The sequence below is a fragment of the Variovorax sp. LG9.2 genome (assembly GCF_035018885.1).
Classification (GTDB): Bacteria; Pseudomonadota; Gammaproteobacteria; order Burkholderiales; family Burkholderiaceae_C; genus Variovorax.
Window position 1 is genome coordinate 1 of sequence record NZ_JASJXB010000025.1, and the last position, 57537, is coordinate 57537.

Annotated in this window: 52 protein-coding genes and 1 tRNA gene (1 of these 53 only partly in view); 24 read left to right on the forward strand and 29 right to left on the reverse strand. The window is 62.0% G+C overall.

The window, feature by feature from the left end; all coding sequences use genetic code 11:
• Positions 1–203 precede the first annotated feature (203 nt).
• A complete protein-coding gene (locus QN413_RS20455; RefSeq protein WP_323498415.1) occupies positions 204–458 on the reverse strand; it encodes a helix-turn-helix transcriptional regulator in 255 nt (84 codons plus the stop codon).
• Between the two features lie 192 nt (positions 459–650).
• Between QN413_RS20455 and QN413_RS20460 the strand changes: the two genes are divergently transcribed.
• A tRNA-Arg gene (locus QN413_RS20460) sits at positions 651–727 on the forward strand.
• Positions 728–1242: 515 nt separating this feature from the next.
• On the opposite strand, the gene QN413_RS20465 is transcribed toward QN413_RS20460, so the two are convergent.
• Positions 1243–1638 carry an FHA domain-containing protein gene (locus tag QN413_RS20465; protein WP_323498416.1) on the reverse strand — a complete coding sequence of 132 codons (396 nt, stop codon included), beginning with the start codon at positions 1636–1638 and terminating at the stop codon, positions 1243–1245.
• A gap of 121 nt (positions 1639–1759) precedes the next feature.
• On the opposite strand from QN413_RS20465, the gene QN413_RS20470 reads away from it, so the two are divergent.
• Positions 1760–1987, forward strand: a complete 228-nt coding sequence (locus QN413_RS20470; RefSeq protein ID WP_323498417.1) for a hypothetical protein — start codon at positions 1760–1762, stop codon at positions 1985–1987.
• A gap of 319 nt (positions 1988–2306) precedes the next feature.
• Positions 2307–2999, forward strand: a complete 693-nt coding sequence (locus QN413_RS20475) for a nitroreductase (protein ID WP_323498475.1) — start codon at positions 2307–2309, stop codon at positions 2997–2999.
• A 33-nt stretch (positions 3000–3032) separates the two neighbouring features.
• Here QN413_RS20475 and QN413_RS20480 read toward each other — a convergent pair whose 3' ends face one another.
• On the reverse strand, positions 3033–3854 hold the full coding sequence (locus QN413_RS20480; protein WP_323498418.1) for a crotonase/enoyl-CoA hydratase family protein: 822 nt from the start codon (positions 3852–3854) through the stop codon (positions 3033–3035).
• Between the two features lie 97 nt (positions 3855–3951).
• On the opposite strand from QN413_RS20480, the gene QN413_RS20485 reads away from it, so the two are divergent.
• On the forward strand, positions 3952–5808 hold the full coding sequence (locus QN413_RS20485; protein WP_323498419.1) for a PhoX family phosphatase: 1857 nt from the start codon (positions 3952–3954) through the stop codon (positions 5806–5808).
• Positions 5809–5891: 83 nt separating this feature from the next.
• Here the strand turns inward: QN413_RS20485 and QN413_RS20490 are convergent, their stop codons facing one another.
• Positions 5892–6059 carry a hypothetical protein gene (locus QN413_RS20490; protein ID WP_323498420.1) on the reverse strand — a complete coding sequence of 56 codons (168 nt, stop codon included), beginning with the start codon at positions 6057–6059 and terminating at the stop codon, positions 5892–5894.
• A 255-nt stretch (positions 6060–6314) separates the two neighbouring features.
• Positions 6315–7010 carry a Bax inhibitor-1/YccA family protein gene (locus QN413_RS20495; protein ID WP_323498421.1) on the reverse strand — a complete coding sequence of 232 codons (696 nt, stop codon included), beginning with the start codon at positions 7008–7010 and terminating at the stop codon, positions 6315–6317.
• Positions 7011–7173: 163 nt separating this feature from the next.
• Between QN413_RS20495 and nhaR the strand changes: the two genes are divergently transcribed.
• The 3 genes from nhaR (at position 7174) to QN413_RS20510 (ending at position 10656) form a co-directional block, all read left to right on the forward strand.
• The gene (nhaR, locus tag QN413_RS20500) at positions 7174–8070 is read left to right on the forward strand and encodes a transcriptional activator NhaR (RefSeq protein WP_187051662.1); all 897 of its coding nucleotides are present in this window, start codon (positions 7174–7176) and stop codon (positions 8068–8070) included.
• Between the two features lie 57 nt (positions 8071–8127).
• Positions 8128–9549 carry a dihydropyrimidinase gene (hydA, locus tag QN413_RS20505; RefSeq protein ID WP_323498422.1) on the forward strand — a complete coding sequence of 474 codons (1422 nt, stop codon included), beginning with the start codon at positions 8128–8130 and terminating at the stop codon, positions 9547–9549.
• 114 nt (positions 9550–9663) lie between these two features.
• Positions 9664–10656, forward strand: a complete 993-nt coding sequence (locus QN413_RS20510; protein ID WP_323498423.1) for a LysR family transcriptional regulator — start codon at positions 9664–9666, stop codon at positions 10654–10656.
• A gap of 34 nt (positions 10657–10690) precedes the next feature.
• On the opposite strand, the gene QN413_RS20515 is transcribed toward QN413_RS20510, so the two are convergent.
• Entirely contained in the window at positions 10691–11662 is a 972-nt protein-coding gene (locus QN413_RS20515; RefSeq protein WP_323498424.1) for a hypothetical protein, read from the reverse strand.
• A 97-nt stretch (positions 11663–11759) separates the two neighbouring features.
• Between QN413_RS20515 and QN413_RS20520 the strand changes: the two genes are divergently transcribed.
• The gene (locus tag QN413_RS20520; RefSeq protein WP_323498425.1) at positions 11760–12476 is read left to right on the forward strand and encodes a cold shock and DUF1294 domain-containing protein; all 717 of its coding nucleotides are present in this window, start codon (positions 11760–11762) and stop codon (positions 12474–12476) included.
• A gap of 35 nt (positions 12477–12511) precedes the next feature.
• On the opposite strand, the gene QN413_RS20525 is transcribed toward QN413_RS20520, so the two are convergent.
• The gene (locus QN413_RS20525) at positions 12512–14884 is read right to left on the reverse strand and encodes a YgiQ family radical SAM protein (protein ID WP_323498426.1); all 2373 of its coding nucleotides are present in this window, start codon (positions 14882–14884) and stop codon (positions 12512–12514) included.
• Positions 14885–15108: 224 nt separating this feature from the next.
• Between QN413_RS20525 and QN413_RS20530 the strand changes: the two genes are divergently transcribed.
• Positions 15109–16062: a bifunctional helix-turn-helix transcriptional regulator/GNAT family N-acetyltransferase gene (locus QN413_RS20530; RefSeq protein ID WP_323498427.1), complete on the forward strand. Its 954-nt coding sequence runs from the start codon at positions 15109–15111 to the stop codon at positions 16060–16062.
• A gap of 16 nt (positions 16063–16078) precedes the next feature.
• Here QN413_RS20530 and QN413_RS20535 read toward each other — a convergent pair whose 3' ends face one another.
• From QN413_RS20535 to QN413_RS20550, 4 genes are all read right to left on the reverse strand, one after another.
• The gene (locus QN413_RS20535; RefSeq protein ID WP_323498428.1) at positions 16079–16861 is read right to left on the reverse strand and encodes a 3-hydroxybutyrate dehydrogenase; all 783 of its coding nucleotides are present in this window, start codon (positions 16859–16861) and stop codon (positions 16079–16081) included.
• A gap of 63 nt (positions 16862–16924) precedes the next feature.
• A complete protein-coding gene (locus QN413_RS20540) occupies positions 16925–18085 on the reverse strand; it encodes a patatin-like phospholipase family protein (protein WP_323498429.1) in 1161 nt (386 codons plus the stop codon).
• Between the two features lie 171 nt (positions 18086–18256).
• Positions 18257–18706: a CHRD domain-containing protein gene (locus QN413_RS20545; RefSeq protein WP_323498430.1), complete on the reverse strand. Its 450-nt coding sequence runs from the start codon at positions 18704–18706 to the stop codon at positions 18257–18259.
• A gap of 105 nt (positions 18707–18811) precedes the next feature.
• Complete coding sequence (locus QN413_RS20550; RefSeq protein ID WP_323498431.1) at positions 18812–19756, reverse strand: YihY/virulence factor BrkB family protein; 945 nt, start codon at positions 19754–19756, stop codon at positions 18812–18814.
• 89 nt (positions 19757–19845) lie between these two features.
• Here QN413_RS20550 and QN413_RS20555 point away from each other — a divergent pair, with 89 nt between their 5' ends.
• The 6 genes from QN413_RS20555 to QN413_RS20580 all read left to right on the forward strand — a co-directional run bounded on the left by QN413_RS20555 (position 19846) and on the right by QN413_RS20580 (position 23355).
• Positions 19846–20445, forward strand: coding sequence for a chromate transporter (locus QN413_RS20555; protein ID WP_323498432.1), 600 nt, complete (start codon positions 19846–19848; stop codon positions 20443–20445).
• Complete coding sequence (locus tag QN413_RS20560; RefSeq protein WP_323498433.1) at positions 20442–21059, forward strand: chromate transporter; 618 nt, start codon at positions 20442–20444, stop codon at positions 21057–21059. Before QN413_RS20555 ends, QN413_RS20560 begins: the two co-directional genes overlap by 4 nt.
• Positions 21060–21122: 63 nt before the next feature.
• Positions 21123–22100 (forward strand): aldo/keto reductase, encoded by a 978-nt coding sequence (locus QN413_RS20565; protein WP_323498434.1) that lies wholly within the window; start codon positions 21123–21125, stop codon positions 22098–22100.
• 119 nt (positions 22101–22219) lie between these two features.
• Positions 22220–22390 carry a hypothetical protein gene (locus tag QN413_RS20570; protein ID WP_187051650.1) on the forward strand — a complete coding sequence of 57 codons (171 nt, stop codon included), beginning with the start codon at positions 22220–22222 and terminating at the stop codon, positions 22388–22390.
• Positions 22391–22498: 108 nt separating this feature from the next.
• Complete coding sequence (locus QN413_RS20575; RefSeq protein WP_323498435.1) at positions 22499–23020, forward strand: DUF3237 domain-containing protein; 522 nt, start codon at positions 22499–22501, stop codon at positions 23018–23020.
• A gap of 113 nt (positions 23021–23133) precedes the next feature.
• Complete coding sequence (locus QN413_RS20580; RefSeq protein ID WP_323498436.1) at positions 23134–23355, forward strand: hypothetical protein; 222 nt, start codon at positions 23134–23136, stop codon at positions 23353–23355.
• A 21-nt stretch (positions 23356–23376) separates the two neighbouring features.
• Here QN413_RS20580 and rlmB read toward each other — a convergent pair whose 3' ends face one another.
• Both rlmB and QN413_RS20590 read right to left on the reverse strand, forming a co-directional pair.
• Positions 23377–24126 (reverse strand): 23S rRNA (guanosine(2251)-2'-O)-methyltransferase RlmB, encoded by a 750-nt coding sequence (rlmB, locus tag QN413_RS20585; RefSeq protein ID WP_323498437.1) that lies wholly within the window; start codon positions 24124–24126, stop codon positions 23377–23379.
• 52 nt (positions 24127–24178) lie between these two features.
• Entirely contained in the window at positions 24179–24892 is a 714-nt protein-coding gene (locus QN413_RS20590) for an ABC transporter ATP-binding protein (protein ID WP_323498438.1), read from the reverse strand.
• 154 nt (positions 24893–25046) lie between these two features.
• On the opposite strand from QN413_RS20590, the gene QN413_RS20595 reads away from it, so the two are divergent.
• Positions 25047–25586, forward strand: a complete 540-nt coding sequence (locus QN413_RS20595; RefSeq protein ID WP_323498477.1) for an arylesterase — start codon at positions 25047–25049, stop codon at positions 25584–25586.
• A 108-nt stretch (positions 25587–25694) separates the two neighbouring features.
• On the opposite strand, the gene QN413_RS20600 is transcribed toward QN413_RS20595, so the two are convergent.
• Positions 25695–25898, reverse strand: a complete 204-nt coding sequence (locus QN413_RS20600; protein ID WP_187051646.1) for a hypothetical protein — start codon at positions 25896–25898, stop codon at positions 25695–25697.
• Positions 25899–25969: 71 nt separating this feature from the next.
• The gene (locus tag QN413_RS20605; RefSeq protein ID WP_323498439.1) at positions 25970–27169 is read right to left on the reverse strand and encodes a PLP-dependent transferase; all 1200 of its coding nucleotides are present in this window, start codon (positions 27167–27169) and stop codon (positions 25970–25972) included.
• 94 nt (positions 27170–27263) lie between these two features.
• On the opposite strand from QN413_RS20605, the gene QN413_RS20610 reads away from it, so the two are divergent.
• A complete protein-coding gene (locus tag QN413_RS20610) occupies positions 27264–27767 on the forward strand; it encodes a hypothetical protein (RefSeq protein WP_323498440.1) in 504 nt (167 codons plus the stop codon).
• A gap of 9 nt (positions 27768–27776) precedes the next feature.
• Here the strand turns inward: QN413_RS20610 and QN413_RS20615 are convergent, their stop codons facing one another.
• The gene (locus QN413_RS20615; protein ID WP_323498441.1) at positions 27777–29072 is read right to left on the reverse strand and encodes an acetyl-CoA hydrolase/transferase family protein; all 1296 of its coding nucleotides are present in this window, start codon (positions 29070–29072) and stop codon (positions 27777–27779) included.
• A gap of 77 nt (positions 29073–29149) precedes the next feature.
• Here QN413_RS20615 and QN413_RS20620 point away from each other — a divergent pair, with 77 nt between their 5' ends.
• Entirely contained in the window at positions 29150–29614 is a 465-nt protein-coding gene (locus QN413_RS20620) for an SET domain-containing protein (RefSeq protein WP_323498442.1), read from the forward strand.
• Here QN413_RS20620 and QN413_RS20625 read toward each other — a convergent pair.
• From QN413_RS20625 to QN413_RS20640, 4 genes are all read right to left on the reverse strand, one after another.
• Complete coding sequence (locus QN413_RS20625; protein ID WP_323498443.1) at positions 29601–30800, reverse strand: cation:proton antiporter; 1200 nt, start codon at positions 30798–30800, stop codon at positions 29601–29603. The genes QN413_RS20620 and QN413_RS20625 overlap by 14 nt on opposite strands.
• A gap of 97 nt (positions 30801–30897) precedes the next feature.
• Positions 30898–32799 (reverse strand): diguanylate cyclase, encoded by a 1902-nt coding sequence (locus QN413_RS20630; RefSeq protein ID WP_323498444.1) that lies wholly within the window; start codon positions 32797–32799, stop codon positions 30898–30900.
• Positions 32800–32850: 51 nt separating this feature from the next.
• Positions 32851–34287, reverse strand: a complete 1437-nt coding sequence (locus QN413_RS20635) for a M20 family metallopeptidase (protein ID WP_323498445.1) — start codon at positions 34285–34287, stop codon at positions 32851–32853.
• A gap of 63 nt (positions 34288–34350) precedes the next feature.
• Positions 34351–36516, reverse strand: a complete 2166-nt coding sequence (locus QN413_RS20640; protein WP_323498446.1) for a putative bifunctional diguanylate cyclase/phosphodiesterase — start codon at positions 36514–36516, stop codon at positions 34351–34353.
• Between the two features lie 169 nt (positions 36517–36685).
• Between QN413_RS20640 and QN413_RS20645 the strand changes: the two genes are divergently transcribed.
• From QN413_RS20645 to QN413_RS20660, 4 genes are all read left to right on the forward strand, one after another.
• Positions 36686–37705, forward strand: a complete 1020-nt coding sequence (locus tag QN413_RS20645) for a glycosyltransferase family 2 protein (protein ID WP_323498447.1) — start codon at positions 36686–36688, stop codon at positions 37703–37705.
• 459 nt (positions 37706–38164) lie between these two features.
• The gene (gene galE / locus QN413_RS20650) at positions 38165–39184 is read left to right on the forward strand and encodes a UDP-glucose 4-epimerase GalE (protein ID WP_323498448.1); all 1020 of its coding nucleotides are present in this window, start codon (positions 38165–38167) and stop codon (positions 39182–39184) included.
• A gap of 251 nt (positions 39185–39435) precedes the next feature.
• Positions 39436–41637, forward strand: a complete 2202-nt coding sequence (locus QN413_RS20655) for a polysaccharide biosynthesis tyrosine autokinase (protein ID WP_323498449.1) — start codon at positions 39436–39438, stop codon at positions 41635–41637.
• A gap of 38 nt (positions 41638–41675) precedes the next feature.
• Positions 41676–42743: an acyltransferase gene (locus QN413_RS20660; RefSeq protein WP_323498450.1), complete on the forward strand. Its 1068-nt coding sequence runs from the start codon at positions 41676–41678 to the stop codon at positions 42741–42743.
• A gap of 9 nt (positions 42744–42752) precedes the next feature.
• Here the strand turns inward: QN413_RS20660 and QN413_RS20665 are convergent, their stop codons facing one another.
• The 9 genes from QN413_RS20665 to QN413_RS20705 form a co-directional block, all read right to left on the reverse strand.
• Positions 42753–43994, reverse strand: coding sequence for an acyltransferase (locus QN413_RS20665; protein WP_323498451.1), 1242 nt, complete (start codon positions 43992–43994; stop codon positions 42753–42755).
• Positions 43991–45355, reverse strand: a complete 1365-nt coding sequence (locus tag QN413_RS20670; RefSeq protein ID WP_323498452.1) for a hypothetical protein — start codon at positions 45353–45355, stop codon at positions 43991–43993. The genes QN413_RS20665 and QN413_RS20670 overlap by 4 nt, the downstream gene beginning before the upstream one ends.
• Positions 45356–45434: 79 nt before the next feature.
• Positions 45435–46493, reverse strand: a complete 1059-nt coding sequence (locus QN413_RS20675; RefSeq protein WP_323498453.1) for a polysaccharide pyruvyl transferase family protein — start codon at positions 46491–46493, stop codon at positions 45435–45437.
• 49 nt (positions 46494–46542) lie between these two features.
• Positions 46543–47439 carry a glycosyltransferase family 2 protein gene (locus QN413_RS20680; RefSeq protein ID WP_323498454.1) on the reverse strand — a complete coding sequence of 299 codons (897 nt, stop codon included), beginning with the start codon at positions 47437–47439 and terminating at the stop codon, positions 46543–46545.
• Entirely contained in the window at positions 47436–48641 is a 1206-nt protein-coding gene (locus tag QN413_RS20685; RefSeq protein WP_323498455.1) for a glycosyltransferase family 1 protein, read from the reverse strand. Before QN413_RS20685 ends, QN413_RS20680 begins: the two co-directional genes overlap by 4 nt.
• Before the next feature lie 37 nt (positions 48642–48678).
• Entirely contained in the window at positions 48679–50193 is a 1515-nt protein-coding gene (locus tag QN413_RS20690; RefSeq protein ID WP_323498456.1) for an oligosaccharide flippase family protein, read from the reverse strand.
• On the reverse strand, positions 50183–51613 hold the full coding sequence (locus QN413_RS20695) for a hypothetical protein (protein WP_323498457.1): 1431 nt from the start codon (positions 51611–51613) through the stop codon (positions 50183–50185). The genes QN413_RS20690 and QN413_RS20695 overlap by 11 nt, the downstream gene beginning before the upstream one ends.
• 12 nt (positions 51614–51625) lie before the next feature.
• Entirely contained in the window at positions 51626–52735 is a 1110-nt protein-coding gene (locus QN413_RS20700; protein ID WP_323498458.1) for a glycosyltransferase, read from the reverse strand.
• Position 52736: 1 nt separating this feature from the next.
• Positions 52737–54158 carry an undecaprenyl-phosphate glucose phosphotransferase gene (locus QN413_RS20705; RefSeq protein WP_323498459.1) on the reverse strand — a complete coding sequence of 474 codons (1422 nt, stop codon included), beginning with the start codon at positions 54156–54158 and terminating at the stop codon, positions 52737–52739.
• A gap of 813 nt (positions 54159–54971) precedes the next feature.
• On the opposite strand from QN413_RS20705, the gene QN413_RS20710 reads away from it, so the two are divergent.
• Positions 54972–57254 (forward strand): polysaccharide biosynthesis tyrosine autokinase, encoded by a 2283-nt coding sequence (locus QN413_RS20710; protein ID WP_323498460.1) that lies wholly within the window; start codon positions 54972–54974, stop codon positions 57252–57254.
• Positions 57255–57266: 12 nt separating this feature from the next.
• Positions 57267–57537: the 5' end (the start) of a glycosyltransferase gene (locus QN413_RS20715; protein ID WP_323498461.1), read on the forward strand. 950 nt of this gene lie beyond the right edge of the window; 271 of the gene's 1221 nt are visible here — the first part of the coding sequence; the start codon lies at positions 57267–57269; the stop codon falls past the right edge of the window.

Consider the following 57537-nt stretch of genomic DNA (forward strand, 5'->3'; position numbering starts at 1 on the left):
TAAATTTTTAACGAACTGTTTACTCAACATCTTCTGCCGAGTAACTCGCTTCGCTGTGATCAGCGCAGCCTTAGATTATGCCATCGTTTTTTCATACTGGTCAACCATGGAGTGAAAAAAGATTTCGGTATCCATCGTTGCCCACCGTGCCCCCAGGTCAGTGCCCCTTACCTGTCGACCAAGCGACTGGTAGGGAGGGGTGATCAGGAGGCAGGCCGATTCACCTCTATCGACATACCGTACAACGCCAGCATGCCGAGCGCGTGCCCAATCGCGACGCCCGGCTGACCCGATTCAATCCGTGCGATGGTCTGCACATGCACACCCAAACGAGCCGCGGCCACTGCCTGCGCCTCGCCAGACCTGATGCGTCCCTCCTTCGCTGCAACCCCTATGTTCTTTATCGCCATGAGAGCGTCGTCGCTTATATCAACCGAGATTCGCTTGCCTTGAGCCATCGCCGCATTGTCCCAGCATGCCGCAACCGTGCACTGAGAGGCAGTCGACGCGAAGCTCGCGTTCGCAAACCATGCTTTCTCTCGCGATGAGCCCTCTGACAACTGTCCGCTGGCGCGCGCTCGTCGGATGGCTATGGCCACATCACTGACCGGCCGATTTGGTGGAAGCTGCGCGGCATAATCGCGTCGCAGCTGTCCGTAGCTCAGTTGGATAGAGCACCGACCTTCTAAGTCGGTTGTCGCAGGTTCGATCCCTGCCGGGCAGGCCATGCGGCACAGCGAGCAGCCGCTCCTGTTGTTGCCGTCACGGCTCACGACCAGAGAGCGACACCCTAGCGCGCTCACACTGCACGCACGCAACGTGGCAGTCCAACCGTCTCGCGGCCGCAAACGAATACCTTCGCTATATTTTTTGCAGAGCCGAGCGCTGCCTACCGTGTTCGAAGGCTCCTCTCAGAAATCTCATGAAACATGCGAATCATCGACAGCCGTTTGATCAAATCATGAATTTCCAGAACTACGTTTCGCCGATCGTTCGCGTCATACCCGGGCAGTACGCGGGCTTGCCGTCGCAGTTCGAAGGCCCGACCCGCGTCGCACAACCTGGCTCGCATCGAGCCGATCAAACGCACTGTGAGAGTCTTGCCCCGTTTGGCCTGCGGAGATCGATCTTCATAGGAACCCCCTCAAGTCTTTTTCGGCACAGCCGATATAGATAGTGGTTTCTCCATGGATCTCCTAACCAAAGATCTTTGAGCCCGCGATGAGCGGGCTCTTTTTTTGGTCAACGCCGAAGCGACTCGGTCCGGCCAGTCGGGTCATGGCGTCGCGACGCCAGCGCGCTGTGCATCGAGGCGAGGTCAAGCGTTACGGTGGCGGACTCGCGGGCCCCGACGGGCTCCAGGAAGCGCAACCTGTAGTCACCAATCACCACCGTGTCGCCATGCTCGAGTCGGTAGCAGACCACTCGCTCGTCATTGACGAAGGTGCCATTGCTGCTGCCCAAGTCGCGCACCCACACTGAACTCCCCTCTTTGATCAGCACTGCGTGACGACGGCTCACACGGTTCGAGTCGATGACAACGACGTTGTCGGCATCGCGGCCCAATGTTGTTTTACCGGCGCGCAGCGATACCTGCTTGATGAGGCCGCGGTCGGACATGACGATCATTCGGGGCATGAAGACTCCTCAGGTTTTAATGCTTTGAAATGTAGGCGGCGATTCATCGAGTCAAACGACGAATAAGGCCCGATATTCACACCCAATTGCAATGAACCCAACTCCTCTTCTTTTCCGAAGCATGCATACCCAGCCGCTGCTGAAGTCGTGCCTTCTGTTGACCGCGCTTATCGCAGGCTGCAGCGTGCCCGTCACAGGCGTCATCCGGCTCTACGACGGGTTGCTGAAGGCGCCAACTCAGCAAGAAGCCGAAGCCTTCTGCGCCAAAGACGGTGCGCCGTTTCGTTTGGTCAAGCCCGAAGACGCAGCGCTGGACGCGCATCAGGGCGCGCTGTTTCGCTGCGACTGAGCAGCCGATCTGTCGGCCACGCGTCAGTCGATACCGACCCGCAACAACGCATATTTCTACCCCCGCACCTTCACCAAACAGCAGCATGTAAATTCTCAAATCGGAAGGAGCAACCATGCCGAAGGGTGACAAGTCGTCGCATGCGAACAAGCAAAGGCGCCAAGCTGAACAGATCGAACAGGGCTAGGAAGATCGTAGTGAGCGAAACGCGCAGAAGCATCGATGGCAAAGATGGTCTGCAGTGAACGTCCGGCCGCCCGCTCTGGTTGAATGCACGAGCGCGGCAAAGGCCCGCTCCACGTTCGACCCCGGAACCCGTATGCAAGTACAAGAAGCAGTCACCAGCCGCCGATCCATTCGCGCTTTTCTTCCCACCCCGGTGGCAGGCGAAGTCATTCGACGCGTAATCGAAATGGCGGCACGATCGCCTTCCGGCGGAAATATCCAGCCGTGGCATATCGACATTCTGGCCGGCGAGCCGCTGGCCGAACTCAAAGCGACGATGCAGCGACGGCTGCTGGCGGAACATACGCAGACAGAACGGGTGTCCGACGCTGAAGCCCCGGCCTACGAGGTCTATCCGAAGTCGCTGCCTTCACCGTGGCGTGAAAGGCGCTTCGGCATAGGCGAAGCAATGTACGCCCGCCTGGGCATTCCGCGCGATGACAAGCCGGCGCGGCTGCGCTGGTTCGCCAACAACTTCGCTTTCTTTGGTGCGCCGATGGCGCTCTTTTGCTCGGTCGATCGTTTGATGGGACCACCGCAGTGGTCGGATCTGGGGATGTACCTGCAGACCGTGATGCTGCTTCTGCGAGAAGAAGGGCTCGATAGCTGCGCGCAGGAAGCCTGGTCGCTCTATCCGAAAACCGTGGGGCGCGCTTTGAACCTACCCGCTGAGCGCATGCTATTCGCCGGTATGGCGATCGGTTGGCGGGACTCGGCGCACCCTGTCAACGAGTTGGTAGCCGACCGCGCACCGCTGGACGAGTGGGCGCGATTCATCGGCGTGTGATGCTGGCAAGGTCCCACCTGAAGTCCTAGTAGCCTAGATGCGTATGAACGTCGGCGCCCGTCGCTCGATATTGGCCCGCACGGCTTCGCTCTGGTTCGCACTGCCGATCAGCGCCTTCTGCTCGACCGATTCGGCGAGCAGCATCTCGGCCGCGCTGTGGCTCAGTGACGCATTCAGCAGCCGCTTACCGGCGCGGATCGCATGCGGACTTTTGGCGGCGATGTCGTGGGCCATTTGCAGTGCATCGGCCAAAGGCTCCGCCGATAGACGCGTTGCAAAGCCGATTTTCAGCGCCTCTTCGCCGCTGAAAATACGGCCGGTGAACGTGAGCTCGCGCACCACGTCGGTCCGCGCCAGTTCGCGCATGAGCACCATGCCGGCCATGTCGGGCACCAGGCCCCATTTGATTTCCATGACCGACATCTTCGTGTCGGGTGCGACGATGCGGATGTCGGCGCCCAGTGCCACCTGCAGTCCACCGCCGAAAGCAACGCCGTGTACCGCAGCGATGACAGGTACCGGCACATCGCGCCAGGTCATCGCCACCTGCTGCGCCGCATTCGAGAGCCCATGCGTGCGCACCAGCAGATCGGCACCAGCGGCGCCCTCACCCAGCACGTTGACGCTGCCCTGGTCCATGCGCTCGAACGACTGCATGTCGAGCCCGGCACAAAAGGCCTTGCCGCGGCCGGAGATCACGACCGCGCGCGCCTCGGTGTCCTTGCGCAACCGTTCGCCAGCGTCGATGAGCGCGTCAAACATCGCGGAATCGAGCGCGTTCATCTTGTCGGCGCGGGCCAGTTGAAGTTCGACCACGCCATCTGGGTGGCGGGTCCATTCGATGCGTTCGCTCATCACTGTCTCCTTCTTTTGCGGTTGTGACTTTGCCTCAGAGTATCGCGCCGCAGCACTCGTCGACACGCTCGACCTTGCCCGGCGATGATGTCGGTCCATGACTTTCGACCGCCGCCAATTCCTCCAGTCCGGCGCTGCCGCCGTCGTCGCCCTTCTCGGGCAGGGCTGCGCCCTCTCCGGCTCGGCTTCTTCATCCGTGCTCGGCTTCACCTCCGTGCCCGCCACGTTGCGCGATGCCGTCACCGTCCCGCCCGGCTACGTCGCGCAGGTCCTCTACCCGTGGGGCTCGCCCACCGGCGTTGCCGGCGCCATGCCCGCCTTTGCAAGAGATGCATCGAACAGCGCCGCTGAACAGGCCGTGCAGGCTGGCATGCATCACGACGGCATGCACTTCTTTCCGCTGGGTTCCAGTGGCGACCGCGGCTTGCTGGTGATGAACCACGAGTACACCGACGAACAGTTGCTGCACACCAACGGCGTCACCCAGTGGACCGCGGAAAAAGTGCGCAAGTCGCTGCATGCGATGGGCGTGTCGGTGATCGAGATCGAGCGGCGCCCTGAAGGCTGGCGCCAAGTCCTTCCCTCGCCCTACGCCCGCCGTGTGCACGGCAATACTGCCATGCGCATTGCCGGCCCGGCAGCAGGTTCACCACGGTTGCGCACGGCCGCCAACCCGACCGGCGACCAGGTGTTCGGAACCTTCGCAAACTGCGCGATGGGCGTCACGCCATGGGGCACCTACCTCACCTGCGAGGAAAACTTCCACGGCTATTTCGGCGGCCCCAAGGAAGCAGCGGCACGCATCGACGCGGCACAGCAGCGTTACGGCATCGTCCCCGGATCGCAGTGGGCCGAGTACTGGCGCTTCGACGAGCGCTTCGACATCACGAAGCATCCAAACGAATCGAACCGCTTCGGGTGGGTCGTGGAGATCGATCCGTTCGACCCGACCGCGGCACCCGTCAAGCGCACTGCGCTCGGCCGCAAGCGGCAAGAGAGCGCGACCTGCACGACAACCAAAGACGGCCGCGTGGCCGTGTACATGGGCGACGACTCACGCTTCGAATACATCTACAAGTTCGTGAGCCGCGAGAAGATCCGGCAAGGCACCGACGCTGCATCGCGCGCAGCCAACCGCACGCTGCTGGACGACGGCACGCTGTACGTGGCGCGCTATGACGAAGGCGGTCGCGGCCGATGGCTGGAACTTGCGCACGGCAAGAACGGAATCGACGCCGCCGCAGGCTTCGCATCGCCTGCCGACGTGTTGGTGCATGCGCGGCTCGCCGGCGACGTGGTCGGAGGCACGAAGATGGACCGACCCGAATGGATCGCGGTGCATCCGCAATCCGGCGAGGTCTACGTCACCTTGACCAACAACAGCCAGCGCGGCACGCCGGGCCGTCCGCCGGTCGACGCTGCCAACCCGCGCGCAGTCAATATCTTTGGCGGCATCCTGCGCTGGCGCGAAGATGGCAATGACGCTGGCGCGACGTCGTTCGACTGGGACCACTTCGCACTGGCCGGCGACCCCGCCCTGCACGATGCCGAAACGCGGTACCCGAGCAAAGAAGCCGATGCCTTCGGCTCGCCCGACGGCCTGCACTTCGACAGTGGCGGCCTGCTGTGGATCCAGACCGACATCAGTGGGCAGGACATCGGCAAGGGCGCGATGACCGCGCTCGGAAACAACCAGATGCTGTGCGCTGACGTCGCGACCGGCCGCATCAAGCGATTTTTAGTCGGGCCAAACGGCTGCGAGATCACTGGCTGTACATCGACGCCCGACCGGCGCACGCTGTTCGTGAACATCCAGCATCCGGGCGAGCGGCGCGACGACGGCACGGGCGAACCCAGCAGCGCGTGGCCCGATGGCACGGTGCCGGGAACTGTTCGGCCGCGATCTGCAACCGTGGTGGTGCAGCGCGTCGACGGCGGCTTCGTGGGAACGTAGTCGGCGCAAAGCGCTGCTGCCTGCACCGGACGTGGCAGGTGTCAGGCCTTGCGAACCATGGACAGCACCGACCCGGCGTCGAGCTACCTGGCCTTGTCGCGCATCTCCGGCAAGTAACGCGTCTGCAGGCCCTGCGCCTCCTGCACGACGTCGGCGTACGCGTCTTTGAGCAGCTGCGTCGACAGCGTGCGGCCGCCGGCGTAATAGCGCTTGGCAACATGGCCGAGCGCATAGGTCGTCGCGAAGCTCATGCCCGAGCTGACCGCCTGATTCGCAGTACCGCTCCAGTGCTTGACGTGGCGGCGGCAGTGGCGGCGATCGGTGCCGAGGCCAGTTCGTCCGCTTGCTGAGTGAATTCGGCCACCGCGCGAGCCTCCAGGCCGAGAGAGCTCGCCAGGTCGGCGAGAAAAAAGCCGCTCGGCGTTGGACTGCGCACCATCGGCATCGCACACGCACACCACCATTGCATAAGTTCTTGCGACGTGATGTTCATTCGTCTCTTCCCCTTATTCTTCCTTGCCGCCACCAATGCCCAGCAGTGCCAACACCGAGGAGAACACGTTATAGAGGCTCAGGTAGACGCCCAGCGTGGCGGTGATGTAGTTGGTTTCGATACCGTCCTTCACGCGCTTCAGGTCGTGCAGGATGAATGCCGAGAAGATGCCGATCGCCAGCACCGACAGCGTGATCATCAACGCGCTCGACTGGATGAAGAAGTTGGCGATGCCCGCGACCAGCAACATGATCACGCCGATGAAGAGCCACTTGCCCATCGAAGACAGGTCACGCTTGATGACCGACGACAGCGTCGCCATGCCGAAGAAGATTGCACCCGTGCCGGCGAAGGCCGTCATGACCAGGCCTGCGCCGTTTGCGAGGCCGAGCACCGTGCCCACCAGCCGCGCCAGCATCAGGCCCATGAAGAAGGTAAACCCGAGCAGTACCGGCACGCCGGCCGCCGAGTTCTTGGTCTTTTCGATCGCGAACATGAAGCCGAACGCGCCGACCAGAAAGACGACCAGGCCGATGCCCGGCGACATCGCGCGCGCAATGCCGGTTTCGATGCCAACCCATGCGCCCAGCACCGTCGGCACCATCGATAGCGCCAGCAGCCAGTAAGTGTTGCGCAGAACCTGATTGCGTTGATTGGTCGTCGACATTCCCGCTTGCGGGGCACCGAAGACTTGAATGTTTTCGTTCATGATTTTTCCTTGGTGGTTGAACAACGCGCTCTCGATAAAGATCGCGCGATGCAGCCACTCTAGGCGCGCGAAGCATTCGGGAAAAGTCGAATTTTTGACACGATCGTTTCGCTTTTTGCTTAACATGACCGATTGATTGCCCACTTCAAAATCGCCTCGCGTCATGAACTTCAAGCATCTCCACTACTTTTGGGCCGCGGCCAAGGCGGGCGGCATCGTGCGCGCCAGCGAGCAGCTGCACATCACGCCGCAAACGCTGTCGGGCCAAATCAAGCTGCTTGAAGAGCGGCTGGGCTGCCATCTGTTTCAAAAGAGCGGGCGCGGCGTCGAACTTACGCCTGAGGGGCACACCGCCCTGAGCTATGCCGACCAGATTTTTTCGCTCGGCGCCGAGCTGGAAAGCGCACTCGGCAATCGCGGCGAGAGCGGCCGGACGCTCAACTTCCGCGTAGGCATTGCCGATGCCGTACCCAAGTCGATCGCCTACCGCTTGCTGGAGCCGGCGCTCGCCATTCCGGAGCAGGTCCGCCTCATCTGCCACGAAGGCAACTTCCGCGATTTGCTCGGTCAGCTGTCGGTGCAGCGCCTCGACCTGGTAATTGCCGACGAAGCCATGGGCAAGCAAACAAGCGTCAAAGCTTTCAACCACACGCTGGGCACCACGGCGATGAGTTTCTTCGCATCGGGCGACCTCAAACGATCTCTCAAAGGAAAGTTTCCGCAGTGCATGGACGGTGCACCGATGCTGATCCAGGGCGCCTCGTCGGCGGTGCGGCAACGGCTGGACTTATGGCTGGCAGAGCACGGCTTGCGACCACGCCTCATCGGCGAGTTCGACGACGCGGCGCTGCTCAAAGCCTTCGGCGGCGAAGGCCGCGGTGTCTTCATGACACCGACCGTGCTCGAAGACGAAACCTGTGCACAGTACGGCGTCGAAGTGATCGGTCGCGCCGCGGAGCTGATCGAAGAGTTCTTTGCCATCTCGGTCGAGCGGCGCATCACGCATCCGTGTGTGGTGGCGATCACCAAGGCGGCACGGGTGAAGTTCTCGCGGAATTGAATACATGAAGGCTGAACAAGGTTCGCGCACGATCCTTGCAAGATGTCGAGCCTGATGATGATGAAAACCAAATTCGACCTTGTCGTGCGCAACGCGCGCGTCGTGACCGCCGCAGACACCTTCGACTGCGACATCGGCATTCATGCCGGACGCATCGTTCAACTGGGCGCCGACCTTGGACCTGCCGCGCGCGAGATCGACGCGGCAGGCCGCACTGTGACGCCCGGCGGTGTCGATGCGCACTGCCATCTCGACCAACCGATGCCGCCGCCGATGCGCAATGCCGACGGCTTCGATTCAGGCACACGCTCCGCGGCTTGCGGCGGCACCACCACCGTCATTCCGTTCGCAGCGCAGCACAAGGGTCAATCGCTGCGCGCCGCTGTAGAAGACTATCGGGCACGCGCGGCAGGCAAGGCACACATCGACTATGCCTTCCACCTGATCGTCAGCGATCCGACGCCGACGGTGCTGAAAGAAGAGTTGCCCGAACTCATCCGCGAAGGCTTCACCTCGTTCAAGATCTACATGACCTACGACGACATGAAGCTCGACGACGGCCAGATCCTCGATGTGCTCGATGTTGCGCGCCAGCAGGGTGCGATGGCAATGATTCATGCCGAAAACGCCGACTGTATCGAATGGCTGACCAAGCGACTCGAAGCCGCCGGCCGCACGGCACCGCGCTTCCATGCGCACTCGCGACCCATGCTGGTTGAGCGCGAGGCCACGCACCGCGCCATCGCACTGGCCGAGCTGGTCGACGTGCCGATCCTCATCGTGCATGTATCGGGGCGCGAAGCGGTGGAGCAGATTCGCTGGGCGCGTGCGCATGGGCTCAACGTGTTCGCCGAGACCTGTCCGCAGTACCTGTTCCTCACTGCCGAAGACCTTGGTATCGACGACAGCTACAAGGGTGCGAAGTGCGTCTGCAGCCCGCCGCCGCGCGACAAGGCCAACCAGCAGGTGATCTGGGACGGGCTGAACGATGGGCTCTTCACGGTGTTTTCTTCGGACCATGCGCCCTTCAAGTACGACGCGCCGGAAGGCAAGAAGCCGAACGGCGAAGAGGTCGCGTTCCGCCACATCCCCAATGGCATTCCGGGGCTGGAAACACGCATGGCGCTGCTGTGGTCCGAAGGGGTTTTGGCCGGCCGCATGACCGCAAATCGTTTCGTCGAACTCACCGCAACCGGGCCGGCCAAGGCCTACGGCCTGCACCCACGCAAAGGCACGATAGCCATCGGCGCCGATGCCGATCTGGTGATCTGGGACGAGCGCGAGTTCACGCTGACTAACGCCCAACTGCATCATGAAGTCGACTACACGCCCTACGAAGGCATGCGCCTGAAGGCATGGCCCGGCATGACATTAAGCCGTGGCGAAGTGGTGTGGGACGGCACCGAATTTCATCCGCGGCCGGGTCGTGGCGAGTTGTTGGTTTGCGGTGAGCCGACCTTGATGCCGAGGAGGCGGTAGAGGAGCAATCAGCTTCGTACGACTAAAGGCCTGCATTCGGCGCCGTTCGGCGCGGTGGCACGCCAATCGCTAAGGGAGAGGGCACGGCACCAAAGTCGTGCGCTCAACCTAAACATGTCACGACCCGACGACCCCTTCGATACCGCTCTGTTGCGCGTCTTCAGCATCCTGATGACGGAGCGCAGCATCTCGCGCACTGCCACGCGGCTCAACCAGTCTCAACCGGCTGTCAACGCCACGCTGAAGCGACTGCGGGAGATCTTCGGCGACCCCCTGCTCACGCGCGACCATCAACTGCTGGTGCCGACCGAGCGCGCACTGCAACTGGAGTCTTCTGTGCGGTTAGTGCTGGGCGAGCTCGACGTGTTGCTGGCGACCGGCGATGCGTTCGACCCGGCTACCACGCGACAAACTTTCCGCATCGGCACGCCCGACTATCTGGCGCCACCGCTGATGGCCGCGGTGGTCAACTACCTGCGAACGACAGCCCCTGGCGCACGCCTTATCCTGCAGCCGCTCGGTGCCGAGTACGACTTCGACACCGCACTGGCCGAAGGCGAACTCGACGTCGTCATCGGCAACTGGCCGCAGCCGCCGGAGCACCTGCGCACCACCCTGTTGCTCGAAGACGAAATCGTCTGCCTGATCGACCGCGACCACCCGGCCGCGGGCGACTTCAGGCTGGCCGATTACCTGCAGGGCGCGCATGTGCTGCCGCTGCTTTACAGCACCACGCAACGCGGCGTGGTCGAGACGCATCTCACATCGCAAGGCATGACGCGCACGCCGACGGTGACCGTGCCCTACTTTGCAATGGCGCCACATCTGCTGCCCGGCACCGACTTGATCTTCACGACCAGCCGGCACTTCGCGCAGCACTTTGCGGCCATCCTGCCGCTGGTGGTGGTGCCCTCGCCCATCGGCTTTCCGCCGATGCGCTTCTATCAGCTGTGGCATGGGCGCACGCAGCACGCACCGGGTCAGATCTGGTTCCGGTCGCTGCTGTCGGCAGTGGTGCGCACCGCCAGCGCGACCCGGCATTTGCGGACATCGCCACAGCCGCCTCTTCCGCCGCTTCCGGACCCGCAAGCAGCGGTTCGCGGCTGAGCGAGCCTGCGGGTTCGACTGCATGCCTCCATCGTCATCGGTCGCCGGTGCCCTGCCTGGACCTCGTCCGCTCCCGATCGTCTCGCTTCAGCGCGAGATAGGTCTCGATATCGACCTCGTGCAACTGGCGCGCATAGCGTTCAGCGCCGTTGTACCAGTGATGCAGCCGCCGCTCGAACTGCTGGCCCGGCGGCGCTGCGCGCTCGGCCAGATAAGCATCGAGCGTGAGGAAGTAGCGCATGGCGTTGCGCTCGACCAGGCCGCGCGTGCCGCGAATGTATTCGGGCTCAGACCCTGAGCCTTTGCCGACGATCGTGAAGCCGACCTTGTCACTGCCGAAGGTCGCCAAATAGGCCTGCGTGGCCAGGCGCGCCATCATGTTGTGGTCGTAGCTGTAGCTGAAATGCACGAATGTCTTGTGCTCGTCGATGGCCACGGCCTCGAGCGAGACGCGATAGTTGCTGGTGCCCAGAGGCCCGCTCGGCGCCGACATATCGACCTCGAGATGGTCGGCCTCCGAATGAACTACACGGTAGGCGAACGGCAGCTCGAAGGCGCTTTCGGGCGCCTGGTCGTAGGCACGCACCACGCTCAAGGTGAGCGTCCGGGCGCCGGCCGTGGCCCCGGTCGTTTCGCCGGTCGTCTTGCAGCGCCGATTGTTGATATGCAGCAGCAGCAGCTCACACCAGTGCGACGCGCTTTTCAGCGTTGCGCTCACCTCGGCGATCGGGTGATCGACCACCGCGTAGACGTCGCCCTTCAGCCCGTCCGCTGTCTCCGCCGAGTCAAGCTGCAGCGGTCGACCGAAAGCGTTGTGCGCGAGCTTCTCGCTCATGCGCTGGTAGGTCGCGAGCAAGGGAGGGGACCCCGTCTGCGCGGCTTCAGCCGAGGTCGAAGGCGGCACCCACTCGGTCGGCGCCGCCGCCAGGCAAACCGTCGTGCTCGCCGCCACGCCGACCGCGCAAGCGGCGATCCAGGCGTTGCAGATGCGGTGCGACAGGCTCATGCAGCAACCATACAACGGCGGCCGGTTCGATGCTCGGCCACACCGGGGCTCGAACAAGGGAGAATTCCGGACCACTTCCACCAGCGCCACAAATTCAATGAACCGACAAGGCACGCTCGTTCGATGGGAGAAAGACCGGCGCTTCGGCTTCATTCGATGCCCCGACATTTCTGCCGACGTCTTCGTGCACCTGCGCGATTTCCACGACCGCGGAGTGAACCCGGTGGTCGGCATGTCGTTGGTCTTCGAAGAGATTCACGTCGGCGGCAAGGGCCCTCGCGCCGTAGCGGTTAGAGCCGTCGGTGCGGCTGCCTTCCGCGCACACGGGGCGCACGACATGGCGCCAATGCATCCCGCTCGTCCGACCTCCCGTGCCCGCCCCGCTTCGCCTGCAACGCGCGGAAACCGTACCGGTAGCGGCCAGCGTCGCGGTGGCTCGGGATCGACTTCCTCTGCGCTGCCCGGCGCTGTGTTGATGGTCTGCTACGCGGCTTTGCTGGGCTTCGGCGTCTGGGCCGGACGCGTTCCACTCATCGCGGTCGGCGTGCTTGTGCTCATCAGCCTCTTCACATTTTTCGTTTACGGGTTCGACAAGAGTGCCGCGGAAAACGGACGATGGCGCACCGCCGAAAGCACGCTCCACCTGCTGGCATTGCTCGGCGGATGGCCGGGTGCCTGGTGTGCCCAGCGGCTGTTCCATCACAAGTCCCGCAAGACGAGTTTCATGGTCGGGTACTGGACCACAGTGGTGGCCCATTTCGCCGCGGCAACCGCATGGATCGTTCGGCTGCCGGCCGGGTGGCCCGTGCTCTGAACACTGCGCGTGAGCGCAGGGCGTAACTGGGCCGGTCAGCGCGGCCGGCGAATGCCGCGCGCCGATCGCGGCGCCGGCGCGGAGCCGTTGTCGCGCGGCGGCAGGCCGGTGTGCTGCGTCAGCATGCGGCCGGGCGCCGGCTTGACGGCCAGCTTCACCGGTGCGGTGCTCTGAGTGCTCGTCGGCGCCGCGCTCGAATTTTTCTTGCGAGCACTGGTGTAGCTGCCGTCGGTCAATGGCTGCCAGGTCGGGATCAAGTGGTGCTTGCCATTGCCGATGAGGTCGGCGCGGCCCATCGATTTCAGCGCCTCGCGCAGCAGCGGCCAGTTGTTGGCATCGTGGTAGCGCAAGAAGGCCTTGTGCAGCCGGCGTCGCTTGTCGCCACGCACGATGTCGACCGTTTCACTGTCACGCGTGATCTTGCGCAGCGGGTTGCGGTTGCTGTGGTACATCGCGGTCGCAGTGGCCATCGGCGATGGATAGAAGGTCTGCACCTGGTCGGCCCTGAAGCCGTTCTTCTTCAGCCAGATCGCGAGGTTCATCATGTCCTCGTCGCTGGTGCCGGGGTGCGCTGCGATGAAGTACGGGATGAGGTATTGCTTCTTGCCCACCTCCGCCGAGAACTTCTCGAACATCTGCTTGAACTTGTCGTAGCTGCCGATGCCCGGCTTCATCATCTTGGTGAGCGGGCCCTGCTCGGTGTGCTCGGGCGCGATCTTCAAGTAGCCGCCGACGTGATGCTGCACCAGTTCCTTGACGTACTCCGGGCTCTGCACGGCCAGGTCGTAACGCAGGCCCGAACTGATCAGGATCTTCTTGATGCCGCGCAGCGAACGCGCGCGGCGGTAGATCTTGATGAGCGGATCGTGGTTGGTACCGAGGTTAGGGCAGATGCCGGGATACACGCAGCTCGGCTTGCGACACGCCTTCTCGATCTCGGGGCTCTTGCAGCCCAGCCGGTACATGTTGGCCGTAGGTCCGCCGAGGTCGGAGATCGTGCCGGTGAAGCCGGTGACCGAGTCGCGAATGGCCTCGACCTCCTTGATGATCGATTCTTCGGAACGGCTCTGGATGATGCGGCCCTCGTGCTCGGTGATCGAGCAGAAGGTGCAGCCGCCGAAGCAGCCACGCATGATGTTCACGCTGAAGCGAATCATTTCCCACGCGGGAATCTTTGTGGCGCCATCGTGGCTGCCGGCTGCGTCGGCGTAGTTCGGATGCGGGCTGCGCGCATACGGCAGGTCGAACACGTGGTCCATCTCCGCCGTGGTCAGCGGGATCGGCGGCGGGTTGATCCACACATCGCGCGCCGTGGCGCCTTCACCGTGCGCCTGCACCAACGCACGGGCGTTGCCGGGGTTGGTTTCGAGATGCAGCACCCGATTGGCGTGGGCATAGAGGATCGGATCGGCACGGACCTGCTCGTACGACGGCAGGCGAATCACCGAACGGTCGCGCGGCGGTACCTGGATCTTGACCCGCGCGAAGAGCGCGGGGTTTGGCATGAATGTCAGCGGTCTGATGGCCGGATTGGCTTCTGCCGCTTTATTAGCGGTTTTGGCCACGGCGTCGGCTTCGTCTTCGCGCGCGCACGTGGCCCCGTTCGCCTTCGCCTGGTCCGACACCATCAAATACGGATTGACATGCGCCTCGACGCGACCCGGCTCATCGACGCTGGTCGAGTCGATCTCGAACCAGCCTTCAGGCGTCTCGCGACGAACGAAAGCGGTGCCGCGCACGTCGGTGATGTCATGCACCGGCTCCCGTGCGGCAAGCCGATGCGCGATCTCGACGATGGCGCGTTCGGCGTTGCCGTACAGCAGCAAGTCGCACTTCGAGTCTGTGACGATCGAGCGGCGCACTTTGTCCGACCAGTAGTCGTAGTGGGCGATGCGTCGCAGGCTTCCTTCGATGCCGCCGAGGATGATCGGCACGTCGTTCCAGGCTTCCTTGCAGCGCTGCGAAAAGACGATGGCCGCGCGGTCGGGACGCTTCCCGCCGATGTCGCCGGGGGTATAGGCGTCGTCGCTCCGGATCTTGCGGTCAGCGGTGTACCGATTGATCATCGAATCCATGTTGCCCGACGTCACGCCGAAGAACAGGTTTGGTTTGCCGAGCGCCTTGAACGGCTCGGCGCTTTGCCAGTCGGGCTGCGCGATGATGCCGACCCGAAAGCCCTGCGCCTCCAGCATGCGGCCGATGACCGCCATGCCGAAGCTCGGGTGGTCGACGTACGCGTCGCCGGTGACCATCACGATGTCGCAACTGTCCCAGCCGAGCGCTTCCATCTCCTTGCGCGACGTCGGCAAGAACTTGGCCGTGCCGAAGCGGGCCGCCCAGTACTTGCGGTAGCTGGTCAGCGGCTTGGCGGCGCGAGCGAAAAAGGAGACGTCGACGGGGGCGTTCATCAGGGGCAAAAAAACTGGGGGCCGGTGCGGCCGGCGATGCGGATAGAGAGAAGGTCGCAAACTGCTCGGCGAGCGCCTCCGGGACTTGAGAGGGAAGCCTCAGGCAACCCGCTATTGTAAGTCGGCACTCTCTTTTTGTCGCCCTTGGCAACCATAGTCCGGCATTCGGCGGGGCAATGCGCCCGCATCGCAACTACTTGCCTCAGTCAATCGATTTGTTGACAATGGCATGCATGTTCCAGACTTCGACCAGTGTGCCGACCGCCTCCGTCAAAGCCGTGCGACGCTTCAACCGCTTCTTCACCCGCCGCATCGGCGTGCTCGATCCCTATCTGGGCAGCGACCTGTCGCTCACCGATGTGAGGGTGCTCTACGAACTGGCGCACCGCGAAGCACCCGTCGCCAGCGAACTCGCGCGTGACCTGGGGCTGGACGGCGGCTATCTAAGCCGCATCTTGCGGCGCTTCGAACAGGCCGGCTGGCTCACACGCAGTGCCCACGCCAACGACGCGCGCCAAAGCGTGTTGACCATCACCGAAGCCGGCCGCACGGCTTTTGAACCCCTGCAGCAGAGGTCGCGCGACGAGGCGGCTGCGCTGCTGGCATCGCTCGATCCCGCACGCCAGCAGAAAGTGGTGACCGCCATGCAGCAGATCGAAGCCTTGCTGGAACCGCAGCCTGCCGATGCCATCAAGCCCCGCACTGCCCTGCTGCGCGACCCGATACCCGGCGACATGGGCTGGGTCGTGCAACAGCACGGCGAGATCTACTGGCGCGAGTACGGCTGGAACAGCGAGTTCGAAGCGATGGTGGCCGACATCGCCGCGCAGTTCATCCGCAAGTTCGACCCGCAATGGGAGAAGTGCTGGATCGCCGAGCTCGAAGGCGAGCGCGTCGGCGCGATCTTCGTTGTCCGCAAATCGGCCACCACCGCGCAACTACGTATGCTGCTGATCACGCCCGGCGCCCGCGGGCTCGGTCTGGGCGCTCGGCTCACCGACGAATGCATCGCCTTCGCGCGCGCCAAGGGCTACAGGAAGATCGTGCTGTGGACCAACAGCTGCCTCGTTGCCGCTCGCGGCATCTACGCCAGACGCGGCTTCGAGCTGGTCAAGTCCGCGCCGTATGAAGGCTTCGGACAAAAGCTGGTGGGTGAGACCTGGTCGCTGAAGCTTTAAGCGACCTGCCCGACAGTTACTGCATGAACCAGCCGTGGCTGACGACTAAGGACTGCCCGGTCAACGCATTCGTCTTGAAGCCCGCGAACATCAGCGCTACCTGCGCCACGTCGTCGGTCGTTGTGAACTCGCCGTCGACGGTTTCCTTGAGCATCACGTTCTTGATGACTTCCGCCTCGGTGATGCCGAGCGTTTTCGCCTGCTCGGGAATCTGCTTTTCGACGAGCGGCGTGCGCACGAAACCGGGGCAGATCACGTTGGCGCGCACGTTGTACTTGGCGCCTTCCTTGGCAACCGTTTTGCACAGGCCGATGAGGCCATGCTTGGCAGTCACATAGGGTGCCTTGAGCAGTGACGCTTCCTTCGAGTGGACCGAGCCCATGTAGATCACGCTGCCGCCGCGCCCTTGCGCATACATGTGCTTGAGGCACGCGCGCGTCGTCAGGAAAGCACCATCGAGGTGAATCGCCAGCATCTTCTTCCAGTCGGCGAAGCTGAACTCTTCGATGGGATGAACGATCTGGATGCCGGCGTTGCTGATGAGGATGTCGATGCCGCCGAAGACCGCAGCGGCTTCTTCGACGCCTGCGTTCACCTGGTCTTCGTTGGTGACGTCCATGCCGACACCAATGGCTTCGGCGCCCGTGGCCTTGAGCTCAGCTGCCGTGGCGTCCGCTGCTTCCTTGTTTAAGTCGGCGATGACGATCTTGGCGCCTTCCTTGGCGAACACGATGGCAATTTCCTTGCCGATGCCGCTGGCCGAGCCGGTGATGAAAGCGACTTTGTTTTTGAGTTGCATGAGAATTCCTTAAATGAGTAAAAGTTTAAATGCGGGACGGGGCGGTCTTTGCACTTCGGGAGCTCACGTACTGCCGGAGCGGGCGGTGCCCGCACGCGTGTCCAGGCTGGGCTTGTGCACGCGCAATGCGTCGGGCTCGGTCAGGTCGTAGGTGGTCACGCCGTTCGCACTGGTCGTCTTCAGCCAGTCCGGATGCGCAAGCGTGTTGTTCATGTCGCGCGCGCCGGCCTCCCAATGCTCGGTGACTGTCGTGCGAGAAAACTCATAGTCTTTCGAGTCGAGTTCATAAGGCCGGTTGCGGTAGATCAGATGAACGATGTCGATCGGCTTGTGCGTCATTTGTGCGCTCAGCGCTTCCACGCTCTTGTCGTTGCGCAAGGCGGCAGGAAGCTTCTTGATGAGGTCGGCCAGTGCCTGTTGCAGGTTGACGTTGGCCGACACCGCATCGGTGTTCATCCGCGTGCGGCTCGAATAGATGATGTCTTTTTGCCGTTGCGACACTTCGGCCAGTGTCTGCGGCATGACGCCGCGTGCGCTGAACAAGTCGACCTGAAGCACCACCAACGGCTGCGTGCGCGGATGGACGTCAAGAACATATTGCAGCGGCGTGTTCGACACGATGCCGCCGTCCCAATAGTCTTCGCCATCGATGTGCACCGGCGGAAAACCGGGCGGCAGCGCGCCGCTCGCCATGATGTGTTCCGGAGTGATCTTCTGCGCAGTGTTGTCGAAGTAGATCGAGTTGCCGGTGCGCACATTCACCGCGCCCACGCTGATGCGCATGGCGTCTTTGCGGTTGATGCGGTCGAAGTCGACGAAGCGCTCGAGCGTCGACTTGAGATCCGTCGTGTCGCAGTAGCTGAGCACCGGCGCAGAGCTGCCCAGCAGCATGGCGGGGCCGATGCGCGGCTTGAAAAACCCCGGAATTCCGAAAAACACCGCTGACGCCGCGCTCCACTGATTGAGCATCATGCGGTCGCCAAGAACCGACGGCAGTTGCTGACCCGGTCCCGACGAGAGAAGGTCCCAAAATCCCTTGAGCTTGTCGATGCGTTCATTGGGCGCGTTACCCGCGATGATCGACGCGTTGATGGCACCGATAGAAACACCGGCCACCCAATCGAGAGATTGATAGCGCTCGAACAGTGCCTCGCAGACGCCTCCCTGATAGGCGCCCAGCGCTCCTCCGCCTTGCAGCACGAGCGCCTTGGTGGCCTGGCCCATGTCGGATGCGGGTGCCGGAGCAGACGAAAGCCCCGAAAGCGCTGCGCGGGGAGCGGGCGGATTGCGGGGCTTGGAAGTCTGGCGGGGCGCGGGAACGGGCGAAGGCTTGCTTGTGCTCATTCCCGCATTGGACACCGCGTTTCTGACAGCCGGCAGGCCGGCTCCGAGTTTTTACTTCGGCAACATCTGTCCGCGGATTTCGCCGCCGGGATTGGCCGCGGTATGCACGTTGGCATACCACTTGCCAGCCATCAGATCTGCCGCTTGAGCCGGGGTGAGCGTTGCGGTTCCTTCGATAGGGGTGGCCGGGCTGGTGAAAGGCACCACCACACCGGCGTTGGCGCCAGCGACTGCGGGACCATGAAAGTGCGCCGCAGTGGCGGGGCCGCTCAGGCCCGAATAGGTGACCTTGTACTTCAGCACGTTGGTGCCCTTGTCGAGGGTGGCTTCGGCCATGCCGCTGCCGCGCGTCATGTTCGGAGGCATTTCGCTGGATGCGTTCATGGCGCCGCTGAAGCTGGCAGTGTTGGAATTCATGCCCATCATTCCGCAGCCGGCGAGCGCCATGGTGGCGACGCCTGCGACGAAGGTTGCGCGCAAAGAGGTGCCGTATCGGTTCATTGGTTATCTCCTGGATTGAGTCGAAGTGACTTTCGAGCATAGGCAATTGCGGAGCCGGCGTCATGTCGGCAAAACGCGCGACTTGATCAGAAGGCGATGGACCCCTCAGCCGACTTTTGCCGACCCCAGCGCTTCGCCGCGCGTAGGTGATGGCCGGCCATCGGCCGGCCGCGCCGCTGCGTTCTTGAGCGAACCGAACGTGTGCGCATAGACCCAGGTGAACTCTGCCCCCAGCAAAAAGATCTGCGCCGAGTAGTAGACCCAGACCAGCACAACGACCAGCGAGCCAGCCGCGCCATAGCCCGACGCCACGCTGCTCTTGCCGATGTACAGGCCAATCAGGTGCTTGCCGATGGTGAAGAGCAGGGCCGTCACCGCCGCCCCCACCCACACGTCGCGCCACTGCACCCGCACGCGCGGCATGATCTTGTAGATCATCGCGAAGACGACCGTCACCATCACGAAGCTGAAGACGAAGTTGACCGCTTGCGCCAGCGTGGCCCAGCCGCCGAACAACGGTGACCACCATTTGCCCAGCGCGGCCAGTGCCGCGCTCGCCACCAGCGACACCATCAGCAAAAAGCCGATGCCCATGATCATGCTGAACGACAACAGCCGCACTCGAAGCAAGTTGAACAGACCCGTACTCTTGTCGCGCGCCGGCGCCCGCCAGATGCGATCGAGCGCATCCTGCAATTCGCCGAAAACGGTGGTCGCACCCAGTACCAGCAGCGCGATGCCGATCACTGTCGCAACGATGCCTTCGGTCGGCTTGTTGACCGCTTCCAGCATGCCCTGCACCGCCATCGCTCCTTGCGGACCCATGAGCCCCGACAGCTGCGCGAAGATCTCTCCGCGGGCTGCATCGCGGCCGAAGACGAGCCCCGCCACCGAGATGACGATGAGCAGCAACGGCGCGACCGAAAACACCGTGTAGTAAGCGAGCGCGGCCCCCATGCTCGGGGCGTAGTCGTTTGCCCACGAGGCGAAGGCCCGCTTCGACAAGTCGAACAGGGCACGAAGTTTTTCCGGGAGTTGCGGCAGTTGCATGCGCCGAGTATTACCCCCGGGTTAGGCAAAGCTGTCAGTCGTGCGCGCGGCCTGCTGACGGCCGTTTCGCCAACGATAATCTTCGACAAATGCAACCGGCTTCTTCCAACGTGGCGGCAGCGCCCGATCGCATGTCCCATCCCCTGCCCCAGGCGCCGCGCGATCTTTTCGTGTCGTTCACCTGGCTCGCGTTGCAGGGTTTTGGAGGCGTCCTCGCCATTGTCCAGCGCGAGTTGGTCGAGAAAAAGAAGTGGCTGACACCCGACGAATTTCTCGAGGACTGGGCCGTGGCGCAGGTCATGCCCGGGCCCAACGTCATCAACCTCAGCCTGATGATCGGTGACCGCTACTTCGGCTTGCGCGGCGCGGTTGCAGCGGTGGCTGGCATGTTGGCGGTGCCACTGGTCATCATCCTGACGCTCGCGATGGTCTACGCGCACTTCGCGACCAACCCGCAGGTCGCGGCCGCACTGCGCGGCATGGGTGCTGTGTCGGGCGGCCTCATCGCTGCGACCGGCGTCAAACTCATTCCGCAACTTCGCAAGCACCCGCTCGGTTTCGGCATTTGCCTCGTGACCGTGGCACTCGTCTTCGTGCTGATCGGCGTGCTGCAGATTCCGTTGGGCTGGGTGCTGCTGGTGGTGGGCGCTGCAGCGTGCGTCGCGACCTGGCGACAGCTGACGCCATGACCGACGCGGCAAGTCTCGCCATCGTCATGCACTGGCACGACTGGCTGGCACTCTTCGGGCAGTACATGCTGCTGTCGCTGCTTTCGATCAGCGGCGCCATCACCACGGTGCCCGACATGCATCGCTATCTCGTCGACCAGCACCACTGGCTGACTGCGACGCAGCTCAATTCTTCCGTCGCCATCGCGCAGGCGGCGCCCGGTCCCAACGTGCTGTTCGTCGCGCTGATGGGATGGAACGTCGGGCTCAACGCCGGTGGTGGCATCGGCGGCGGACCGCAGGCCTGGCTGCTCGGGCTGTTCGGCCTGGCGATCACCATGGTCGGCATCATGCTGCCGAGCACCACGCTCACCTACATCGCCACGCGCTGGGCGCACCGCAACCGTACCCTGCGCGAAGTGCGCGCCTTCAAGCAAGGCATGGCTCCTGTGGTGGTCGGCTTGCTGATCGCGACCGGATGGATTTTGTCGAACACAAACCACGTGAGCGTCACGCCGGCTTGGCACGTGTGGGCCGTGACGGGCGTGGCCGGCTTGATCGTCTGGCGCACCCGCATTCATCTGCTGTGGTTGCTCGGCGCCGGGGCCGCGTTGGGTGTGCTCGGCTTCGTTTAAATCCGGCTGCCAGCCCTGCACAGCAGTCCTTGTTACCTTCTCACCCACTCATTAGGAACACCCATGCAACTTCGTTCGCTCGGCCGCTCCGGCCTTCAGGTTTCTCCGATCGCTTTCGGCGGCAACGTCTTCGGCTGGACCGTCGACGAAGCCCTGTCGTTCCGCCTGCTCGATGCATGGCTCGACGCCGGCTTCAACTTCGTCGACACGGCCGACGTGTATTCGCGTTGGGTGCCGGGCCATACCGGCGGCGAGTCGGAGACGATCATCGGCAAGTGGCTGCGCCAGACCGGCAAGCGCAATCGCGTGGTGCTCGCCACCAAGGTCGGCAAGCCGATGGGCGACGACAAGGTCGGCCTGTCGCCAGCCTACATCCGCGAGGCGGTCGAGGCCTCGCTGACGCGGCTCAAGACCGACCACATCGATCTCTACCAGTCGCACGACGACGATGCCGAGACACCGCTGGCAGATTCGCTCGGCGCCTTTGCCGATCTCATCAAGGCCGGCAAGGTGCGCGCCATCGGTGCGTCGAACTACACCGCGCCGCGTCTGGCCGAAGCACTCGACCTTTCGGACAAGCTCGGCCTGCCGCGCTACGAGTCGCTGCAGCCGCTCTACAACCTGTACGACCGCGCGGTGTTCGAAGACGATTTGGAACCGTTGTGCCTGAAGCGTGGCGTCGGCGTCATCAATTTCTATGCGCTGGCAGCCGGCTTCTTGACAGGCAAGTACCGCAGCGGAGCAGACGCAGCCAAGAGCAAGCGCGGTGAGAGCACGACCAAGAAGTACCTGAACGCGCGCGGCCTTCACATCCTCGACGCGCTGGATGTGGAGGCGCGCAAGCACGACGCGACTCCCGGCCAGGTGGCGCTCGCATGGCAGATCGCGCGGCCGGCCATCACGGCACCGATCGCCAGCGCGACCTCGATCGAGCAGCTCGACGATCTGGTCAAGGCGGCCGAACTGAAGCTGGATGCTGAAACGATCGCGGCGCTCGATGCAGCCAGTACGGAATCCAGTGTTGAAGCGAAGGACGCCTGATCTGCCACCCGGCTGATCAGTAGGCAAGCTCCCACAGCGATTGGCGCCGCCTGCCATTGCGGCTATGGGCAGCGCTCTCGATACTTCGGCTATCGCAGTGTTCGAGAGAGAGGATTCCCATGTCATTCGCGCTTTACATGATCGGCTTTTTGATTTTCCTGGCTGGTCTCGCCTGGGGCGCGTCGGTCGCAGGCGTGCCGACGCTCTACATCGGCATTGGCTCGCTCATCGTGCTGGGCATCGGCATCTTCAGTGCGGTGAGTCGCACCCGCGGCAAAGACCCGTCCTGAATCTTTACCGCACAGCCCCAAAGCCAGCACCAGCACCAGGCCGAAATTCGGGATCGCCTTCGGGATGATCCGATGGCAGGAAACGTCGCGCTTGCCTAAGCTGGCGCGATGACTTCGCCCAACACTCCAGCAGCCTTGTCCGGAGGTAACTCCAGCGTACTCGCCACTGCGATCGCAACACCTGCTCTCGATTTCTTTGCCGACCTTCACGTCGACGTCGGCGTGCCTCAAGTGCTCGGCCACGGCCCACGTGGCTTGCGCCGGGTTGTCCCCATCAACGGTGGCGAAGCACGCGGCGTCGACTGGCATGCACGCGTGCTGCCCGGCGGCAGCGACTTCCAACTCATCCTGAGCGACACGCTGTCTGAGCTCGACGCGCGCTACAGCCTCGAAACCGATGGCGGCGATCTGATCTACGTTCAAAACCACGCGGTCCGCTCAGCGCCAGCCGACGTCATGGCCAAGTTGTTGCGCGGTGAGCCGGCCGATCCGGCGCAGGTCTACTTTCGCTGCAGCCCGCGCTTCGAGACATCGTCTCCGGCGCTCAAATGGGTCTGCGAGCGGATGTTCGTCGGTGCCGGCGTAAGGCATCCGACCCAGGTGGTGATGCGCTTCTTCACGCTCGCCTAAACCCTCCGTGAAGGTGCCTCGATAAGACAAAAGCCCACAAGGGTAAGCACCGAAGTGCAATGCCCGCCACAGGACTATCTTGAAGTTGTCGATGCATCACGCAGGAGACAACCATGTTGATCGTTAGCAAGTTGGTTTTGGCAGGCGGCGTTGCCGCAGCCGCGATGGCGGGGCCGGCAACGCTGGGCACTACCTCCGAACAGAGCAGCGCACGAGCCGTCATCGTATCGAGCGCGACGCAAGCGGGCTCTCTGAAGCCTCCGGCCGCGGTACCCGGTCTTACCCGATGCCCCGGCAGTTGCGACCTTTGGCAGATGCTGGCGCTGCGCCACTGAAGCCGGAACGCTGAACCCTGCCTACACGGCGATGCGCTGACGCATCGCCTCATACAAACACACGCCGCTCGCCACCGAGACGTTCAGGCTTTCGACCGCGCCCGCCATCGGGATACTGATCAATTCGTCGCAGGTTTTGCGAGTGAGCTGGCGCATGCCCTCGCCTTCGGCACCGAGCACCAGCGCCAGCGGCCGCTTCAGGTCGGTCTGGTAAAGCGTGCGGGGCGCGTCGTCGCTGGTCCCGACGCACCAGATGCTGCGCTCCTTCAGTTCATTCAGCGTCCGTGACAGGTTGGTGACCATGAAGTACGGCATGGTGTCGGCCGCACCGCTCGCCACCTTCGACACCGTAGCGTTGATGCCGGCAGCATGGTCCTTCGGCGCAATGACCGCGTGTGCACCGGCACCGTCGGCCACCCGCAGGCAGGCGCCCAGGTTGTGCGGATCGGTCACGCTGTCGAGCACCAGCAGCAATGGCACCGTGCCGGCGGCTTCCAGGCCTTCGAGCAGTTCGTCGATCGAATGCAATTGCGGCATAGCCTCGACGCGGGCGGCAATGCCCTGGTGGCCGTGGCTGCCTGCGAGTTTGGCAATGCGCAACGAATCGGCCTCGACGAGACGAACTCCTGCATCTTGCGCACGGGCGATGAATTGCTTCATGCGCGCGTCGCGACGGCTCGAGTCGAACAGCACTTCGAGCACCGACTTCGGCGCGGTTTTGATACGCACGCCCACGGCATGAAAGCCGAAGATCACTTTGGGGGAAGACATCCGGCGATTATCAAGGTCAGGCGTCGGCCGGGCGAATGCTCAGGCCAGTACTTCAGGCGCTCTTGTCGTCCGACGCCACACGCCCCGCTTCGATGGTGATGCGGCGCTCGCAACGGTCGGCGATGCCGCGGTCGTGCGTCACCATCACGAGCGTGGTGCCTAGCTCGCGATTGAGATCGAACATCAACTTCATGACCTGCTCGCCGGTCGCGTGGTCGAGGCTGCCGGTCGGCTCGTCGGCCAGCAGCAAGGCTGGTTGAACGACGAAGGCGCGGGCCAGCGCCACGCGCTGCTGCTCTCCGCCCGACAGCACCTTCGGATAGTGGCCGAGGCGCTGGCTCAAGCCGACGCGGCCCAGCATCTCCGTCGCGGCCTTGCGCGCGTCCTTGCGGTTGGCGAGCTCCAGCGGCAGCATCACGTTTTCGAGGGCGCTCAGGTTGGCGAGCAACTGAAAGCTCTGGAATACGAAGCCGACCTTTTGGGCACGCAGCGCGGCGCGGTCGTCTTCGTCGATGGCGAACAGGTCTTCGCCACCGAGCCGCACCGTGCCGCGGGTCGGTGTGTCGAGGCCCGCGATGATCGACAGCAAAGTGCTCTTGCCGGAGCCCGATGCGCCGACGATGGCCGCGGTCTCCCGTGCGCCGAGGGTGAAATGGATGTCCTGCAAAATGTCCAGCGTGCCGCTCGAATCGGTGACGGACTTGAAAACATGGTCGACGGCAACAATTTCAGTGGCAGTGGCAGTGGCTTGTGACAGTGCGGACATCAGGTACTTTGAAAGGCTTTGCGTGTTGAATCGACTTGTGGATCGACGTTGGGTGCGACGTCACTTTATCTTGAGCGCGACGCTGGCCGGCGCAGCGGGGCTTCTGGGCGCAGGGGCTTCCTTCGCGCAGGCCGCGCCACAGACCATCCTCATCATGGGCGACTCGCTCAGCGCCGAATATGGCCTGAAGCGCGGTGAAGGCTGGGTCGCGTTGCTGCAAAAGCGGCTGGCGGAGCAGAAGATCGATGCCCGCGTGGTCAATGCGAGCATCAGCGGCGAGACCACGTCGGGTGGCCGCTCACGCATGGATGCGCTGCTCAAGCTCAACAAGCCCGACGTGATGGTGCTCGAACTCGGCGCCAACGACGCGTTGCGCGGGCTGGCCATCAAGGACTCCGAAGCCAACCTCACCGCGATGACGAAGGCGGCGCAGGCTGCCGGCGCCAAGGTGCTGCTGCTCGGCATGCAGGTGCCGCCGAACTACGGCATGGACTATCTGAATCGCTTCTCGCGGATGTTTACCGGCACAGGCAGCGCCACCGGTGCGCCGGTCGTTCCGTTCTTCTTGAAGGGCGTGGCCGACGCGCCCGACCCGATCAAGATGTTTCAGGCCGACCGCATCCATCCGGTGGCGGCCGCGCATCCGCAGATGCTCGACAACGTCTGGCCGCAACTGCGCAAGCTGTTGAAGTAAACGATCGATTCAAGCCGACGAGCCAACGAAAAAGCCGCCACTGCACGAAGCAGATGGCGGCTTTTTCACGAACGCTGAAAGTAGAGCGAAAAGAAAGTCGAGAGACGATCAGCCGTTCTTGGTCGGAAGGTCCGGCACGGTTGGCGGATCGCGTTCGAGCGAGGCCACGTCGCTTTCCGGATCTCCGGGTGCCAGGCCATCGCTGCTCGGGCTCAGCTTGCGATTGACTTTGTCGCGCAGCTTTTCTTCCTTTTTCTTCCTCTTGGCCAGTTCCTTCTGTCGCTTCTCGTATCCGTAATTGGGTGCGGCCACTGCGTCTCCTTGGTGCGGGGCAATCCGTGGGATTGCGATGCTTCCGACTGTACGCGATTACGAAAGACGGCTCAGAGCTTGCCCAGGGCTTGTTCCAGGTCGTCGCGCAGGTCACCGACATCTTCCAGGCCGACCGAAAATCGCACCAGCGTCCCTTTGTACGACCAGCGCGCAACAGTCGGGTCGCGCATCAGGCCGATGTCGTACGGCACCACCAAACTGATCGGGCCGCCCCACGAATAGCCGAGCCGGAAGAGCTTGAGGCTGTCGCAGAAACGGTCGGCCTGCTCGCTGCTGAAGCGCTCGTCGAAAACGATCGAGAACAAGCCAGCGGCCAGATCTGTCTTGCCGCACAGGGCACGCCAGTGGTCATGGCCCGGTGAGCCTTCGAGGGCCGGGTGCAGTACTTGCGCGATCTCGTCGCGGGCCTGCAACCAGCGTGCAAGCTCTCTCGCCGTCCGGTCGTGCGCCGCATAGCGCAAGCCGATGCTCGGCAACGATCGCAGCACCAGTTCGACATCGTTCACCCCAACGCCGAAGCCCATGCGCATGTGCGTGAGCTTGAGCGCGTTGTGCAGGCGGTCATCGCGCGTGGTCACGCCGCCCATCAGCACGTCGCCGCCACCGCTCGGGTACTTGGTAAGCGCGTGCGCAACGATGTCGACACCCTGCCCTGTGCCGCTGCCGTCCAGATCGAACGGCGCAAAAGCCAGCCCGGCGCCCCAGGTGTTGTCGAGCGCGCACAGCACGTCGCGCGCACGGCAGACGGCGACCAGCGCCGGCAGGTCCGGGAATTCCATCGTGACCGAGCCGGCCGCCTCGACCCACACCAGCCGCGTGCGGTCGGAAATCTTGGCCGCGAGATCGGCCGGATTCATCGCGTCGTACAGCTTGTGGGTGATGCCGAAGTTAGCCAGTTCGCCTGTCGCCAGCGCCTTGCTCGGGCCGTAGACGTTGTCGGGCAGCAGCACCTCGTCGCCCGCCTTCAGAAAGGCGAAAGACACCAGCGTGATCGATGCGAGGCCGCTCGGCACCAACAACGCGGCCGTGCCGCCTTCGAGCGTGGCGAGCCGTTCTTCGAGCGTGAACGTGGTCGGCGTGCCGTGCAGGCCGTAGGTGTAGCCGGCCTTGGTTTTCCAGTCGCGTGCGCGCAGCGCGGCCACGTCGGCGAAGAACACGGTCGAGGCCTTGAACACACCGGGTTGCGGCGCGGCGAACCTGGCCGGCGGTACGTAGGGGTGATGGATGAGTTCGGTCGAAGGCTGGGTCATGACCCCTATTGTGGCGAAGGCCGAAGATGGAAGAATCGACCCCACATTCAGGGAGGCCACAGAACAACACGAATGGAAAACGAATGGACCACGAATGCCCCGCAGCCTGACCGACCGCGAAGCCTTTGCCAGCGTACTCACCACCCTCATCTTCGAACGCTGCATGGCGTCGCGCAGCACCGAAACCTCGCGCATCGAACTTCAGGAAAGCGTGCCCGGCAACGAGCGCTCCTATGTGCGGCGCGGACTCGACGCGCTGGTCGAGCATGGCGCCTTGGCGATGAGCGGCGACGACATTGGCTTCACGCACGAGGGCAGCGCCTTCCTCGCGTATGCCGCGAGTGTCGAGCGGGCGTCGGACGACCACAACGACAGCGATGAAGATCCGGACGCGCATGCCGCCGTCGTGCCGCTGCTCACGCTCATCGCGCAAGACGCGCGGCTGGCGCCGCCCAAGCGCATCGAAGACATACAGACCCTGCCCGGCCGCCTCGAAGGCTATCGCGCGACGAAGCAGTCGGGCTTATTGAACCGCTGGACTTTGCTGCTCGCGATCGTGGTCGTGCTGGGCGTCGTCGTGTACACGCAGCTGCGGTAGTTCGCTCACTCAAAGCAGGTGAATCAGCCTCGCCTGCGCGGTGAGTTCCTCGCGAAAGTCCGGGTGCGCGATCCCGATCAGTTCTTTCGCTCGCTGTTTGGCCGATTTGCCGCGCAACTGCGCCACGCCGTATTCGGTGACGACGTAGTTGATGTCGTTCTTGCTGGTGCTCACATGCGTGCCAGGCGACAGCACCGGCACGATGCGCGAGATGGTGTCGTTGCGGGCGGTAGAAGGCACGACGATGAACGCCTTGCCGCCTCGCGAGCGATTGGCTGCCCGCACGAAGTCGCTCTGGCCGCCGGTGCCTGAAAACGGCGCCGAGCCCAGACTCTCCGAGCCACACTGCCCCAGCAAATCGATCTGCAGCGTCGCGTTGATGGCGACCATGTTGTCGTTCAGGCCGGCCAGCGCGGGGTCGTTGGTGAAGTTGACCGGATGCATCTCCAGCATCGGGTTGCGCTCCATGAACCGATAGAGCTTTTTGGACCCGAGCGCGAAGGTCGCGATCATCTTCCCCGGAAGGTAGTTCTTGCGGCGATTGGTCACGGCGCCGCATTCCACCAACGACAAGATGCCGTCGCCGATCATCTCGGTGTGAATGCCGAGGTCGTGCTTGTGGGTGAGTTGCATGACCACCGCATCCGGGATGCCGCCGTAGCCGATCTGCAGCGTCGAGCCGTCTTCGATCATGTCGGCGACGTACTTGCCGATCGCCTCCTGCACCGGGCCAATCTTGGGCAGACCGACTTCGAGCACCGGCTCATCGCTTTCGATGAGCGAGGTGACCTGCGAGATGTGCACGCGACACTCGCCGAATGCGCAGGGCACGTTCGGGTTGACTTCCAGCACCACCGCGCGCGCTTTGGCCACAGCAGCCATCGTGTAGTCGACACCGAGGCTGAGCGCGAAAAAGCCTTCATCGTCCATCGGCGATGCCATGCTGAACACCACGTCGGCTGCCATCTGGCCGCGTTCGATCTGCGCCGGGATCTCTGAAAAGTAGTTGGGAATGAAGTCGATCCAGCCGGCTTGTCCACCCGCCCGTGAGGCGCCGCCGTAGAAGAAAGCCACGTGCCGGACATGGTCGACCGTCTCGGGGTCGAGGTAGGCGTATTTGCGCATCGCGAGGATTTGCCCGGCCTTCACATCGAGGAAATCGCGCCGCTGGTCCGACAGTGCCGTGAGCAGCGCGGGTGGCTCCCCGACGCCCGTCGGCACGACGATGAAGTCGCCGTTCTTCACGTGCCGAATCGCCTCCGCGGCTGTCGTTCGCTTCTGCTGGTAGAGGTCGCGCATCTGCATTTCGAGGTCTCCTGCGGCACCGTATTGACGCCGTCACGGTCGAGTCTATGCTCGCTCTTTTTCAAGACCCTTGATCCATGGCACGTTCCAGCGTTTCTTCAACGCCCTGCATCCGGGTTTCAGCCAGCGGCGTGCACGGGCTCGGCGGCTTTGCGACACGCGACCTGCCGGCCGACGCCTTCCTGGGCCTGTACGAAGGCCGGCGCTATTCGCCCGCGCAGATCGCAGCCAAGACGTGGGACGACAACCTCACCTATCTCTTCAAGCTGACGAACGACGAGACCATCGACGGTGCCAAGGGCGGGAACGCGACGCGCCACCTGAACCACTCGTGCGACCCCAACTGCGAAGCGGTCGAGGAGTACGACGAATCCGGCGAACTGGTGCTCAGGTTCCAGACCATCGTGGCAGTCGAGGCCGGCGACGAACTCTTCATCGACTATGGGCTGGCCGCAGACAACGACAAAGTGGCGGCGGACTTTCCGTGCCACTGCGGCTCGGAGAACTGCCGCGGGACCATGCTGGCTTCTACTTCGACCTGAAGACGATCTCTTTCATCCGCGCCAGCTTTGGCGAGACGATCGGCACCGTCAGCATGGTGCTGGCGACCGCCATCACCAGCAACGCGGTGAAGCTCTCGTTGGTGATGATCGTCTTGTCGAGCAGCAAGTTGGCGAAGATGATCATGATCAAAGCCTTGGTCTGCAGCAGCCAGCCGACGAGCGAACTTTCGCCGGGTTGCCACTTCAGGATCTTGCCGGCGATGTGAATGCCGATCAGCTTGCCGGCGACCGAGGCAACCAGCAAGACCGCCGCCGCGATGAACACCGCAGCCCCGCCCACCTGCCAGTTGGTGCGCAAGCCAGTGCTCAGGAAAAACACCGGCATCAACACCAGCAGCACGTTGTGGCGCAGCCAGTCCATCTGCTTCTGGTCGAACCACGCCGAATCCATGACGGCCCCCGCGATGAAGGCGCCCACCATGTAGTGCAGCCCCGACCAGTCGGCGCCAAGGCCGCAGGCGGCCAGCCAGGTCAAGCTGCAGTACCAGCGGTCGCGCTCCGGAATGCGAGCCATCAGCCAGCGATAGACCACGCTGGCAACGCCGAAGATCACCAGGAAGGCGACCTGCTTGCCGACGCGTTCCCAGTCCATCAGGATCAACGCGAGTACACCCCATATCGCGATGTCGTCGACGCTCGCGTAACGCAGGATGCGCTGGCCGATCGGCTGCCGCAGGATCTGCAGCTTTTCCATCAGCAGGATGAGGATGGGCAGCGCAGTGACCGCGCACGCCATGCCGATGCCGAGCACGAACTGCCAGGTGAGCGCCTTGGCGCCGATCCAGCCCGGAAACATGAGCATGCCCATTGCGGCCGCACCACCGAACAGCAGCGGCACGCCGAGTGCCATTCCCGCGGTGATGCCGCTCTCGCGCCGATGCGTCCAGGCCTGCTTCAAATCCAGCTCGATCCCGGCGATGAAGACGAAGAGCATCACCGCCCACTGCGCGATGGCGTTGAGCGACAGGATCACCGGCGCGCTGAAGACGAATTTGTAGTAGTCGGGGAACAGCGTACCCAACACGCCGGGGCCGAGCAGGATGCCGGTGATGATCTGCACCACCACGAGCGGCGCGAAGTACTCCGTGCGCCCCAAACGCCAGATCAGATAGGGCGCGGTGAAGATGATCAACATCGCTATCAGGAAGATTTCTGACGTACTCATGGCGGTCATGACGGGCAGGCGCTCTCGTGTGGGTTGAACTGACGGGGCGGCAGAAGTTTGCCATGCCCTAGCGACCCGGAAATCGGGCGCCAGTGTCTCAATGCTTCAACGTCGAAGCAGCGGCCGGCACCGCATCGCTGCCAAGCACCGAGTTGAACTCCGCACCGGCCATGCGGAAACCGTTGCGCCCACCCTTCTTGGCTTCGTACAGGGCCGCATCGGCACGTGCCAGGAGCGCAGGAATGTCTTCATCGTCGATGCCCGACAACGCGACGCCGATGCTGGTCGTCACACGCAACGCACCGCCCGGGATGCCGAAGACAGGCTTCAGTGCCATCAGAATTCTGCGCGCTGCGATGGCTGCAGCCTCTTCGTCAGCCACGTCTTCCAGCAGCAGCACGAACTCGTCGCCCGCATAGCGCGCCGCCATGTCGGTGGTGCGCACGCCGCGCTTGATGCGTCGCGCGAATTCCTTCAACACCGCATCGCCCCCGGCATGGCCGTGCGAGTCGTTGATGTGCTTGAAGTTGTCGACGTCGAGGTACATCAGGCACATAGGAGTGCGTGAACGGCGCGACCGCGCCATGGCATCGCACACGCGCTCTTCGAACGAGCGGCGATTGGGCAAACCGGTGAGTGCGTCTTCACGGGCCAGCGCATCGAGCAGCAGTTGCTTTTGCTTGAGTTCGCTGATGTTCAGGTTGACGCCGACGATGCGCAGCGCGGCGCCGTCCAGCCCGCGCTCGACCACCTTGGCGCGGTTCTGAATCCACAGCCAGCGGCCGTCTTTGTGGCGCACCCTAACTTCGCCCTCGTACATGGGCGTCTCGCCATTCACATGCCGCGCCAGCCCAGTGCGCGCCGCGTCGTAGTCCTCCGGATGAACCATGCTTTGCCACAGCCCGTCGACGGCCTCGATCTCGCCGACCACGTAGCCGAACATGACCCACCACTGCGCGTTGTAGGTCGCCCTGCCCGTGCGCAAGTCGAGGTCCCACAGGCCGATGTCGCCGCCGCTCAGCGCCAGTTCGAGCCGCTCGCCGGTCGTGCGCCGCTCTTCTTCAGCCTGCCGCTGCGCAGTCACGTCAATGTGCGTGCCGACCACGCGCAGCGGACGGCCGTCGGCGCTGCGCTCGACGGCAACGCTCCGGCTCATGACCCAGATCCATTGCCCATCGCGGTGGCGCATGCGGTGCACGAACTCGCAGAACGGCGTGCGGCCCAGCAGATGGCTGTTGAACTCGGCCGCATAGGCACGCCAGTCGTCCGGGTGGATCAGCCCCTTCCAGTCGAGGCTGCCCGGCTGCGCTTCATCGGCGCTGTAGCCGAGCATGGTGCGCTCGCGTGTGTTGATCGTCCACCGGCCCGACGCCACATCGAGGTCCCACAGGCCCAGGTCGCCGCCGCGCAGCACCAGGTCGAGCAACTGGTCGCTGCGCTTTTTATGCAGATCGGCCTCGGTGGCGAGCCGATCACGTTCCAGCGCCAGCGCTTCGGCTTCGTGCGTGCGTGCGCGCAACGCCAGCAGCGATGCGGCCTGGCGTGCCAACATGGCCAAGGCATCGCGCTGCGCGTCGCTGATTTGTCGGGGGCGGGTGTCGATGACGCAGACGGTGCCCAGCGCGGCACCGGCCGCTGTCACGATGGGCGCAGCGGCGTAGAAGCGCAGGTGCGGAGCGGCCGTCACGAGCGGATTGCTCGCGAACCGGACGTCGAGCGTGGCGTCTTCGATCACCAGCAGCGCGTCGGACACTTCGATGGCGTGCGCACAAAACGAATGCGCACGCGCTGTGTCGGAGATCGTCAGGCCGACCGTGGCTTTGTTCCATTGCTGCTCCCGGTCGACGAACGACACCAATGCCACCGGCGTGCCGCAAATCTGCGCCGCGAGCGCTGCGATGTCGTCATAGGCCGCTTCGGCTTCGGAGTCGAGCACGCGCAGGTCGTCCAGCGCTTTGATGCGCGGTTCTTCGTTGGCTTGACTTTGCGGAACCGGCATGCAGCGACACTTTGAAACGTGGTCCCTGCATTTAAGCGGAGATGCGCGGCTTCAAAACGCGGAACTGCGGGTGTTTACAGGTGCTGATCGGCGCTCGGCGGCAATCGCCGCGCCCTCCGCGCCCAGGTCCCAGAACAAGCCAGCCATCAGCTGCAACGACTCGCGCGCCACGCTGCCGAGCATGTGCTCGTTGGGCGCGTGCTGCGCGCAGGCCGGGTAGGAGTGCGGCACCCACAGCGTCGGCAAACCGAGCACGTGGGCGAAGACATCGTTGGGCAGCGTGCCGCCCAGGTTGGGCAACAGCGCGGGCACCTTGCCGGTGCTGCGCTCGATGGATGCCAGCGCCCAGCGAACCCATGGGTTGTCGGGGTCGAGCCGCGTGGCTTCCATCAACTCGCCACTCTGCGTGACTTCGACATCGGTGTAGCCATGGGCGTCGAGATGCTCGCGCACATGCGCCAGAAAGTGCGTGCTGTCGCTGCCGACCACATAGCGGATCTGGCAATGCGCGCTGGCGCGGCCGGGGATGGCGTTGACCGGCGCTTCCGGATTGCCGGTCTTGAAGGCCAGCACCTCCAGCGTGTTCCAGCCGAAGACGCGCTCGGCCGGCGACAGGCCCGGCTCGCCCCAATCCGCATCGACTTGGGGGTCGTCCACGCCGCCGCCGACTTCGATGGACTTGAGCGCCTGGCGCACGTTGTCGGGCAAGGCATCAGGCAGCAGGCTCGGGACACGAATGCGGCCGCGCTCGTCGACCAGGCATGCGATGGCGTTCGCCAACCGTATGCCGGGGTTGCGCAGCAAGCCGCCCCAGTTGCCGGAGTGATGACCCGACGGCCGCAGCGCGATGCGCAAATCGAAGTTGAGGCCGCCGCGCGAGCCGAGAAACAACGTCGGCCGGCCGGCGGCGACACGGGGCCCATCGGACGCCAGAAAAAGATCGGCCCGGAGCGCTTCGCGCTGCAACTCGCACACCTCGCGCAGGCCCGGCGACCCGGTCTCCTCGCCCATCTCCAGCAGCAGCTTCAGGTTGTAGCCGAGCCGGCCTTCGCGCGCGACCAGCACCTGCGACAAGGCTCCCAGATTGACCGAGTGCTGCCCCTTGTTGTCGGCGGTGCCGCGGCCGTACCAGCGATCGCCCTCGATGGTCAGCTGCCAGGGATCGAGGCCTGGACGCCACTGGGCGGCATGCCCGCGCACCACGTCACCGTGGCCGTAGCTCAGCACGGTAAAAGACGCACTCGTCTCGGCGCGCTCGGCGAGGAGAAACGGACTGCCGCCGGCCATCGGGTTGGCAACGGTGCGGCAGACAAAGCCGAGCGCTTCGAGGTCCGGCACGATCTGCTGCGCAAGGTACTGCGCCAGCACCGCGTCGCGCGACGGCTCCTGGCTTTCAGTGGGGCACGCCACACGGCGCGCCAGCACATGCTGGAAACGGCCGTCGTCGAAGTAGTTGGCGGCCAGGGTCAGGGCTCGAGTGCGGCTCATGGGATTCCTTTCGCGCCTATTCTGGCAGCGCTGTCCCGCCGCTGCCCGACCGCAAAACGCCGCCTAGAACCGCGTGCCGAAGGCCGTCGCCAATTCTGCGGGTCGCGTGGCGTTGGCTGCCTGGTCGAACTTCCAGGGCAGGATCTTGCAGGCTCGCATCGGCCGGGCGTAGAAAAATCCCTGCAGCTCGTCGCAGCCGAGCTTCAACACGATGTCGCGCTGTCCCAGTGTCTCGACGCCCTCCGCCACCACCGTCAGGTTCAATGCATGGGCGAGCTTGACCACCGCTTCGACGACAGCGCGCGCATCCGCCTTGGTCTCCAGGTCCTTGACGAAGCTGCGATCGATCTTGAGTTGCCGCGCCGGCAAATCGCGCAAGTGGCTCAGACTCGAATAGCCAGTGCCGAAGTCGTCGATCGACAGATGCACGCCCAGCCGCGAGAGGCCTTCGAAGGTGCGCTGCGTCACCTTCATGTCCTGCATCGCGACCGATTCGGTGATCTCGCACAGCAACTGCGAGCCGAGCACGCCGTGCTTGCGCAACGCCTCTTCGACTTTGTCGACCAACGTCGGCTCGCGCAGTTGGTTGGCAGAGAGGTTGATGGCGACCCGCATGTGCGTGCCCTCCTTGCTCCAGTCTGCGACCTGGCGGCAAGCCTCGTTGAGCACCCAGTTGCCCAGCCGCACGATCAGCCCGTAGCGTTCGGCAAGCCCGATGAAGCTGTCGGGGTTCACGAGACCGAGCCGCGGATGGTTCCAGCGAACCAGCGCCTCGACGCCGCTCATGCGATTGCGGCGGCCATCGATCTTGGGCTGGTAGTACAGCTCGAACTGGTTGCTCTCCAGCGCCAGCCGGAGGTCGCTCTGCAACTGGAGCTGGTCGGCCGTGTCGACCGCCATGTGCGACTCGAAGAACGCATAACTGGAGCCGCCGGAGCGCTTGGCCGCGTACATGGCCACGTCGGCGTTGGCGATCAGTTTGTCCGGCTCGCCTTGCAGCGGATGCATGACCACGCCGATGGAGCACGCAATCTGCAGGTGCTTGCCCATCATGTCGAAGGGCCGAGACAGCGCGTAGAGGATGCGGTCGATGATCTGCACGCAGTCTTCTTGCGCCTTCATGCCTTCGAGCAGCAGAAGGAACTCGTCGCCGCCGACGCGGGCCACGGTATCACCGGGACGCGACTGCTTGATGAGGCGCTCGGCGGTGATCTTCAGGATCTGGTCGCCGGCCGCGTGGCCGAACGAGTCGTTGACCGGCTTGAAACCGTCGAGGTCGACGAAGAGCACGGCCAGTTGTTCGGCAGCACCCGACTGGTTGACCTGCTCCAGCCGTTGCACCGCGTGTCGCAAGCGGTCTTCGAACAGCAGCCGGTTCGGCAAGCCTGTCAGCGGGTCGGAGAAGGCGCGTTTGAGCAGCTCGTCGTTGGCGCTTTGCAAACGGGCGTTCGACTCGGTCAGCGACTGCGACAGCTGCCGCGCGACGATCTGCAGCCGCGCCTCGAGCAGCGAAGCCAGCAGAGCGCCGACCAGCAACATGCACGACGCAACGACGACGATGGCGGTCAGCCCGCTGCCGTTCAGCGCGTTGGCGCTCAGGCACACGGTGCCGACCGGAAACCGCGCCGCGGCCATGCCGGTGTAGTGCATGCCGGAGATCGCCACCCCCATGATGACGGCCGCGAGCAGTTGCATCGGGAAGCGCCGCTCCGCGCGTACTTGCAGCAGCATCCGGAAAATGAGCAGCGCCGCCGCCGACGCAGCGACAGCGATGACCGCGGAGGCCACCACGATCCTGTAGTCCCAGACGATGCCCGGCGTAACGCTCAGCGCCGCCATGCCGATGTAGTGCATGCCGCAGATGCCGACGCCCATCGCCATCGAGGCCACGCCGATCGACCGCGTGCTGTAGTCGGCGCTGCTGGCCACCCGCAGCGCAACGGCGGCAGCGGCCACTGCGGCCACCCATGACACCAGCGTGATGAAGGCGGTAAAGCCGATCTGAATCGGCAAGGTGTATGCCAGCATGCCGACAAAATGCATGGCCCAGATGCCCGTGCCCATGACCAGAGAACCCGTCATCCACCACGTGTTGCTCACGTCGCCGCTGGGCGAACGCACGCGCATCGACAGGTCGAGCGTGACGAACGACGCAAGCGTCGCGATCACGACCGAAGCCGCGACGATCCACAGGTCGTGGTGCGAACTAAGAAAAGGGGAATCGGCCATTCCTTCTCATATCGGCATGCGGGCGCAGAAGTTGAGGGTGAAGGTGCGCCTTGAGTGGCCCGGTCCGACGAACGGCGAGCGGGGCGCGCAGGCCAAACCTTTCGCATGACGCAAACCGCACCCGAGCCGCTGCTACTCGATGAACGACCGGCAAGGCCGACTGTGAGTCGTGGCGGTCACTTGCTACAACTACGGGCGGTATCTTGCCGAGTGCCTTGAGTCTTGTTTGGCACAGACCATCGCTGCAGACGAGATCGTGATGGTCGACGACGGGTCGACCGACAACTCGTGGGAAATTGCCTCGTCGTACGCACAACGGTATCCGAACATCAGGGCAATACGGAACAAAAATCAGGGCATGTGCAACGCCGCCAACGCTGCAATAGCAGCGAGTTCAGGCGATGTGGTGCTGATGATCGACTCCGACGACATCATGGCACCCGAGCGGATCGAAAAGGTGCTCGCTGCGCTGCGCATGCCAGTCGGCGGGCGCATACCGGGGTGGGTGCATCACCCGCTCAAGCGGTTCTCGGCTGCGCAACAGGACCTCGGGCTGATCCCCCACTACGCAGCGGGCGCGCTGCCGCACGGCTATCTGGTCGACCGAGTTCACCAGCTCGTGCACTGCCCTGTCGTCACGCCGATGTCGGGCCTGGCGTTTCGTCGCGAGTTGCTTCGGGCCATAGGTCCACTCGACGACGACCGCGGGATGCAGCAAGACATGCAGCTCTCGTTGGCCGGCACCTTGTTCAGCCCGGTCGCCTTCATCGACGAAGGGTTGACGCAATACCGAATCCATCCGGAATCTTCGTCCGCCGGCGGCCTGATGTCCTCGTTGCCGAACGTGCAAATGCTTCGCCATCGCTACGAGCGCCTCGAACCGTGGATCACCGGCCTATTCAAAAAATACCGGCCGCAGATCGCAGCACCGTGGGCACCATTGAAAGACCAGCCGTCCTACCAGTGGCTGCAGTTTCTCGATAAGTGGTGGTCGGGCTCGGGCAAGGACATGGGTTTGCTGAGCCGGATCTTGCTGCACCCGCAAACGCGCGCCGCACCGCTACAACAGCGCATGTATTACTACGCGGCCATCTGCCTGCCGAAGTCCTGGTATGTGAGTTTTTCGCGCATGGTCTACGGCTCCGGTCCGCTCAAGGCCTTTTTGCGACGACGGCTTGCGCGCGCCTGATGGTCCGAAGGCAAGAACGGCATTGACCCGGTTGATGTGGCAAGGCAGCTCTTTGGTGCCGTCGGGCACGCCGGCACGAACATGTGCATTTTCGACCCACGCCACCACCGACGTGCGACGCGTCGTCAGCGCAACAGAAGAGCTGGCGAGCCAGAGTGAAAGCGCCAGATCTTTTTGACGCGCCCCTCCTTGGAATGGGCGATGTGCAGCAAGGCGAGCCGTGTCGCTTGAGTGAGACCGAAAGGCTGAAGTTCCACATCCACCGCACGGCGCCAGAGCCGGAAAAGTTGAGAGATTACGGTAGCGAACGAGGTTCGAATGTGGTCCGGTTGGCATGCCATTTTCTATTGACAAGCCGATGGATGACACGCCATCTAAAGTGGAAATCTTCGCCGCCAGATGGCCCTGTTGAAGTCACGCAGAATGACCAACGGTCCGACAATTTTCTGAGGGAACGACATGAGCGAACTGATCCTCGTCACCGGCGGCGCCGGCTTTATCGGCAGCCACACTTGCGTCGCGCTGGTGGCAGCCGGCTACACACCTGTGATCCTCGACAACCTCGGCAACAGCGACGTGCGTGTGCTCCAGCGGCTTGGCACGATCACTGGCAAAAGCATCGAATTCATCGAAGGCGACGTGCGTGACCGCGCCCTGCTCGACCGCCTGTTCCGAGAACACGCCATTGCAGCCGTGATTCATTTCGCCGGACTCAAAGCCGTAGGCGATTCCGTCGCAGACCCGCTGCACTACTACGACAACAACGTGAACGGCACGCTGGTTCTCGCCGCGGCAATGCAAGCGGCAGGCGTCAAGGCGCTGATCTTTTCGTCATCGGCCACCGTCTACGGCGAACCGGAAAGTTCGCCCATACCCGAGAGCGCGCCATGTCGGCCAGAAAGCCCCTACGGACATTCGAAGCGCATGGTCGAGCAGATGCTGGCCGACTTGCACGTCGCACAGCCTGACTGGCGTATTGCATTGCTGCGGTATTTCAATCCGGTCGGCGCGCATGAAAGCGGACTCATCGGCGAACACCCGCAGGGCAAGCCAAACAACCTGATGCCCTATGTGTGCCAGGTCGCAGTGGGTCTGCGCGACCGTCTTGCAGTGCATGGCGGTGACTACCCGACACCCGATGGCACGGGCGTGCGCGACTACGTGCATGTGATGGACCTGGCCGAAGGGCATGTAGCCGCGTTAAGTCACGCGGCGCTTGCACCCGGCCTCGTGACAGTGAATCTCGGCACGGGTCAAGGGGCCTCGGTGCTCGATGTCGTCAAGGCCTTTGAGCTGGCGAGCGGCCAGCCCATTGCCTATGACATTGGGCCGCGCCGTGCAGGCGATGTGCCTGCTTATTGGGGCGACCCGTCACTCGCGCATTCAACACTTGGCTGGAAGGCACGTCGCGGACTGCAACAGATGTGCGAAGACAGTTGGCGCTGGCAAAAAAGTAACCCAAAGGGCTACGGAAACTGATGAGTGACCGGGAGCGCCCACAGATTTCTCTGACTCTCCTTTCAGACGCTCTTGTATCGCAATGCAACGTTCTATTGATGACTCTCCATTGAGGGCCTGAGGCACGATTTCTGCTCTCTAATGCAGTTCCAACACTCGATGCGCGCTCTTGCGTTGCATACAGGAACTTTCCACTTAGCATGAGCAGATCCCCCCTTACTTTGACGCCCGATGTTCGCGCGCGGACACTCACAAATTCGGGTGAAAGCACCATGTTGGTAGATGCCGAAGAGGCGCCACGCTTGTCGGCCTACAAAGACATCCTGCTCGACCACAAGTGGCTGATCGCCTGCATCGTTGCATTGACATTGCTGATCGGCTTGGCCTATGTGACTCTGGCCACACCCGTCTATCGCGCCAACCTCCTGGTGCAGGTCGAAGACTCCGCACCCGACAGCAAGAGTTTTCTCAATGAGACCACTGGCATGTTCGAGGTCAAGACGCCAGTCAGCGGAGAAATTCAAGTCCTCGGTTCTCGCATGGTGCTCAACGCTGCGGCGGAACAGGCGGGCTTGCAGACAAGTGCACAACCGCGTTATCTGCCACTGGTCGGCCCATGGCTCGCCCGCCGCGCCGTTGGTTTTTCGGACCCCCTTCTCGGCGGCTATGTGAGTGGAACCGAACGCATCGACGTGACCCGCTTCAATGTGCCGCCTTCGCTCGAGGACACCGGGCCGTTCATCATTACGACCCTCGGCGGCGGACGCTATCGAGTGAGTCATGAACTGCTGGACGTGCCGCTCGAAGGCGTGGTCGGGCAACCGCTGCGGCAAACACTTTCCGAAGGCGTCGTGGACATTCAGCTGAGCCAGTTGTCCGGCAAGCCCGGGGCTCAATTCAACGTCTATGCGGCATCATTGGATCGCGCCGTCGACGCCTTGCAAGGACGTCTGCAAATGGTCGAGCAGGGCCGCCAGTCCAACGTGATCGGCGTGACGCTGGAAGACAGCAACCGGGTTCGTCTGGCCGCTGTTCTCAATGCCATCGCCGAGCAGTATCTGCGGCAGAACATGGAACGCAAATCGGCAGAAGCCGAAAAGACCATCACGTTTCTCAACACGCAACTTCCCATCTTCGAGCGTCAGCTCAGGGCTTCAGAAGATGCCTATGCGCACTTTCGCAATGAGAACGGCACCGTCGCTTTCGACGAGGAGGCCAAGGTCTGGCTGGCCAAAACAGCGACCTTGCAGACCAGCCTTCTCGACTTGCAACAGAAGCGGCGCGAGACGGAGCCCTACTTCACCGATCAAAGCTCTCGCGTGCTGACGTTGGACAAGCAAATCGGCGCCGTACAGGGCGAACTCGGCGCGCTCAATTCGCGCATTGCCGGCATGCCCAATGTGCAGCGCGATGCCTTGAGGCTGGAGCGCGACGTGCGCGTCAATGGCGCGCTTTACCAGTCCATGCAGAGCAACGTATTGCAAATGCGGTTGCTCAAGGAAGGAAAGACCGGCAATGTGCGGCTGGTCGACAAGGCTGCCGTGTCCAAGGTGCCGGTCAAGCCGCAGAAGCTGATCGTCCTCGCTCTTGCATTGGTGCTCGGGCTCATGGCGGGGCCAGCACTTGCAATCTGGCGCTCCCGCTCGAGGCCGGGCGTTCACAACCCTGAAGAGATCGAAGTCCACACCGGCCTGGACGTGTATGCCGTAGTGCCCCACAGCCCGGAGCAGCTTCTGATCGATCGAGGCACCGGCAGAAAGAAGTCGTCCGGCACCTTGCTGGCCGATGTATCTCCCCACAGTCACCCCATAGAAGCTTTGCGTGAACTGCGGGTCGGTCTCAAGATTGCGATGGCCGAGGCAAGCAATAACCGCATCCTCGTTACCGGTGCCACCCCCGGTATCGGCAAAAGCTTTATCGCCCGCAACTTCGCGATGCTGCTGGCCCAGTCCGGCAAGCGTGTGCTGCTCATCAATGCCGACCTTCGAAAACGCGATCTGAGTGGCACCTTCAGCCTTCAGCACGAGGGAGGGTTGTCTGAACTGCTCACCGGCAAACTCAGTGCGCAACAAGCCATCCATGTGCAGGTGCACCCTAATCTCGATGTGCTGACCACCGGCAAGCTGCCTCGCTTGCCTGCGGACATGCTGGAGTCGGCGGCATTTACCGTTGCGCTCGATGAACTTTCATCTCGCTACGACAGCGTGGTTATCGACTCTGCGCCAGTGCTGGTGGCAGCCGATGCGGCGGCAGTGGCACCCGCCTGTGGACTCGTGCTGCTCGTGGCGCGCGCCGGAAAGAGCCAGCTGGGGGAACTGAACGAGAGTGTTCGCCGGCTTGCAAAAGCCGGTGTGAAGATCGACGGGGTGCTCTTCAACGGAATGGATTTCAGTCGCCGGTACAACGGCAACCAGGGCTATCGCCATGGGGGCTACAAGTACTCGGAATATGAGTACGCGGCCAAAGCAGCGTAACAAGTCGCCTAGCCGCGCGAGAGGCGGCTAGCCTTCCAATGCTTCCTTCCAAAAATCCGCGTCTGTTGACGCTCGATGCCATGCGCGGCCTTGCCGCCATCGGTGTCATCCTGTTTCATCTCGATTTCATCGGACCGTTCGCGCAGAGCGGCTACCTCGCAGTCGATTTCTTCTTTCTGCTGAGTGGCCTCGTTATCGCGCGCGCCTACCAGACGAGACTCGACAGAGGCCTGCCGTTCACCGATTTTCTGCTGGAACGGGTCATTCGGCTTTATCCGCTGTACCTCCTGGGCTTCTTGGTCGGCTTGCTCCGGCGCCTAGCGCAGATCGCGACGGACCACACCATTCAAATGTCGTGGCCACACCTTGGGATCAGCGCCGTCTTCAATGTTCTGATGTTGCCTTCTCCTGCAACGGATGAACTCGCTCCCATCAATGGCCCGTCGTGGTCGATTTACTTCGAACTTCTCGTCAACGTAGTCTGGGCCAGCGTGCTCGTCAAAGCATCGAAACGCACGCTGGCTGCATACGTTGTCGTTCTGTGCATCGCACTGTGCGCATTGATCGTTGGCACCGGATGGGCGGAAGCGGGCTATGCTTGGTCAGACGTTCACTTCGGCGTCATCCGCAGCTTCTTCGGTTTCGGCCTCGGTGTGCTGCTGGCTAAATCCTGGACCGGGAGCCAGCCGCGTGATTCGGCACTCTCAGTCGTCGCTGCAGCTGCGCTTTGCGCGGTGCTGATTGTCGACGTTTCGCCAGCATACCGGGCGTTCTACGACATCGTTGCAATCGTTCTATGCTTCCCGGCGATCGTCTACATGGGAGTCGCCTTCAATCCACCGGCTGCCTTGAAGCGTGTTGCGACGGTGCTCGGTGACATCTCATACCCGGTCTACATGCTGCACTTCGGTCCGCTGTTCAGTTTCTCCTATCTCGCTCGCAAGCTTGGCGTCAGCCCGGCTGTCTGGATTCCGGCATTTATTGTCGGCATTTGTGCTGTGTCGCTCTACCTCGCCAGAACCTACGATCCTGCGGCGCGACGGTATTTGAAGCGGATACTTTCCATTCGAAAAAGGAAAACCGCTACGGCCGCACACCGCCGCTGAACGAGTGCTTCAAAGCTCGATCTTTGCCGACTTGAGCATGCGAGGTACAGACGCGCGTCTCGACGCCCAAGTCTTGAAGCGCCGAGCAATCGGCTGCTCGAAAAAGCTAAATGACAGCGAGGCCAGCCCTACTGTTGTCATGAATACGGTAGCGAACCCGGCGACACGCCATGCCGTAGGCGCGTACTTCAACTGCTCACCGATCGAATCAGACAGACCCCACAGCACCAACGCGTGGAACAGATAGCCGCCGTAGGAAATGCGGCCGATCCAAGTCATCCATGGCTTCGACAACCAGGCTGTTCCACGCACACCCGCGATGGTCACCAGCAGTACCCCGGCCGCAAACAGGTTGATGACCGAGTATCCGAACAACTCGCGCCCCTGGCCGTACAAGGTACCGGAGAAGATATTCTTGAACACGTCTGCACCGCGATCACCCCGCGCGTAGTTCAGTGACATGTAGATCACGCCAAACACCGCAACCGAGGCAACCGCCATCCACAACCAGCGCATCGGCAGGCGCGGGTTGCGCAAGAGCTGCGGCTGAAACCGTGCGATTAACGCGCCAAGCAGGAATGCATCGATCTGGCAGATGGTCGCCGCATAGACACTGAAGGCCAGCCTGCCGGCGTCTGCGTCCGGCATTGCTGCGCCAACGACGAGCAGCCAGAGCCAGCGCGTCAGCGGCGCCAGCAACACAAGGGCACATGCCAACTTCCAGCGCCACCGTTCCGGCACACCTAGAAAGAGCAAAGGGAAGAACACATAGAACTGCTGTTCGACGCTTAATGTCCAAAGATGTGCAATCGCGGGCCAATGCACTGTCGATGCCGCTGGCTGAAACACCATCTGCCAGTTGTAGGTGAATGTGATCAGGCCGATCAAGTCGGTCGAACCGGCCATTCCGTACGGAATGGCAAAGAGCAACACGCACGCGCCGACATAGAGGGCGTACGCAGGAACGATGCGCAGGAGCCGCCGCCGCACGAATGCGCCATACCTCCGACCTGCCGATGGCAGGGCCCGGCCAAGGTGAACCGAAGACTCTTCCGCGATGAAACCCCGGGTAATCACATAGCCCGAGATGACAAAGAACAACCACACGCCGATCCATCCGAAAGGAAGCAGGCCGCAGTGCTGTGCGATCACCATGGTCATCGCGATTGCGCGCAAACCATCGATGCCAGCCAGCCTCTCGCCACCGTTGGTCAGGGCACTCGAGGGACCGATCTTCACGATCGTTCTCATGGGCGGACCTTCGCAGTCGATGACTTGACCGTGATCTGGGAAATCTGCGTTGCCCCTGATGAAAAACGTACGTAGACGGGCTCGCCGCTGAGCGCCACTTCGAATCGACCGTCTTTCGCCTGCAGCGTTCGCTGACGACCCAGTAAGTCGGTGACCATCAACTGCTCCGTGCCAGCTTGCGGGATAACGAGCTCCGAGTCGTTGCTGCCCGTGGCTTGCCAGGCAACGACGGTGCTAACGCGATCGTCCGTGAACAGGAACGCCTGTGCAGCGGCCGAAGTGCCCTGCCCCCCGAGCAAGCGCCGCGCGAAGCGCAAGGTGCCGAGCTCCGACGTCATCGTTTTGAATGCGCCATATGTCAGCCTTTGCATACGGTCGTTGCGTGTGAGCCCCATCGGACCGTCCACCGAGTCGTTCGACGAGAACCACAAGAACCCTTCGACCCCTGCCTCAGCGGCCAGGATAAAAGACCTCGGGATGTACGCCGCCGCTGTGCGCTCTGTGACGCTGCCCTTGACAGGGCTCGCGCCCTCTACGACCGGCCATCCCATTTCCGTGACCCAAAGCTCCAACGGACGGCCCTGCCGCGCGAGCGCCGCTGCACGCAAGCGCACGAATGCAGACTGGAACGAGCGATCCGGATCGACGGCGACAAAGGGGCGCACCCAGTCGGTGTCGTTCGCGATCGCCGTGATCTCGGGAATGCTGGGCGTGTAGGGGTGCACCGTGAGACCGTCGAGACGCGGATCGAGACCGCCTGCAAGCAACCAGTAATCGATGACCCACATGTCGTCGCCGGCGAGCACCTTGACGGCGGGGTCGATGGCTTTCACTTCCTGCACCGCGGCGTTCACCATGCGAACGTAGTGATCGAGCCATGGCGACGGAGCCTTGCCGTTCCACTGCCCGCCGAGCGCCTTGGGAAGGAACGAGTTGTGCGGTTCATTGCCCACTTCGAGCACGAAGCGCACACCCTCTGCCTTCAGCAGGCGTGCAGCTTCCGCCGCGAACCGACCGAAAGCCGCAGGGTCGGAATCACGCCCCACATCTGCAGCCGTCTGGGGTGCGGTCCTTCCGTTGGAAAGGGTAAGCAGCGCCACCACGCCGATGTCGTTTGCGCGGTAATAGGCGAGTTGCGTTCGAAGGTTGTCGGGCAACGCGGCATAGCGACCGGGTATTTGGCTGGGCGATGGCTCGACAGCCGACCAGCTGACGTGCTCGCGCACCCACTTGACCTTCAGGTCGGCCAGCATGGGCAAGGTGTCGAGTGGCTGGCCCTGCAGGAACTTGACGCCCAGGCCGACGAAATCACCGAAGGGACGCGCCGCGCTTGCAGGGTCGGCGCCATGGGTCGATGCCATCGTCACGGCAAGCAAGACAGCGCTTGCTGCCCAGCGCGTAGCGCGACGAAGTCGATGGACACCCAAGACTGAAAGCGCTCTAAACATTAAAGTTCAATTCGGCGGCAATTCCCTGCTTGAGAACAGCCGGCGCAATCGAGTCATTTGCGGTACTTGGGGATTGGATGCCCTGCACGTGCGTTGCCATTCCATATTCAAAGAGTTCCGCAAACGGCCGCAGCTTTTTGGCAGAGCCGGTCGTGTAGAACACCCGTCTGCGCAGCATGGCGCCGATGATCAGACCATGAAGGCGACCCGTGATGATCCAGCGCGCTCCGCCATACGGTTCCATCAGGCCGTGTTCGATTCCCTTTTGCGTAATCACTTCCACCGTCACTGGAAGCGCCTCGCGAACGACCGATTCGAAAGCTTCGCAAAAAGGAAGTCCGAACTCGCTCCTGGAATCGTGGGACACGATGATGACGTGCTTCATTTCGAATTGGTCGAACAGCACCCGCAACGCCTCGAGGATCTCCTGAGGATCTTCAGTTCGGCCCTCGACGAGGTCGATGCCCGGAGAAACCACGCAAGAGAATTCTTCGAGCAGGTGTGCGTGAAAATCGAGGCTCCCTTTGAGAAATGCGAGATCGCCGACCAGACTTACTTTTTCGGCGGCAACCGGAAAGTCTGCTTTCAACGACTTTTCCGAGAGTTGATCGCGTACGCAGACCTTGTCGCAAGCAGAAAAGATATTACCGAACATCCATCGCCTCCAACGCGACTTGATGTGAGTCGCCCCAGAGCCAATGACCCGAACATTTCGTCCGGATTTTCTGGCGAGCCACGACACGACGGTGGTGAACGACAGCCAGCCCAGGGAGACTTCATTTCTGATGGCGTGGCCGCCACCGATCCAGATCGACGAACTGTTGCAGGCCCGAAATGCAAGCAAAGGATGATCTCGCATGGAGATGACTTCAAACCCTTCTTTCTCGAATTCTTCGCGCACTTCGTCGCTGGGCCGTCGATAGGGCAACACCGAGACGCGACCACCGTCGCGCGTCATGCGACGTGCTGCGGCGAGTGAAAGCATCGCATCTCCCAGGTTCACGAAGTCCCCTGGGAGCACAGAAAAATTGGTCTGGATGTAAGTGGACATTGACAGCGCCTTGAAAGCTTCAACCGTTCGATGAGCAATATGCACACGTCTACCGCGAGACGTTCAAGGCCCTCTCTGGACTCATCTTTCCGCCGATCAAGTCTTTGATCGCCCGCATGTTTCCTAGCAAGCGGCCACGCCGATCGACCCAAGGCTCCGGAGAAAAACTGCGCAGGCCGTTGGCGAGCATGTTTTTTCCGACCTGCTTCAAAGCCAGCGGCCAACGCATGGTCCCCTTGCGTGCCAGATAGACAGGGTTGGCAACTTGCGAATAGCCGAGGCGAGCCCCCGGGCTACGACCCGTTCGTTTGGTACCGAGGTGAACGCCGCGCAAGCGCGCAACCTTGACGATGTCCCCATGCAATGCGAGCTGCCGCGAGAAGTCCACGTCTTCGAGCCATGCGTAGAGCGGAAGACGTTCGTCGAAGCGGATTCCATGATCACGCACCGTCTTCATGCGAACGGCGAGATTGCATCCGTAGCCGTTGTATGTCGACGTTATCGACCGTGCCTCGCTGTTCGGTCCGGCTTCTTTTAAGAGACGCAGTCCTTCTTCGTGAACAATGCCGGGACCAAGCGCACCGTCGCGCAGTAATTTTCCGGTGGTTACGACGACTTCAGGGTTGGCTGCGAACATGCTCTCGACCTCCGCGACATAGTCGTGAGACGGCAGGAAGTCGTCGTCGAAGAAGATCACTACGTCAGCTTCGGTCGCGTCGAGCAGCACATTGCGCTGCGGCGACGAGCCGACCGGTCCGCGAAAAACGCGCGCCGGTCCCGGGTAGCCCTGCAAACATACCGGATCGAAGTCCTGATCTGTAGCCGGGCAAATCATCAATTCGTTCGCCATCCGGGACTGACCAGCAAGCAAACCGATGGTTTCAGCAACCACCTCTCGGCGCCCCGCGGTGGCGATCGCGATCGCAATATTGAGCGACTGCGTCACAGCGCACGCCCCGACAACGACGGCGGTGAAAGCGGCCGAGGATCGGTACGTTGCGCAGGTGCCAACAAGTCGGCATCGGCCAACGGCTGTCCGATCACGATTTGGAGCAATCGACGCGCAGCCTTGTCCCATGTGAACTTTGCGGCCTGAGCTCGCCCACGGCGCTTCATGTCTGCGCGCAGGACCTCGTCATCACGGAGACGAACAATCTGCGCGGCCCATTGATCGGCGTCGTGCGCATCGGCCCACAACGACGCATCACCGCAGACTTCGGGTAACGCACCGCAGGGCGCAACGACGGTCGGGCAGCCGAGCGCCATCGCCTCCAACGGCGGTAGCCCGAATCCCTCTGTGGTGGAAGGAAAAGCCAGTGCAGTAGCGCGTTGAAGCAATCCAACCAATTCTTCGTCACTGACGAACCCCAGGAACTCGACGTTGAGCGGCACGACGTGACCTCGACTCGCGAAGTCCTCGCGTTTTCCCGGACCGAAGAGCGCAAGGGTCATGTCGCTCAACGCGGGTGACTGAAACGCTTTCAGCAACACTCCGATATTTTTGTGCAGCTGAATGTTCGCAAGGGCGAGCACGTAGCGCTTGCCTGCAAGGCCAACCGCATCGACCTTGGCCAAATCCGCGACAAGCCGAAGCACGTGGTCGCAGCCGTTGTAGATCACATGAATGCGCGCTGCATCGGCCACGCCAAATTCGTCCAGCTGTTTTCGCGAGAAATCGGAGACGGTCAGCAATGCCCTGTTGCGTTTTCCCAGCCGTGGCAGCATCAACCGGTACCAGGTTCTGAAAAGGCGGGAGTACGAGGCAGGCGAGGTGTAGACCTGCGCATCGTGAACCATGGTGAATGCTTGGCCATGCATCACAGGCCCCATGTTGCAAAGACTGATGAGCGTGTCGCCATTGGCACGTCGGGGCAGCACCAGTTGTTCCCATAGCGCGCCGTAAAGCCGACGCATCAGAGGCCTCATCTCGCTGGCTCCGTGGTCGACTTCCACCCCGATGCGAGAAAGCTTTAGGTCGGTGCCTCGGCCACCTGGCACGATCACGCGACACGGCACCGCATTGGCCAACGCCGGGTTACGGGCGAATAGGTTGTCCAGCGCGACCAACAATTCACGCGCCACGCGATAGACGCCGGACCGACTCGTCGAGCGCTGCAGAAACTTGCCGTTGATCACAAGGCTGGGCATGTCCGCTCGCTTGCTTCCATTGCCAGAAGGGGGGGTGTCATTGAGGTTGCGTACCATGGGACTCCATTGCGTTGGTCGACTGTTTGAACCGGTTGCGAAGGGTGTCGACCAGGTGCCGTTCCAGGCCCGCTGGCCGACCGGCAAGCCGCCACACCCCCAGGACCGACAGCGCATAGACCAGCAGGTACAGCGCTCCGACGAGCACTGCGGATATCGCCATTTCGGTCAGGCTCGCAGCGCCCATCACCCTGGGTCTCGCAAGCCAAAGAACCGCACCTGCCGGCAGCATCGACACAATGGGCCTCCACAACGCAAACACCTGCTGTGCAAGGCCTGTTCCGATCAGGCGCCGCACGATGAACAGCGCAGTGAGCGTGCCGGTTGCGGTAGCGATCGCGCTGCCGGCAATCGCACCGGGAATACCGAAATGCACGGCGCCTGCCCAGACCAACGGCAACCGAGCCAGCAGTTCGACCAGGGTGCGTACAGCGACCCAGCGCGTACGGTTTAACGTCATTGCAAGCGAGCCCATCAGCACGGCGGGCAATCCAAGCAAGGCGACTGCACTGAGCCAGCGAACCCACTCCGCAGCCAGCACCCAAGCGGGGCCCAGCGCCACGCGGACCAACACGTCCGGCCAAAACAGCGGCACGCCCATCACAGGAATCAGCACCAGCGCAATGGCGTGCGACAACTGAAGGTAACGCGAGGCCTGGCTACCGCCGGCAGATGCCAGCGCCGCCATCGCAGGGCGAGCCAAAGGTGCGACCAGTGCCTGAATCGGAATCTCCGACATTTGTTTGCCCATGGCGTACTGCCCAAACACCGTGTCGGTAGTCAGGCGCGGGAGCATCAACCGGTCGATTTGCCAGTTGAGTGCCGCGCTCAACTGGGACAAGAAGTTCCAGCCGATCAGGCTGGAGAAATGTGTCCAATGAACGAGCGTCAGTCGCAGTCGCAATGGGGCGATGTAGTAAGACAAGAGCGTCGATACCAACGGGCCACACACGGTCGCAGCTGCAATAGCCCAGTAACTGCGAGTGATGACAGCGATAGCAACCGATACGGTAAATGCGACAGCCTTGCCAGACAGCTCCATTGCAGAGTCCGGTCTAAAGTTGAACGCACGCGCATATTCGACCATTCGCGGGCTGACGAGCCCACGTAGCGCCGGCGCCAGCGCGAGCACTGCGAGCAAGCTCGTCAGCCGGGGCTCATCGTTGAACGCAGCCAGCGGCCAGGCCAGCGCCAGCAAAAGCAGTGCAATGACGATCCCGCGCAAAAGGCTGAGCGTGAAGGCCGTGTGCAACATGGCGGGCGTCAACTCAGGCAGGCGAATCAACGCTGCGGCCATCGGCAACTCGAACAAGGCTTCGACGATGAACACTACTGCCATCGCGGTGGCCACAAGGCCGAACTCAGCCGGCCCCAGAAAACGAGCCAGGCAGAGCAACATGGCCAAGTCGATCAGCTTGGCAATGAGCCGCGTGCCGACAGTCCAGGCCCCGGCGCCGACCGCCTTGCTCGCAATGTTCGGCGGTTTAGTTGACACGTGCCTCCCTATGGACGGCCGGGCGAAACACCCGTTGCAGCTCTGTGCCAGCCACTGCCGCAGCCATCCCATAGAGAAACGCGTTGTACAAGCCGAAGTCCGGCGTCGTTCCGATCGTCAGACTGGTGAAGAAGGGAGGCAGATAAGACCACCGGACAGCCGACAAGATGGCCTGCCCTTTTGCGTCGCCTTGTCGCGCTCGCCGCATCAATACGGTTTGCGCCACGAACAGAAAGTAAAACGCCGCACCCAGTACACCGGTATTGCTTGCAAGGGCTACGGCGAAGTTGGATGCGCGGGTGCCGCCCAGGCCGACGCCCAGGCCATACGTTGCAAACAAGGAGTTCAAGGAAACTCGCGTCCACATGCCGCGCTCTTCGAATGAGCTGCTGTTGGACTTCTGCAGCACCATTGCATCGAACATCTCGACCATGGGGTTGAACACCTTGGGAACGACCAGGACAGCCAGGACCAGTACGCCTGCCGCAGCGGCTCCTAACCAGAACTCGCTCGAGACACCGCGGCGCAGGTAAGGATTGCGCCCTGCGGCAATCACGCGCCAACACCATTCCGCCGCCGCTGCGGCACCAAACAGTCCCAGCCCCAAATATGCAGCGGACGAAGTCGAAAGCCAGGTCAACAGCAGCAGCAAGGCCATCAGGACAGGCACCCCGCGATCCCGCAGCAGGCCTGCCGGCATCGCGCGCCGAAAGAAATACAAAGACACCAGAAAACTCAGCGACAACGTGCCGAAAGCCGAAGCCTCCGGCATCAATCCGACCACGCGTTTGCCACCGAGCACTTCATCTTCGATCAGCAACGCGTAGCTGGCGGTGCGAAAGACTTCGAGCAACGACTCCAGCCCCGTCGACTGAGATAAGTAGTCTAGGAACCCGGTGGAAACCGCCATTGCTGCGCCAAAGCAAAGCGCGACCAACGCATGCCGCCGCATGGTCTCGGCACGCAACAGGCTGGCAAAGGCGAAAACGCTCAGCACCGATATGCTGACGTACACGAACTGCGAGAGGTTTTGGACGGTCGGCACGAGTAACACCGAATCGGCCAGATCACCAAAGCGAACAGGCACCACCTGAACCACGCCCGCGAAAAGCCGTGGCATGAACGCGGTGGCGAAACCGGCCACCGCCCAGAAAAGAAACAAGAGAAACAAGCCAGACGGCTTGAGTGCGGACTGGAACGCCGTCGCCAGGCCGCGCATGCTGCCCAGCTCCCGCGCTATCAACACCATGGCGACGAGTGGCGTCGGTGTTAGCGTGAGGCCGCCCGTCACCTCCGTGGGAATGGCCGCGAACGAGCCGAACGACATCGAAGCGAACAGCAAGTACAGCAGAACCTGTTTTCCCTGAAACAGGGTCCACACGACGATGACCCAGAAGACGACGATAGGGATGGCTTCCATGCGCTTGCCTGCTCAGCCCGCTGGGCACTGTTGAATGGCGAGCAACGAATCGATACGTTCTGCCAACTTCGCCTTGAACACAGCCGTGTCGAAGGTGCCCGCGTGCGCATGCAGCACGTCGGAACGGAAGGACGCTGCAGCGGCCTCGAACCGCCCTATCGCATCGACCATGGCCCCTGTCGTTTGTTCATGGAAGAACAAGCCGGTGCGCCCATCGACAACCGTTTCGAGCGCCCCGCCTTTGGCATAGGCAATGACCGGCCTGCCGCTCGCCATGACTTCGAGTGGAACGATGCCAAAGTCTTCGACCCCTGGGAACAAAAGTGCCTTGCAGAGCGAAAAGTGACGTGTCATGGTGGCGTCATCGACCGCACCCAAAAACTCCACCGTGGGGCCCGCCAGTTGCCTGAGTGCCGGGCTCGCACCGGAACCGATCACGACAAGGCGCCTGCCCAAAAGTGTACAGGCTTCGACTGCGATTTCGATCTTCTTGTACGGCGTGATCTGGCCGGCACAGAGGTAGTAGTCGCCTGGCTCTTCGGATGGAGCGAGCGGCGCAAAGCGTGCGAGGTTCACTGGCGGATGCACCACATGCGCAGTGCGTCTGTAGTAGCGCTCGATGCGCTTGGCCACATAGGCCGAATTGGCGATGAAGTGATCGACGCGGTGCGAGGTACTCACGTCCCATTGGCGCAGCGAAGGCGCCGCCAGCGACATCAACAAGCGCGTGATAGGGCCGGCGGCCGCGCGGTATTGCGGGTACAAGTCCCAGATGTAGCGCATCGGCGAGTGGCAAAAACAGATGTGGGTCGCATCCGGTCCGGGGATGATTCCCTTTGCCGGCCCCGACTCGCTGGAGATGATCAGGTCGTAGCCAGTGAGATCGAAGGACTCCAGCGCATACGGCATGAGTGGCAGCATCTTTTGGTAGTGCCGTACCCCGCCGATCTTCTGCAAGAACGACGTGGTGATGCGATGACGCTTGAGCTTTTCCGAGATGGCAGACGCATCGCACACCAGCGTGAAGATGTCCGCATCGGGGTAGAGGTCGCACAACACTTCGAGGACCTTCTCCCCTCCGCGCATTCCGACCAGCCAGTAATGGACCAACGCAACCTTCACGTCAGTACGCATTCTTGTTGATGAAGCCTTTGAACACCGTCAAGACGATGATCTTCAAATCGAACGTCAGTGACCAGTTCTCGATGTAGGCGATGTCGCACTCGATACGCTTGGCAAGGTCAGTGGAGCCCCTCCAGCCATTGACTTGCGCCCAACCGGTGATGCCCGCCTTGACCATGTGCTTCTTCATGTACGCGGGAATTTCGTTCTTGAACTGCTCGACGAACACAGGTCGCTCCGGCCGTGGTCCGACGATGGACATGTCACCCATCAAGACATTGAGAAACTGAGGTAGCTCGTCGAGACTCGTTTTGCGCAGGAATGCACCGACCTGTGTCGAACGCGTTTCACCGGCCTTGGCCCATACGGCGCCGGTCTTCTGCTCTGCATCTACGGGCATCGAACGGAACTTGAGCATGTGGAACTTCTTGTTGTTCCAGCTGACCCGCTCCTGCCGATAGAAAACCGGGCCAGGGGAACTCAGCTTGACGGCGACGGCTATGGCAAGCATCAAGGGGGAAATCAGCACAACGATCAGTGCCGACAACACCAGGTCTTCCACCTTCTTGACCACGCGCGCCGCACCGTGCAAAGGGGTCTGCTGCAGCGTGATTACAGGCAGACCGGCGATCTCTTCGACCGAGTGATTCAGCAGGTGCAGCCCGAACAGGTCAGGCACGAGCTTGATGTCTGCAGTCGAGTGCCGCAGCTGGCTGAGTGCATAGGAGATCTTTGCTTGATCGCCTATGGGCAATGCCAGCCAGACCAATTCGACGCCGCGCGACTCGACGTAGGCGCCCAGATTGTCAAGGCGGCCCAACATGGGTGCGCCAGTCAACTCGCTCCTGTCTGAGTGGGTGGCAAACCAGCCGCGGACCTCGATGCCGCACGAGTCATCGCGCTGAATTGCATCGACCAGGCGCTGCGCCTCAGGATTTGCGCCGACCACGACGGCAACACGCGCGTCTTTGCGCTGACCGCTTGTCCAGCGCACTGCCGTATTCACCGACACGCGCAAGAGCAGTGCACCACCGACGCTGAGCGCAAACCACGAGGCCCACCACAACCGTGATGTGTCTTGCCCGTCTCTCGTGGCCAGCGCATACACGGCCATCAAGCAGAACATCAGCGGCCACAGCGTGCCGAGCTTGAACAGCTCCGCGGCGATGGTGCGGCCCCGCCAGCTACGGTACAGCGAACTGCCGTTGAAGACGATGATCGCGAACAACACACCGCGTGTCACCGCGTGCACGTAATCGGTGCCCATTTCGGAGTGGCCAAACCGCAAAGCAAATGCCAGTAGTCCGCTTCCTACAAATACGGCCAGATCTCCAATTCTCAGGGCCAAGCCCAACAAAGGATTAAATTTTCCTAACGCCAAAAGGCGCGTTTCCTGTAAGCCAATAGCAAACGTCGACAACATCAGACTCTCCCAGAGACCAATTAAAAGGGGGTGCCGTACCCAAAAGTATTAGGGCTGTCTCTGGCTTCTTATTTATTCACCGAGTGCAATTTCAATGCCAACCGAATCATTATCAAATGCGAACTTAAGTTGTGGCCGTCAACCTAATTCGGTTTAGCAGAGCGCATTCTGCACCGTGATATTTTTTGCAGTTGTGTCAATTTGATTGGGGATTAGCAATCTCGCCCGTTTTGGCATGTGATGCCCGTCAGAATATTCAAATAGTATGAATACTTTCATTTGCACGTCACTCAAAGACAATTACCACTTTGGTATTGCAATGCAGAGTGATTGGCAAAGGGCAATCGCCCCTTCGCACCCGGGTGATCGATGTCGCCGGCGTGGGTGTCGCTCGCGTGCCCCACGCGGACGCCAAGGTCCTTGGGATTTGCCACCGCCCTGCCGGCAGCGAGAAAGGCGGGGGTAGACGCGCGACCAGCGCACAGGTGGTTTTCGTCCGACGCGAGCCAAGGAATTCGCAAAACTATCGACTAGTGGACGTTGGGTAAACGAAACACTTTGGTTTACATTCAGCACAAAATGTAAACTTAAGTGGTTATCGAGCATAGATCTTGCGCCGCTGTGGCGCCGTTTCTCCGGAATCACTACGCTATGACTCTCAAAACCTTCATGGGGCGCACCCTTAGATCCTCCGCTGCCCTAGGCCACTGACATGGCACCGATCCTGGTGACCACCAGTCCTGGCTGCGCAAGGCCCGTACCGGCAAGCTTTCTGCCGGCAATTACCTTTCGTTTGAGCCTTCCCAATCCAGCATGAGCCGCCCTCCTATCAGTTCCACGCCAGATGCTCGCCAGCGCGCTCTCGCCGCCTCCGGCGAAACCATGGTGATGGTTGACGCGGATGACGCGCCGCGCCTTTCGGCTTACAGCGACATCCTGCTCGACCACAAATGGCTTATCAGCGGAGTCGTTACATTCGCTCTGCTCGTGGGCCTGGTCTATGTGACGCTGGCCACGCCGATCTACCGCGCCAACCTCCTCATCCAGATTGAAGACTCTGCGCCGGACAGCAAAAGCTTCTTGAACGAGACCACCGGGCTGTTCGAGGTCAAGACGCCGCTCACCGGCGAACTCCAGGTTCTTGGTTCTCGCATGGTGCTCAATGCGGCAGCCGATCAGGCAGACCTGCAAGTCAGCGCCCAACCCCGCTATCTGCCCATAGTGGGCGCATGGCTCGCGCGCCACGATGTGGGTCTTTCGATGCCCATTCTTGGCGGCTATGTGACCGGAGCCGAGCGCATCGATGTGACTCGCTTCAATGTGCCTCCCTCGCTGGAAGACACCGGCCCTTTTATCGTCACCACACAAGGCGGAGGCCGCTACACAGTGCGCCATGAAATGCTCGAAGCCCCTCTCAACGGGGTGCTCGGGCAGCCCCTGCGCTACACCTTGTCCGACGGTGTTCTCGACATTCAACTGAGCCAGCTGGCAGGCAGACCCGGTGCAAAGTTCACCGTCTTCGTGTCGTCACGCGATCGCGCCATCGAGCAGTTGCAGGGGCGTTTGCAGCTGGCGGAGCAGGGTCGGCAGTCGAATGTGATCGGCGTGACTCTCGAAGATAGCAACCGTCTGCGTCTGGCACGTGTGCTCGATGCGATTGGCGAGCAATACGTGCGACAGAACATGGCGCGCAAGTCCGCCGAAGCCGAAAAAACCCTCGCCTTCCTCGATTCGCAACTTCCAACGTTTGAAAATCAGCTCAAGACCTCAGAAGACGCGTTCGCGCGCTTTCGAAATCAAAACGGAACTATCGCGTTCGATGAAGAAGCAAAAGTCTGGCTTAAAAAGACAGCGGATTTGCAAAGCAGTCTTTTAGACCTGCAACAAAAGCGCCGTGAAGCGGAGCCAACGTTTTCAGACCAGAGCAGCAAGGTTCAAACGTTAGACAAACAGATCGGTGCAGTACAAAGCGAACTAGGTTCCATCAACACGCGCATTGCAGGAATGCCGAATATTCAACGCGACGCATTGCGCCTAGAACGCGAAGTGCGCGTTAATAGTGCACTCTATCAATCTATGCAAAACAATGCATTGCAAATGCGGTTGTTAAAAGAGGGAAAAATTGGCAATGTGCGGCTACTCGATAAAGCCGCAGTATCAAAAGTGCCGGTCAAACCGCAGAAGCTTCTGGTATTGGCTTTCGCATTGATGTTGGGGATTTTGGTAGGACCTGCTATTGCTCTGATCCGTACGCGTTCAAGGCCCGGCGTTCATAATCCAAAAGAAATCGAACTTCACACCGGCTTGGAAGTGTATGCCGTCGTTCCCCATAGCCCCGAGCAAACTCTTTTGGACCAAGGCGGCAATAAAGCCACGGCAAATAATTTGCTGACGGACATTTACCCTCACAGCTACCCAGTCGAAACATTGAGGGGGCTACGCGTTGGCCTCAAAATTGCCATGGCCGAAGCTTCGAATAATCGAATTCTCGTTACCGGCGCAACACCGGGAATAGGCAAGAGCTTTATTGCCAGTAATTTTGCGCTTCTGCTAGCACAGAGTGGCAAGCGAGTGCTGTTGATCAACGCCGATCTTCGCAAACGTGAGCCGCGTGGAATATTTGGTCTTAAACAAGAAGGTGGTTTGTCAGAATTGCTGGCAGGGAAGCTCGGAATGCAAGCATCAATTCACGCACAGGTTCGCCCCAACCTCGACGTATTGACTACCGGCCAGCTGCCCCGCATGCCCGCCGACATGCTGGAGTCGAAGGCCTTCACTCTTGCATTGGATATGCTCTCATCACGCTATGATCATTTAGTCATAGACACTGCTCCAGTGTTGGTAGCAGCTGACGCGGCCGCTATTGCGCCTGCTTGCGGTATAGTGCTACTCGTGGCTCGAGCCGATAAAACTAAATTGGGGGAGTTAAATGAAAGCATGCGTCGACTGACCCAAGCCGGCGCGCCGATCAATGGTGTGTTGTTCAATGGAATGAACTTCAGCCGAAGGTATAACGGAGACTGCGGCTATAGCCACCGGATCTATCAACATGCTGCGCACCAGTATGCCGTCCAAGCTAATCCGAGAATTCTTTAGAGGCTCGCGAATATGAGTACGACGGCTACTAAGGGCTACGGTCACATTGGACGGATAAATGCACCAGGAACCGAGCGAGATTTAACTGCCATTAAGACGTTTAACCGTCCGTCGGCCTATGTCCATCTTGACTACGGACGCGGTCCGGACACATGGGCGAAGGCGTACCAAAAAGGCATTGTGTTTGAGGAACAACCGTATGGGTATCACTGGGCTCAGACTTGGGTCAATCTCAATTATTCTGCCGATGCTCCAGAGCCAAAGGTGGTGTCCTTGCTTCGTC

Coding starts and splice junctions, on each gene's coding strand:
- QN413_RS20455 (WP_323498415.1), bottom strand. CDS start 458: ATGGCTCAAGGCAAGCGAATCTCGGTTGATATAAGCGACGACGCTCTC.
- QN413_RS20465 (WP_323498416.1), bottom strand. CDS start 1,638: ATGCCCCGAATGATCGTCATGTCCGACCGCGGCCTCATCAAGCAGGTA.
- QN413_RS20470 (WP_323498417.1), top strand. CDS start 1,760: ATGCATACCCAGCCGCTGCTGAAGTCGTGCCTTCTGTTGACCGCGCTT.
- QN413_RS20475 (WP_323498475.1), top strand. CDS start 2,307: ATGCAAGTACAAGAAGCAGTCACCAGCCGCCGATCCATTCGCGCTTTT.
- QN413_RS20480 (WP_323498418.1), bottom strand. CDS start 3,854: ATGAGCGAACGCATCGAATGGACCCGCCACCCAGATGGCGTGGTCGAA.
- QN413_RS20485 (WP_323498419.1), top strand. CDS start 3,952: ATGACTTTCGACCGCCGCCAATTCCTCCAGTCCGGCGCTGCCGCCGTC.
- QN413_RS20490 (WP_323498420.1), bottom strand. CDS start 6,059: ATGAGCTTCGCGACGACCTATGCGCTCGGCCATGTTGCCAAGCGCTAT.
- QN413_RS20495 (WP_323498421.1), bottom strand. CDS start 7,010: ATGAACGAAAACATTCAAGTCTTCGGTGCCCCGCAAGCGGGAATGTCG.
- nhaR (WP_187051662.1), top strand. CDS start 7,174: ATGAACTTCAAGCATCTCCACTACTTTTGGGCCGCGGCCAAGGCGGGC.
- hydA (WP_323498422.1), top strand. CDS start 8,128: ATGATGAAAACCAAATTCGACCTTGTCGTGCGCAACGCGCGCGTCGTG.
- QN413_RS20510 (WP_323498423.1), top strand. CDS start 9,664: ATGTCACGACCCGACGACCCCTTCGATACCGCTCTGTTGCGCGTCTTC.
- QN413_RS20515 (WP_323498424.1), bottom strand. CDS start 11,662: ATGAGCCTGTCGCACCGCATCTGCAACGCCTGGATCGCCGCTTGCGCG.
- QN413_RS20520 (WP_323498425.1), top strand. CDS start 11,760: ATGAACCGACAAGGCACGCTCGTTCGATGGGAGAAAGACCGGCGCTTC.
- QN413_RS20525 (WP_323498426.1), bottom strand. CDS start 14,884: ATGAACGCCCCCGTCGACGTCTCCTTTTTCGCTCGCGCCGCCAAGCCG.
- QN413_RS20530 (WP_323498427.1), top strand. CDS start 15,109: ATGGCATGCATGTTCCAGACTTCGACCAGTGTGCCGACCGCCTCCGTC.
- QN413_RS20535 (WP_323498428.1), bottom strand. CDS start 16,861: ATGCAACTCAAAAACAAAGTCGCTTTCATCACCGGCTCGGCCAGCGGC.
- QN413_RS20540 (WP_323498429.1), bottom strand. CDS start 18,085: ATGGGCCAGGCCACCAAGGCGCTCGTGCTGCAAGGCGGAGGAGCGCTG.
- QN413_RS20545 (WP_323498430.1), bottom strand. CDS start 18,706: ATGAACCGATACGGCACCTCTTTGCGCGCAACCTTCGTCGCAGGCGTC.
- QN413_RS20550 (WP_323498431.1), bottom strand. CDS start 19,756: ATGCAACTGCCGCAACTCCCGGAAAAACTTCGTGCCCTGTTCGACTTG.
- QN413_RS20555 (WP_323498432.1), top strand. CDS start 19,846: ATGCAACCGGCTTCTTCCAACGTGGCGGCAGCGCCCGATCGCATGTCC.
- QN413_RS20560 (WP_323498433.1), top strand. CDS start 20,442: ATGACCGACGCGGCAAGTCTCGCCATCGTCATGCACTGGCACGACTGG.
- QN413_RS20565 (WP_323498434.1), top strand. CDS start 21,123: ATGCAACTTCGTTCGCTCGGCCGCTCCGGCCTTCAGGTTTCTCCGATC.
- QN413_RS20570 (WP_187051650.1), top strand. CDS start 22,220: ATGTCATTCGCGCTTTACATGATCGGCTTTTTGATTTTCCTGGCTGGT.
- QN413_RS20575 (WP_323498435.1), top strand. CDS start 22,499: ATGACTTCGCCCAACACTCCAGCAGCCTTGTCCGGAGGTAACTCCAGC.
- QN413_RS20580 (WP_323498436.1), top strand. CDS start 23,134: ATGTTGATCGTTAGCAAGTTGGTTTTGGCAGGCGGCGTTGCCGCAGCC.
- rlmB (WP_323498437.1), bottom strand. CDS start 24,126: ATGTCTTCCCCCAAAGTGATCTTCGGCTTTCATGCCGTGGGCGTGCGT.
- QN413_RS20590 (WP_323498438.1), bottom strand. CDS start 24,892: ATGTCCGCACTGTCACAAGCCACTGCCACTGCCACTGAAATTGTTGCC.
- QN413_RS20595 (WP_323498477.1), top strand. CDS start 25,047: ATGGGCGACTCGCTCAGCGCCGAATATGGCCTGAAGCGCGGTGAAGGC.
- QN413_RS20605 (WP_323498439.1), bottom strand. CDS start 27,169: ATGACCCAGCCTTCGACCGAACTCATCCATCACCCCTACGTACCGCCG.
- QN413_RS20610 (WP_323498440.1), top strand. CDS start 27,264: ATGCCCCGCAGCCTGACCGACCGCGAAGCCTTTGCCAGCGTACTCACC.
- QN413_RS20615 (WP_323498441.1), bottom strand. CDS start 29,072: ATGCAGATGCGCGACCTCTACCAGCAGAAGCGAACGACAGCCGCGGAG.
- QN413_RS20620 (WP_323498442.1), top strand. CDS start 29,150: ATGGCACGTTCCAGCGTTTCTTCAACGCCCTGCATCCGGGTTTCAGCC.
- QN413_RS20625 (WP_323498443.1), bottom strand. CDS start 30,800: ATGAGTACGTCAGAAATCTTCCTGATAGCGATGTTGATCATCTTCACC.
- QN413_RS20630 (WP_323498444.1), bottom strand. CDS start 32,799: ATGCCGGTTCCGCAAAGTCAAGCCAACGAAGAACCGCGCATCAAAGCG.
- QN413_RS20635 (WP_323498445.1), bottom strand. CDS start 34,287: ATGAGCCGCACTCGAGCCCTGACCCTGGCCGCCAACTACTTCGACGAC.
- QN413_RS20640 (WP_323498446.1), bottom strand. CDS start 36,516: ATGGCCGATTCCCCTTTTCTTAGTTCGCACCACGACCTGTGGATCGTC.
- galE (WP_323498448.1), top strand. CDS start 38,165: ATGAGCGAACTGATCCTCGTCACCGGCGGCGCCGGCTTTATCGGCAGC.
- QN413_RS20655 (WP_323498449.1), top strand. CDS start 39,436: ATGTTGGTAGATGCCGAAGAGGCGCCACGCTTGTCGGCCTACAAAGAC.
- QN413_RS20660 (WP_323498450.1), top strand. CDS start 41,676: ATGCTTCCTTCCAAAAATCCGCGTCTGTTGACGCTCGATGCCATGCGC.
- QN413_RS20665 (WP_323498451.1), bottom strand. CDS start 43,994: ATGAGAACGATCGTGAAGATCGGTCCCTCGAGTGCCCTGACCAACGGT.
- QN413_RS20670 (WP_323498452.1), bottom strand. CDS start 45,355: ATGGCATCGACCCATGGCGCCGACCCTGCAAGCGCGGCGCGTCCCTTC.
- QN413_RS20675 (WP_323498453.1), bottom strand. CDS start 46,493: ATGTCCACTTACATCCAGACCAATTTTTCTGTGCTCCCAGGGGACTTC.
- QN413_RS20685 (WP_323498455.1), bottom strand. CDS start 48,641: ATGCCCAGCCTTGTGATCAACGGCAAGTTTCTGCAGCGCTCGACGAGT.
- QN413_RS20695 (WP_323498457.1), bottom strand. CDS start 51,613: ATGGAAGCCATCCCTATCGTCGTCTTCTGGGTCATCGTCGTGTGGACC.
- QN413_RS20705 (WP_323498459.1), bottom strand. CDS start 54,158: ATGTTGTCGACGTTTGCTATTGGCTTACAGGAAACGCGCCTTTTGGCG.
- QN413_RS20710 (WP_323498460.1), top strand. CDS start 54,972: ATGAGCCGCCCTCCTATCAGTTCCACGCCAGATGCTCGCCAGCGCGCT.